This is a genomic window from Pseudomonas sp. PS1(2021), from assembly GCF_020405165.1.
In the GTDB taxonomy this organism is placed as follows: domain Bacteria; phylum Pseudomonadota; class Gammaproteobacteria; order Pseudomonadales; family Pseudomonadaceae; genus Pseudomonas; species Pseudomonas aeruginosa.
The window spans coordinates 7,579,219-7,636,687 of sequence record NZ_CP084484.1 but is presented as its reverse complement, the minus strand read 5'-3'; the positions used below and the strand labels follow the sequence as shown (position 1 = coordinate 7,636,687).

Here is a 57,469-nt window from a genome sequence, read left to right as displayed (position 1 = left end):
TCTGCTCGTTGCGCAGTTCGTCGGCGGCGTGCAACGGCCAGTACGGATCGCGCAGCAGTTCACGGGCAAGCAGGATCAGGTCGGCCTGACCGGTGCGCAGGATATGCTCGGCCTGCACCGGCTCGGTGATCATGCCCACCGTGCCGCTGGCGATGCCGGCCTCCTTCTTCACCCGTTCGGCGAACTCGGTCTGGTAGCCCGGTCCTACCGGGATTTCCGCATTCGCCGCGGTACCGCCGGAAGACACGTCGATCAGGTCCACGCCCAGGTCCTTCAGGCGCCGGGCCAGTTCCACGGTCTCGTCGGGGTTCCAGCCATCCTCCACCCAGTCGGTGGCGGACAGCCGCACGAATAGCGGCAACTCTTGCGGCCAGGCCTTGCGCACCGCGGCGGTGACCTGCAGAAGCAGGCGGATGCGGTTCTCGAAGCAGCCGCCGTACTGGTCGCGACGCTGGTTCGACAGCGGCGAGAGGAACTGATGCAACAGGTAGCCGTGGGCCGCATGCACCTCCGCGACCTTGAAGCCGGCAGCCAGGGAGCGCTCGGCGGCGCGTACGAAGGCCTGCACCAGCGCCTCGATCTGCGCCTCGCTCAGGGCCTCGGGGGTCGTGTGCTGGGGATCGAACGGGATCGCCGACGGCGCCACCGGTATCCAGCCGCCGTCGCCGATCGGCACGCTGCCGTGCTTGCCCAGCCACGGCCGCCAGGTACTCGCCTTGCGCCCGGCGTGGGCCAGCTGGACCCCGGCGACCGCGCCCTGGGACTCGATGAAACGGGTGATGCGATGCAACGGCTCGACATGCGCGTCGCTCCAGATGCCGAGGTCGTCAGCGGTGATGCGCCCCTCGGGCAACACCGCGGTGGCTTCGACTATCACCAGGCCGGCGCCGCCCACCGCGCGGCTGCCCAGGTGCACGAGATGCCAGTCGTTGGCCAGGCCCTCCTGCGCCGAGTACTGGCACATGGGCGATACGGCGATGCGGTTGGGCAAGGTGATTTGACGCAGGCTAAGAGGCTCGAACAGCAGACTCATGGCAGGACTCCCGGTCGGTCTTGGAATAAAGCTCACACCTGAACTTTAGACCGGGTTCGCGGAGGCCAACGGCCCAAGCGACATAAAGCAGCCGCCCTCCTGGCGGAAGACGGCTTGAGCGACCCCGACCGGCATTCCTTCCTGGAGTGCCAGCCGGGACCACCGAGCTTACAACGCGCTCGGGCAGGTCACGCCGACGGTGCTGAACGCCCGGGTGACGTCAGCCGCCGAGTAGTTGCGGTTCTGCGCCGAGCGAATCACCCCGCAGGCGCCGCTGTTGTAGTTGCTGGTGGCGGTCCAGTAGTAGCGGTTGGCGTCGACGAACACCTCGAAGGCCTTGCGGGTATCCCAGCCCGGCGAATTGGCCAACAGGTAGAACGCACGGTTGTACACGCCGCTGGAGTGGTGCACGTCGATGCCGTTGTAGTACTGCGACGCGTTGTCGATGGATCGCCCGTCGCGGCTGGGCTGGTCCATGTAGCGCAGCGCACCGCTGCCCTTCTTGATGTCGTAGCCGATCAGGAAGTCGTTCTTGCCGCGCATATAGAACTCGGCAGCCTCGCCGGCCATGTCGGAGAAAGCTTCGTTCATTCCGCCTGATTGCCCGCGGTAGATCAGCCCGGAGTTCTGCTCGGTGAAGCCGTGGCTGACCTCGTGGGCCGCCACGTCCAGCGACACCAGCGGATAGAACATGGTGGCGCCGTCGCCGAAGAGCATCGCCGTGCCGTCCCAGTAGGCGTTCTCCACGCTGCGCCCGTAGTGCACCTTCATGTACAGCTTGTGGGTCAGCGGGCTGGTGCCGAACCAGTCCCGGTACAGTTTGAACACCACGCCGCCGAAGAAATGCGCGTCGTTCAGCGGCGAATAGGCGCCGTTGACCTGCTTGTAGGTGTTGGTCGGGCAGGCGAAGCGGAACGGCGTGGTCTTGCTGTCGTCGGTGCTGCCGTTCATGTCGACGGTGATGACGTTGCCGTCGTCCATCTCGCAGCGGTCGTTGACGATCAGCGGACCGTAGTCGCTACCGTAGGTGTACTTGCCGATCTTCTGGTTGCCGCCGGGGCCGCCCGCCTCGGCGTGGGCCAGGCCTTCCCACTGATCGAGCACTTCGCCGGTCTTGGCGTCGATGACGAAATGCGGCCGCGACAGTCCCTCGCCGGGAATCAGGTAGGAGACGTTGTAGACCAGTTGGGCGATGTTGTTCTCGCCCAGGCGGATCACCAGTTCCACTTTGTCATTCTCGGTCTTGCGGCCCTGGGCCTTCAGGCTCTTGGCCTGGGCCAGCACCTGCTCGGCGGATACCGCCGCGGTGGTGCTGCCCGGCAGGTCGGCAGCGATGTTGGCGACGAAATGGCCGCTGCGCTGCGCCGCCACGCTCTTGCCGGGACCCTTGACTTCGGTGATGGCTTCGCCGACCACCCGTACGCCGTTGTGGAATTGCTCGTAGCGGGTGACCTGCTTGCCGTTGGGCAGGGTCGTGCTGCGGATCGCTTTCAGTTCGTCGGCACCGCCAGCGCCGACCGCGGCTTGCAAGGTGACCGGGCCGGGCGCGCCCTGGGCAGCCTTGCTGGGGAGTTTGGACACGTCGATCAGGTCGGCGGCAAAAGCGGCCGGCGAAACACCCATGATCGCAACGAACAACAGGTCAAGCGTAGAAACCTTCTTCATCTTGTTCAGTTCTCCTGGTTTTTTCAGGCCGAAGTACTCGGCCGACGCTTACCGCCGCCTTGTGGGCTGATCGGAACAGCCGTATCAGTCCTTCGGGTAGAAGGAACTGCACTCCCCTGGCTCGGTCCCGTTTTCGACGGTGCTTTCGTGTACCAAAAAGAACCCGCGGCCAAACCTGCCAGAACTGGCAGGTAGCCTTGATTTCGCCGGAAATCTGTATGTTTTCGCTGGAATAGCTAGCAGAAAAGCAGGTGGCAGCTAGGTTGCCCCCAGCTCCGGGACGCGCTCAGCGAGGGGCCATGTGGACGATCATCAGTTGCACGCTTTCCTGGCCGCGGAATTCGTTGACGTCGAGCTTGTAGGCCAGCTCGGCCCAGCGCACGGTAGGGTTGGGCCACTGCTCGCGGTCGATGTTGAAGGCAATGCCATCCAGTTGCAGCGAGCCGCATTCGCTTTTCAGCACCAGCTTCAGGTGACGCTCGCCGACGATCCGCTGCTGCACCAGCTGGAACACCCCGTGGAACATCGGCTCGGGAAAGTGCTGGCCCCAGGGACCGGCCTGGCGCAACGCGCGCGCCAGCTCCAGGTGGAACTCCTGGATGCTCAACTGGCCATCGGAGAGCAGGCGCCCGGCCAGGTCCTCCTCGGCCAGTTGGCGGCGTACTTCGGCATCGAAGGCGGCGGAGAAAGCGCCGAAGTTTTCCTGCGGCAACGATAGTCCGGCAGCCATCGCGTGGCCGCCGAACTTGCTGATCAGCCCGGGATGACGGGCGGCTACCGCGTCCAGCGCGTCGCGGATGTGGAAGCCGGGAATCGACCGTGCCGAGCCTTTCAGGCTGCCGTCGCCGGCATCGGCGAAGGCGATGGTCGGCCGGTGGTAGCGCTCCTTCAGGCGCGAGGCGAGGATTCCGATCACGCCCTGGTGCCAGTCGGCGTCGAACAGGCACAAGCCGAACGGCAGTTGCTCCAGGCTCAGCTCCTTGAGCTGCGCCAGCGCCTCGCGCTGCATACCCTGCTCGATGGCCTTGCGGTCCTGGTTCAACTGGTCGAGCTGCACCGCCATGTCGCGGGCCAGCGCTTCGTCGTCGCAGAGCAGGCATTCGATGCCGAGGGACATGTCGTCGAGCCGACCCGCCGCGTTCAGGCGCGGACCGAGGATGAAACCCAGGTCGGTGGAGGTGATCCGTACCGGAGGCCGCCCGGCCACCTCCAGCAGCGCGCGCAAGCCCGGCCGGGCGCGGCCGGCGCGGATGCGCGCGAGGCCCTGGTGGACCAGGATGCGGTTGTTGGCATCGAGCGGCACCACATCGGCGACGCTGCCCAGCGCCACCAGGTCGAGCAGCTCGGCGAGGTTCGGTTCCTTCAGCCCGCGCCGGGCGAACCAGTCCAGCTCGCGCAGGCGCGCCCGCAACGCCAGCATCACATAGAAGATCACCCCGACCCCGGCCATGGCCTTGCTGGGGAATTCGCAGCCCGGCTGGTTGGGGTTGATGATCGCATCCGCCGCCGGCAGTTCCGGGCCAGGCAGGTGGTGGTCGGTGACCAGCACCTTGAGCCCCGCGGCTTTCGCCGCCTGGACGCCGTCCACGCTGGAGATGCCGTTGTCCACCGTCACCAGCAGGTCGGGACGCTTCTCCAGGGCCACGCCGACGATCTCCGGGGTCAGGCCGTAGCCGTACTCGAAGCGGTTCGGCACCAGGTAATCGACCCAGGCCGCGCCGAGCATGCGCAGGGCCAGCACGCCGACGCTGCTGGCGGTGGCGCCGTCGGCGTCGAAGTCGCCGACGATGAGAATCCGCTGGCCGCCCTCCAGGGCGTCCACCAGCAGCGCCACGCCCTCTTCGATGCCTTTCAGCCGCTGGTAGGGAATCAGCCGCGCCAGGCCCTTGTCCAGCTCCTCGGCGCAACGCACGCCACGAGCCGCGTACAGGCGCGCCAGCAATGGCGGAAGGTCGCCGAGATCGGGCAGGGTTTCGGGCAGGGGGCGGGGTTCGATACGCATCAGGTCACTCGTTCGGCTCGACGGAAGGAAACGGCGGCGGCGATCAACGCTCGCCCTGCAGCCACTCCAGCTGCAACTCGTGCTGGCCGTTCTCGTCGGTGACGAACAGGGTGCCCTCGCTGATCATCACGGTCCAGTTGATCGAACGCGGCAGGTCGCGGGACAGGCTCTCCAGGGGTTCCTGGGGCACTGCCGCGACGTTGATGTTCTTCAGGCTGCGCACACTGTCCAGCACCTTGGTCTGCCAGACCCGCAGGTTGCCATAGGCGAGCAGGCTGAAGCGCTCGCAGCGACGCGAGCACCAGGTGATGCGCTCGGCGTCCGGCTGGCCGACTTCGATCCAGTGCAGGACCCGGCCGTCCAGGCTCTTTTCCCAGAGCGCCGGTTCGTCCACGTCCGACAGGCCACGCCCGAAGGCGATCTGCTCGCCGTACCACAGCACGTAGGCCAGCAAGCGCACGGCCAGGCGCTCCTCGGTCTCGGAGGGGTGCCGGGCCACGGTCAGGCGCAACGTCTCGTAGACCCCGCGGTCCAGGTCGGTGAGGGAAATATCGGCTTTATAGGGCGTGGATTGCAGGGCCATGGGAATACCGGCGTGGGAAGCGAAAGGGCGCAAGTCTAACCTGAAACCCGCCCGCGTGCGGTCCGCCGGCCGACCGCCTGCCCTGCCTTTCTCGCGTCGCTGCCGCTCAGCGCGGGGCGTAGCGGCCCCAGAGTTCCTCGAACTCGCGCCGATAGGCGCCGATCAGCACGGCGTCGTCGGTTACCAGCAGGTTCTCTTCGTTGTTGACGCTGGCGCTGCGGGTCCAGTTGAAACTGCCGTTGAGCAGCCAGGCGCCATCCACCAGGGCGAACTTGTGGTGCATGTGGAAGGGACTGTCGTCGATTCGCAGCGGTACGCCGGCCTCGCGCAGCGCATGGATGTCGCTGCCTTCGTCGAACTGCTTGTCATCGTCGCTGATGATCCGCACCGGAACGCCGCGCCGATGGCAGGCCAGGATTTCCGCACTGAGCTGGTCGTCGGAGATGGTGAACACGCAGATGTCCAGGCTCTGCCTGGCCTGCCGGCACAGTTCGCGGATCTTCCGCCGACACTCCTCGCCGGGACTGAAATAGGCGCTGGCGCGGCTGCGCGGCGGCGCCGCGGTAACCTCCAGGGTGCGCACCACCTGCTCCAGCCACTTCAGGGCGGCTATCCGTTCGCCCTGCTCCTCCAGGAGGACCAGCTCACGCACCAGGTCGAAGGCACGGTTGCGCAGGAAACGCACCTGGTCGGGTGCCAGCTCGCTGCCCAGTTGGCGCAGTTCGTCCCGCTCCTCGTTGCTCAGCTTCAGATCGGCCAGGCTGTCGCGCAGCTGGCGGTCCAATCCGTCGAAGTCCATTTCCCGCTCCTCGTGTCCTCAGGGTTGATCGTTCTCCAGCGGCCTCTGCTCGCCGCCCAGCAACCGGCCCAGTTCGTCGAGGCGGCTGGATATCTCGTTGATGCGGTTGTGCGTGCGCAGGTCGACGTCGATCTTGCGGTCCATCACCTTGATCAGCGGCAGGAAACTGTCCTGCAGGCAGGCGGCAAGGCTCTCCAGCACCTGCTGCACGCCCGGCTGCGCAGGCGCCGTCACCTCGACGTTCAGCGCCGGCGCGCCCTGGCCGAGCTGGCGCAATCCAGCCAGCAACTCGTCCCAGGGCGCCGGTTGTACCGGCTGGGGTTCGCGAGCCAGGCCACGGACGCTTTCCACAAGGTCGTTGAGCTGCGCAACCAGCCGTCCGCCGACGTCGGCGTCGCTGCCGCCCATGGACTTGTTGCGCAGGAAGTCACGCTTGATCTGCGCCCAGCGCTCGGCCTGCTCGGGGCTCTGGTTGCCGCGCAGTTCGGCGAGCTTCAGCAGGTTCTCCTCGGCTCCGGTGGTCAGCAGTTGCGACTCGCCCTGGTAGTGGTCGGCGATCAGTTGCAGCAGCTCGGCATCGTTCATCACCGCGGAGATCTTCTCCGCCATCTTGTTCATGTTGCGGTAGCTGCCCTGCAGCTTGAACGGCGGCTCGCTGCGGTACTGGTCGGCCTGGGCGGCGCTGGCGATGTACTGCTGGTTGACCTTGAGCACCACGTCGCGCACCTGCATGAGGCGTTGCAGGGTGCTGCTGATCTCGTTGATCTCGGCACCGCTGTAGCCGTGGACCAGCTCGTTGCTGGAGAACGGCTTGCCCTCGGCCTTGGCGACGAAGCGATAGACGTCGGCCATGTCGCGGGTGGCCAGCGGCGCGAGAACCGGGTTGGAGGTCAGGGCGTTCTCGATGTAGCTGAGGGAGAACGCCTCCTGCATGCCGCTGAGGGTGTCGCCGAGGTTGTAGATGTCGGCGCGGTTGGCGAGCATGTCGGGAATGCGGAAGACCTCGCCGGACTCGGTGTAGGGGTTGCCCGCCATCACCACGCAGAACTTCCGCCCACGCATGTCGTAGGTCTTGGTCCGGCCCTTCCACACCCCTTCCACCCGGCGCGTGCCGTCGCAGAGGGAGATGAACTTCTGCAGGAACTCCGGATGGGTGTGCTGGATGTCGTCGACATAGAGCATCACGTTGTTGCCCATCTCCAGCGCCAGGTTGAGCTTCTCCAGTTCCTGCCGCGAAGTCGCGTCCGGCGCCTGCCCGGGGTCGAGCGAGCGCACCTCGTGGCCGAGGGCAGGACCGTTGATCTTCATGAAGATCAGCCCCAGGCGATGCGCCACGTACTCCATCAGGGTGGTCTTGCCGTAGCCTGGCGGGGAGATCAGCATCAGCAGGCCCATCAGGTCGGTGCGCTTGTTCTCGCCCACCGTCCCCATCTGCTTGGCCAGGTTGTCGCCGATGACACCCAGGTAGACGTCATTGATCAGCTTGTTGCGAACGAACGAGGACAGCGGTCGCGGCTTGAACTCGGCCAGGCGCAATGTCTCGCGCTCGCGTTCGACGATCTCCTGGCGCAGCGCCTGGTAGCGCCGCAGCCCCGGCAGGAACTGCTGGCGATGGCGACGCAGGCGGCCGAAGAAGTCGTCCACCGCCAGCGCCAGGCCGCGTTCGACGATGCGCGGATGCTCGCCCATCAGGCCGTCGACCTGGAAGCGCAGGTCGACCTCGGTGATCCGTCGTGGCATCTCCTCGTCCAGCAACGAGAGCGCCACCGCCTCGTCCAGGTAGGCCGCCAGCGGCTGGAACTCGGCGTCGCCACATAGTCCGCGCAGCCAGTTGCCGGCCAGTTCCCACTGGGCGGCGGGCCGCTCGCCGAGACGCTCCAGGGTCTGCCGGTAGTCGTCCCATAGACGCGCGCCTTGCAGGCGCAGCTTGAGTCCTTCCTGCAATTGCCGGGCATATTTGCTGAAGGTGAATTCGGGACGCTCGGCGGACAATTCCCAGACCAGGTACTCGGCCGCCTCGTCGATATGCTGCGGGTCCAGCGCGATGGGCTGTTCGGCGAGCAGCGCACGCATCGCCGCGGCCACTTCGCCGCGAAGGGCGAGCAGGCCGTCGTCACGACCGAACATCTGCTGGATGCTGCGGCTGCTGCGTGCCCGCTCGGGCCAGCCGGCGACTTCCCGCTCCTCGCGCCGGCGGCTCCAGAACAGGCTGGCGAAGGCCCGCGCCGAGGGTACGTAGCGTAGCAGTCCGGCGCTCTCGCGCAACGGCAGCAGGCGAACCAGGATCGCCGCCGCATCGTGGTCGTGAATGCCTTTCTCGTAGCCCTCCTTGTAGCGCGGTGCGGCGAAATCGCGGATCGCCCGCGCCAACTCGTCCGGCTGCGCCAGCAGCGCCTGCAAGCGCTCCAGGCTGAAGCCATCGCGGCCCGCGTCGGCGGCGGCGAGCACTTCGCCGGCGAGATATTCGGCGCGGTACAGCGTCTCCGATTCGGATTCCAGGTTCACCTGCCAGAACTCGCGCAACTCATCGAGCCGCGGGTCCTGCAGCGGTTCGAGGAAATCGGTGCCGGTCAGGTGCAGGTACAGCGCGTCGCCGCGCGGCATCAGGGTCAGGTCGAGTTCCTGGGTGTTGACGCTGAAGCGGTGGCGCGGGCCCAGGCGGATGACGTCGCCGCCCTCCTCGAACAGCTCGCTCTTGTCGCGCAATGCGCGGACCGCCTGGTCGCGCGCGGCCTTCAGGCGCGCCTCGACGTCGTCGGCCTTGACGCTGTCCTTCAATTCGCGAAGACGTTCGGCCAGTTCGCGCAACTTGAGGATCAGCGGGTCGGCGGCGAAGAACGCGTTCAGTTCCTCCGCCTGGGTGAAGCGCGCGGTGCGTCGTTGCAGGCTGTCGAGGATTCGCCGGGCGGCGTCTAGCAGTCCCTGGGCCTTGCGCTGGCGCTCGTCGAGCAGGGTCTGCTTGTGCGCTTCGAAGGTTTCCAGCAGCTCCTCGCGCTTGGCCAGGATATCGCCGAGGAACTGCTCATGGTCGCCGAACTGGCTTTCCAGTTCCTCCAGTTGCACCAGCAGGCGCGACAGTTGCTCGTCGCAGCGCTCGGGGTCCTGGGCCTGGGCCAGGGCGTTGGTGATGCCCTGGCCGAACAGTTTGAACTGGGCGCCGAACTGGGCCACGGTCTCGCTCGAACCGAGTCCCTTGCGCCGCTGCTCGGCGCGCGCCTTGGCCTGGTTCAGGCGGGCGTAGATCTCCGAGATCGACTCGATGATGCGGGTCCGCTGGGTCGCGTCGTCGATGCGCAGCGAAGCCATCAGCGAGGACAGCATGTCGAGGTCGCCGGCCATCGCCTCCAGGGCCGCCAGCGGCTCGCCGAGCTGGGCCACGGTCTCGGCTTTCTGCGCCTCGCCATCGAGGCTCTGCAGGCGCTCCAGCAAGGGCTGCAGGGCCTGTTCGCTGGCGAGGAAGGTCGCGGTGGCGGCGGCCACCCGCTCGTGGGCCGCGAGCAGTTCGGCCTCCATGGCGTCGAGTCGCGCCACGTCGATGTAGCGGTACTCGCGGATGGTCAGCAGCAACCCACGCTGGGCGGTGATGCCGTTGAGCCCGTCGACGAACTGCTGCACCCGGTCCCAGCCGTCGGGCAGCAAGCCGGAGAGGAGCGCCTTGTGCCGCTCCTCCGCGTCGACCATCGCCTGGGCCGACTGGCGGCGGATACTTTCGACCTTCTCGTACTCGTCGAGCACCAGCTCGGCGGTCGCCGCCACTTCGCGCAACAGCGGCGCCAAGCCGTCCAGTTGGTCGCTGCCGAGCCAGTGGTAGACGTCGAACAGGCGCTGGGTGTTCTGGCACAGCAGCGAGTAGCGCTGGATCGAAACCGCCGGGGTCTCGATCTCCCGGCACAAGTCGTAGAGGTCGGAGACGCCGCGCACCAGCTCGGCATTGCCGATCCGCCCGAGAAAACCGCTACGCGCCGGTTGGCGGGCCGCGTACTCCTCGGTGCAGAACGGCGTCTGCCAGACCTGCATCGGATGGATGCGGGTCGGTTCCTCGCCTTCGGCGGCGAAGATCACCATGCGCCCGTCCTCCAGGCGCGCGTAGCCGTGGCCGAACAGCGGATTCTGCAACTGGCGGTTGATCAGGTTGTAGGTGAGCAGCACGTTCCGCCCCTGCTCGGGATGGTAGAAAACGTACTGCACGTCCTCGCCGTTGGGCGAGCGTACCGAGCGCTTGAAGCGCATGCCTTCCATGGATTGCTCGAAGGTGCGGTACTCGCCGTTCTGCAGGTAGTAGCCGCCGGGGAAGATGATCCCGTGGTCCTCCGGCAACTGGATGCAGGCCAGGCCGATGGCGTCGATGCGCTCGACCTTGCCGGTCAGGCTGTTGAACACCAGGTAGCGCCACTGCTCCTCGCGATAGGGCAGGACCTTGAGCAGCAGCAGGCTGCCGAGGCGGGCGAACTCAACCTGCGCGTCGTCCAGCGACTGGGTCTTGTCCATCACCTCTTCGCGATAGATGCCCAGGCCGACCTCGGTGTTGTTCTCGACCTTGATGGTCAGGTCGCCGCCAATGGTCTCGACGAACAGGGTGTCGAGGATGTTCAGGTGCGGGAAGCGGCCCTCCACCACCATCTCGCGGGTAGCCCGCTGCCATTCGAAGTCGAACGGTGCCGGCAAGGCGATGTCGCGCTCGCCGCGGTTGTCGATGTAGCGGACCTCGCTGCCGTCGCTGGAGATCGACCAGCGGAACACGCGGATGTCGGTGATCCGCTCGCCGATCTGGAAGCTGGCCAGCAGCTTGCCGTCGCGGATCGCCAGTTGCAGCAGGCGGGTGTTCTTGTAGTAGGTGTAAAGCTCGTTGAAGTCGTTGACGAAGCCCGGCGCGGCGAGAAAGCTGTCCCCCAGTGGCACAGGCTCCGCCTCGTAGCCTTCGCTACCCCCCACCAGGCGGTAGAGGGAGAACACGTCGGCCACGCCGGTTTCCTTGCGCAGGCCGATGAACACGTTGTAGCCGAACAGCAGGCAATCGCCGACCTGGACGATATCGCGGGCGATGCAGTTGTTCTCGGTACGGATGCGGACCCGGCCGATCACATCCATCTGGCTGTCGCCGAACTCCTCCAGGCGACTGGCGTTGAGCCTTTCGGCGGTCTGCCGCAGGCGCTGGCCCTGCTCCAGCAGGCGCTTGTGCAGCACCTCGTAGGCGCCGCCCTCGGCAACGGCCTTGTCCAATACGTCCTGCGCGGGAGTTGCGGCTTGAGTGTCCGACATCCTGGTCTTCCTGGGTCTACGGCGGTCATCGATGGAAACCGGCCCGAGCGGCCTGCCCCGGGCGCAGCCAACAGGCCACGCCAGGGGCTGCGCCGCTCAGGGCGCGGGCGGAACGCCTCCGCAGTTGGCGGAGGAGGCTGCGGGTCGACTCAGACTTCCGCCGCCGGCTCGTTCTCGTGGCCGCTCTTGCGTTCCGGCATCACCGCAGCGGCTGCGCCACGGCCGTTGAGCAGGCGGGCGAGGACGTCCTGCACCACCGGGCTCTTGCCGACCACACCTTCGATGGCCTTGCCCACCGACAGCGACTTGGCGAAGGAGTTGAAGAAGTCGCCCTCGCCGCCGACGATCTCGATGTTCGCCTTGCCCAGCGCGGTGGCGAGCACCTCGGCCTGGTCCTTGGCGATGTCCTTGTTCGCGGCGATGGCCGCCATGGCCTCCTCGAAGCTCTTCTCCAGCTGCATGCGGAACTCTTCGTGCTGGCGAGCGCTGTCGCTGAGGGCATCCAGGGCGCCGAACTTCTTGCCAAGCCCCTCGGCCTCGGCATTCAGGCGCTGCAGCAGTACTTCCGCTTCCGCGCTGCCCTGGTCCTTGGTGGCCTTGGCCTTGGCCGCGCCGAGCTGCTCCTCGCCGCGCGCCTGGGCGCCGAGCTTCTCGGCCAGCACCTTGGCTTCGGCCAGGCCGTCCTTCTCCTTGGCCGCGGCCTGCGCCTCGAGCACCCGGGCGTCGGCCAGGCCGCGCTCTTCGTCGCCCCTGGCTTCGGCGATCAGTTGTTCGGCACGTACCCGCGCCGCTGCCAAGCCATCCTTTTCCTTCGCCGCGGCGGTGACTTCCAGCACCCGCGCATCGGCCAGGCCCGGCGCTGCGCGCTCGGCCTCGATGCCCTCGGCCAGACGCTTCTTCGCCTCGGCCTGCTTCGACGCCGCCTCCAGCTCGGCCTGCGCCATGGTGTTGATTTCCACCGCCTTGTGCTTGGAGCGGGCCTCGTCGGCTTCCGCCTGCTTGACCTGGCGTACCAGCTCCTGCTCGGCTTCCGCCTGGGCCTGCAGCAGTATCACCTGCTTGACCCGCTCGGCCTCGGAAACCTCGCGCACCTCCTTGATCCGCTCCTCCTCCTGGGCCACGGTCTTTTCCACCGCGACGCGCTCGCGAATCACATTGGCGATGTTCTTGCGCTGCTCTTCCAGCGCCTTTTCCTTCTCGATCTTCTGCAGCTCCACCTCACGCTCGCGGGCGACGATCTCCAGGTCCTTGGCGCGGGTGACCTTCTCCACCTCGATGACCACCGCGCGCTGGCGGTTCTGCTGCGCCACCTCGACCTCGCGCTGGTGGTTCTCGGTGCGCACGTCGATTTCCTGCTGCGCCTGGATCCGCGCCTGCTCGGCCTTCAGCCGCTCCTCTTCCTTGACCCGCGCGGTTTCCGCTTCCTCGCGGGCACGGATGGTCTCGATCTCGCGCTTCTGCCGGGCCTCGGCGTCAGCCTGCTGGCGCTCCAGGGCCAGGGCCGCCTCGCGGGTCTCGACGTTCTTCTTCTTGATCGCCAGCTCTTCGTTGCGCTCCAGTTCGTTGGTGATGACGTTCTGGGTGGCGGTCAGCTCGGTGATCTTGCGGATGCCCTCGGCATCGAGGATGTTGCTCGGGTCCAGCGAGTTCTTCGCGGTCTGCTCCAGGTAGTCGATGGCGACGTCTTCCAGGACGTAGCCGTTCAGGTCGTTGCCGATCACCTCGATGATGCGGTCACGGAAGTCCTGGCGATTCTCGAACAGCTGGACGAAGTCGAACTGCTTGCCGACGGTCTTCAGCGCCTCGGAGAACTTGGCATTGAACAGCTCGTTCACCGCCGAACGGTCGGAAGCACGGTCGACGCCGATGGCCTTGGCCACCTTGAGCACGTCGTCCTGGGTCTCGTTGACCCGCAGGTAGAAGGCAACGGTGATGTCCGCGCGCATGTTGTCGCGGCAGATCAGGCCGTCCTTGCCGCGCCGGTCGACCTCCAGGGTGATCAGCGAGATGCGCATGAACTCCTTCAGGTGGATCACCGGATAGACCAGCGCACCGGTGAAATGCACCTTGGGCGTCGACGACATGTCGTTGACGATCAGCGCGGTGCCTTGCGGGACCTTGATGTAGAAGGCCTTGAACAGGGCCAGCAGGCCCACGACCAGCAGAACGACCAGGCCCACTCCCAGCAGGAGGGGCATCAGCGACGTCATATCCATAGCAGCAGTTCTCCTTGATTCTCACCGAGCCCGGGTCAGATACCGCGGAACTCTTCCTCGGTAACGACCCGATAGGCGTGCTCCGCCTCCAGGTACTCCAGCAGCACGACGCGATCGCCGCGCTTGAAGCCTTTGTTTTCTTCCGCACGAACTTTCAGGATCAGCCCGGCGCCGCCGTCTTCCAGCAACGCCTCGCCATGTTGCAGGGTGACCCGCCCGCTGCGCACCACCGCGACCTGGCCCAGCACCGACTTGCTGCTGGTGCTTTCCAGCTTGCGGAACAGCGGCCGCAACGGCCGGCACAGCGTGGCCGCCAGCGGCGCCGCCAGGAACAGCGCGCCCACCGCCACCACGGCGCCCAACGGGTAGCGCAGCCAGCCGAGCGGCAATGCGCTGAGCAGCCACAGCTGGACGAAGTAGCAGAGGAACCAGGCGAAGAAGGACAGCAGGGTCAGCACCAGGGTGACCGGTACGCCGTTGAGTTTCAGCTTCGCCAGCAGCGCGGCGAGGCCTTCGGCCTGGCCGGCGCCATCGACGACCGACTCGGCGTCGAGATCGAGCACATCGATCTCGACCATGCCCAGGGCGACGATGCCCCAGTAGATGATCGCTAGGATCAGAAGAAAGCTGAACAGCACGGTCGGGAACGACAGCGCCGTCTGCAGGAAACCTTCCATTGTCGCTCTATCCCTGAAAAACGGGCCCGGACGCCTTCGCCGGGCCGCGGGCCTATCAGGCCTTGCCCTTTTCCTTCAGGCGCGCCAGCACGCCATCCACGCTGTTGCCCGAGGCCTTGATCCCAGCCGCGCGCAGCTTGGCGTCCAGCGCATCGTCCGGCGCCGCCGCGCTGGCCAGTTCAGCCGCGGCATCCATGGTCGCCGCGCGTTCGGCCTGGCGCTGCTTGATCCGCTCCAGGGAGTCCACCGCGGTCTGCAGCTTGCTCTTCGAGTTGCCGTAGCGCTGGGCAACGGCCATCTGCGCCTTCTGCACGCTCTCGGTGGCCTTGACCGTATCCACCTGTTGCTTGAGCTGGCGGATGTTGCCCTCGGCCTGGCTCACCGACTTGCGCAACTGGGCTACGCTGGCGGCGAATTCCGCGACCTGGGCACGCTCGCCCTCGAGCTGGTTCTCCAGGGTCGCGATCTTCTCCGCGACCTCCCGGGCCAGCTCCTCGTTGCCGGCCTCCAGTGCCTTGATCGCGTATTGCTCGTACTCGGCGACCTGGGCCGCGCCCTTCTCGACGCGCTCCTGGGCCAGGCGGTGGCGGGCCATGATCGAGGCCAGCGCTTCCCGCGACTTGCGCAGTTCGACGTCGGCGTCGCGGATCTCCTGGTCGAGGATGCGCAGCGCCTGGCTGTCGACGATCGCCTCGCCAACCTCGTTGGCTCCGCCGCGCAGGGCGCTCAGCAGCTTGCTCCATACCGTCATGATGGTGTCCTCCCTCAGGCCCGGGCTTTCAGGTAGCCGGCGTAGACTTCCGTGGCGCGGATCACGTTGCCGGCCAGGGTTTCGATTTCGTGCAGCACGCTGGCCAGCGACGAAGTCGTGCTCAACGCGCCGAACATGCTGTAGCAGCGCTCCTCGCCCGGCAGGTTGAGCAGGCCGATGCTCGACAGCGGGAACAGTTGCCGGCTGAGCAGGACCTCTTCGTTGAAGGCGGTCGCGTCGGTAACGTCGCTTTCCGGCCAGAGCAGCGCCTCGACGATGATCTGCTCGCCCTGGGGCGCGACGAACACCGGCAGGTCGCCGTATTCGCGCATGATCACATAGAGACTCGCTTCCGCCCCCTCGATCAGCTCGATCTGGGCCTCGCCGCTGCTGAACAGCTCGGTGCCGCTCAGGGCCTCGGCCAGCGAGCGAGCGTTCCATACCCGGGCTTCCGTCATGTCTTCCTCCTTCTCCAAATGAGCCGCTCCGGCAGCCGGGCGACGCAGCATCCGCTCGATGCCGGCGAGCGCCGCGGCGTTCTCCGGCAAGATCCAGACTTCCTTCTTCACCAGGCCCTGCTCGCGCAGGCGCTGGCGAAAGACACGCTGATAATGGGCTGATGATTTCCGTTGCATGGACTCACACTACGAGATCACATGTAAGATTTCAACAGATCACATGTAATAAAAACCAACGCACGCGCATATCTACGCCGGGCCGGCCGGAGCATGGAAAAGAAACACGGGGAGGAAAGAGAGAAAGAAATGGCACGAGGGGCCTCCCTGGCTCGGTGTCTGGCGCGCTACATCCTGTATCGACTCCCGCATTAAACCCTCTATGCAAAAGGAATTGAAGGACCGCCGGGCATATCGGGAAAAAACGGGAAACGTCTCACCCTACCGCGGCACCCGCCCGCACCGCCGGCAAATGCTCTAGGCTATGCGCACACTGCAGCCTGACGGACACCGCATGGAACATTCGCCCAAACCGCTGGCCGGCCTGAAGGTGGTCGAGCTCGGCACCCTGATCGCCGGCCCTTTCGCCTCGCGGATCTGCGCCGAGTTCGGCGCCGAAGTGATCAAGATCGAGTCGCCCGACGGCGGCGATCCACTGCGCAAGTGGCGCAAGCTCTACGAAGGCACCTCGCTGTGGTGGTTCGTTCAGGCACGCAACAAGAAATCCCTGACCCTCAATCTCAAGCACGCCGAAGGCCAGGCGATCCTGAAACGCCTGCTCGGCGATGCCGACATCCTGATCGAGAACTTCCGCCCCGGCGTACTGGAAAAGCTCGGCCTGGGCTGGGATGTCCTCCACGCGCTGAACCCGCGCCTGGTGATGGTGCGCCTGTCGGGCTTCGGCCAGACCGGCCCCTACAAGGACCAGCCGGGCTTCGGCGCGGTCGGCGAGTCGATGGGCGGACTGCGCTACATTACCGGCTTCGAGGACCGCCCGCCGGTTCGCACCGGGATTTCCATCGGCGACTCGATCGCCGCCCTGTGGGGCGTGATCGGCGCGCTGATGGCGCTGCGACACCGCGAGGTCAACGGCGGCGAGGGACAGATGGTCGACGTCGCCCTCTACGAGGCGATCTTCGCCATGATGGAAAGCATGGTTCCGGAATTCGACGTGTTCGGTTTCATCCGCGAGCGCACCGGCAACATCATGCCGGGCATCACCCCCTCCTCCATCCACACCAGCGCCGATGGCCGCCACGTACAGATCGGCGCCAACGGCGACGCGATCTTCCGCCGCTTCATGCAGGCCATCGGCCGCGACGACCTGGCCAGCGACCCGCGACTGGCCAGCAACGACGGGCGCGATGCGCGCCGCGACGAACTCTATGGGGTTATCGACCGCTGGGTCGCCTCGCAGCCCCTGGAGGAAGTGCTGGCGGTGCTGGCGCGAGCCGAAGTCCCGGCCAGCCGCATCTACTCCGCCGAAGACATGTTCCGCGATCCGCAATTCCTTGCCCGCGAGATGTTCCTCTCGGCACGCTTGCCGGACGGCAAGCCATTCCGCATGCCTGGCATCGTACCCAAGCTGTCCGCCACGCCAGGCTCGGCGGATTGGGTAGGCCCGGAACTGGGCGAGCATACCGATGCCCTGCTCGCCGAGCTGGGCTACGACAGCGAGGGCATCGCCGCCCTGCGCCGGGAAGGCGCCATCTGAACGGTACGCGGAGCCCTTCATCGGTGCTCCGCGGATAGTGCAGCCCCCTCTCCCCTATCCAGTCAGGGAGAGGGGGTTATCCGCACGCTTCCACGAGCATGGCGCCATCCGGCAAGAGCCGCTGCACCGGCGCGCGCCTTCGGCCTGACCGCCCGATGCGCAACGCGCCCTCGAACGAGACGGTGCTAGCGCGACGAATACAGCAGCACGTGATCCCGCTCGCGGAAGGTCGCCAGCACGTCTTCCTCCATCCGCCCGACCAGCACCTGCAATTCCCGGCGAATGGTCTGCACGGCATCCTCGAGATAGCTTTCGTCGTTCAACTGCACCTTGGCGATGACCCGCTGCAACAGGGCTTCCCCCTGCGGATCGACCAGCGTGACCACCCGTCCGCCATCGGGCCGGGGCTGGCTGAGGGTGAAGGGATGGGGAGCGAAGGCATCGGCCAGTCGTTGCTTCAGGCTGTCCAAATCAGGTCTCCTGTTTCGACGAATAAGACTCGTCAAAGACCGAAAAAACGCGAATAGGGTTCGTCGATGCAAGCATTTACCGGACTAACGGCAGCATCTGGCGAAAGGCCACGTGCCGGCGCAAATAGCCATTCGAGCCGAACCAGACCAACGCAACGATCAGCCCGCTATAAGGGAAGCACCGGGAAAAACTCCAACCATCCCACCCTCGCGCAACGCCTTCACCTGCTTGAAATTGCAGTATCCGGCGCGTCCGTCAGGCAGTAACAACGAGACTTTCCCCTGCGCACCGAACAGCGAGGATCTCATGACTGCCTTCGCATCCCCCCGCGGCGCCTGGCGCGCCTTCATCCTCGCGCTGGCATTCGCCGCCGGCACGGCACAGGGCTCGCTGCTGTTCGGCGCCGTCGGCCTGGCCAACGACCAGTACGCGCGTCCGGTCGCCGACACCGAGATCGCCAGCACCGCCGTGCTCGCCGATTGTCGTGGCTTCGTCGGGACCATCGCCAGGATCGTCCTGCTGGACGGCTCGATCCGCTGCAACGAGGCTTTCCCCTATGGCTTCGCCAGCCCGATCAGTACCAGCGTCTACTATCCGGCGGACATCGCCGCGTCCGACGCCAAGCTTCCGGTCATCACTTTCGTCGGCGGCATACTTTCCAACGCCGGCAACTATCACGAACTGATGAAACTGTGGGCCAGCCACGGCTTCATCGTGGTGATCTCCTCCGACTTCATCAATTCCTTCCCGCTGATGCACGCCCTCGGCATCCTTGAGGTCGCGAAACTGGACAGGGACCCGGCCTCGGCCCTGCATGACCGGGCCGACTTTTCCCGGACGCTGGTCGCCGGGCACTCCGCCGGCGGCCAGGCCACACTGCAGAGCGCCAGTCTCTCTGCACAAGCCCTGAAACTCATCGAGCCACGGTTGAAGCTGGTCGGCGCCCTGCCGATCGAGCCAGGCCCCCTGGCCATCGGTTCCACGGTAAAGACCCCGACCCTGCTGCTGACCGGACTGGCCGATGTGGTCGTGCCGCCGCTCAGTTGGCCGATCCTCTGGCAGGGCCCGTTGATCCGCGACGTGCCCGCCTGGGGCGCCACGGCCACCACGGCGACCCACTTCAGCCCGCTGCGACAGATCGAGTACAACGAGTTCGCCGGCATCAGCGTCGCCTGGGTGCTGTACCAGGGAAAGAACGATGCCCAGGCCCGCGACTATTTCGTCGGGCGCTACTACAAGCTGGCCAGCGACATCCAGTTCAACGATCCACTGAGGCTGCTCCGCCCCTCGCGCAACAAACTCGCCGCTGCCCTTTGAGAAGACATGAAAAAGCCCGCCATCAAGGCGGGCTTCTTCCTTTCACGACAGGCTCAGAGCGGCTTGCCGCGATTGCCGTGCTGGCTGACGAAGGCCTGTACCTTGGCCAGCTCGTTCGGCAATACGGTGCAGCGCTCCTCGCGCTCGAACAGGTCGGCGAGGTGCGCAGGCAGCGCCGGCGCCTGGCCGATGCCGGCCTTCTCCACCGCTTCGGGGAACTTGACCGGATGCGCAGTGCCCAGGGTCACCATCGGCACGCTCAGGCTGCGCCGGCATTCGCGGGCGGCACGCACGCCAATGGCGGTGTGCGGGTCGAGCAACTCGCCACAGGAGCGGTATACCTCGGCGATGGTCTCGCAGGTCTGCTCGTCGCTGACCGCCAGGGAGTCGAACAGCTTGCGCGCCTCGGTCCAGCGCTGGTCTTCCACCGACAGCTTGCCGCTGGCCTTGAAGGCATCCAGCAGTTCGGCGACGGCCTTGCCGTTGCGGCCGTGCAAGTCGAACAGCAGGCGTTCGAAGTTGGACGAGACCATGATATCCATCGACGGCGACAGCGAGGGATGCAGGGTGTCCTTGTCGTAGCGATTACCGCTCATGAAGCGGTGCAGGATGTCGTTGCGGTTGGTCGCGACGATCAGCTGGCTGACCGGCAGGCCCATGTTGCGCGCCAGGTAGCCGGCGAAGATGTCGCCGAAGTTGCCGGTCGGCACCGAGAACGCCACCGAGCGATGCGGCGCGCCGAGCTGCAGCGCGGCATGGAAGTAGTAGACGATCTGGGCCATGATCCGCGCCCAGTTGATCGAGTTCACCGCTACCAGGCGGGTACCCTTGAGGAAGCCCTGGTCGGCGAAGCTGGCCTTGACCATCTCCTGGCAGTCGTCGAAGTTGCCTTCGATGGCGATGTTGTGGATGTTGTCGCCGAGGATGGTGGTCATCTGCCGGCGCTGCACCTCGGACACGCGGTTGTGCGGGTGCATGATGAAGATGTCGACGTTGTCGCAACGGCGGCAGCCTTCGATGGCCGCGGAGCCGGTATCGCCGGAGGTGGCCCCCATGATCACCACGCGCTCGCCGCGCTTGGCCAGCACATGGTCGAGCAGGCGGCCGAGCAGTTGCAGGGCGAAGTCCTTGAAGGCCAGGGTCGGGCCGTGGAACAGCTCCAGCACCCATTCGTTGCCGTTCAACTGGCGCAGCGGCGCCACTGCGTCATGGGCGAAGACGCCATAGGTTTCCTCGAGGATCTTCTTGAAGTCGGCATCGGCGATGCTGCCGGCGACGAACGGGCGCATCACCCGGAAGGCCAGCTCGTGGTAGGGCAGGCCGACCCAGGAGGCGATCTCCTCGAGGGTGAAGCGTGGCAGGTTTTCCGGGACGTAGAGGCCGCCGTCGCTGGCCAGGCCGGCGAGGAGGACATCTTCGAAGTTCAGGGCGGGCGCTTGGCCGCGGGTGCTGATGTAACGCATGTTCAAAACCTTCGCTGTTGACGCGGGCCCGCGAGCGGCGCCCGGCGTTCGATCAATTCAGTTGTTCGACACGGATACGGACCACCGGCCCGGACACGCCTTCCAGCGCTTCCAGGGCGGCGATGGCATCGTTGATGCGTTGTTCGATGACCCGGTGGGTAACCAGGATCATCGGCACCAGGCCGTCCTGTTCCTCGGCCTCCTTCTGCATGATCGATTCGATGTTGATGCCGCGCTCGGACAGGATGGTGGCCACCTGGGCCAGTACGCCCGGGTGGTCCTTGGCCTGGATGCGCAGATAGTAGGCGCTTTCGCAGGCTTCGATCGGCAGGATCGGGTGGTCGGACAGCGCGTCCGGCTGGAACGCCAGGTGCGGTACGCGGTTCTCCGGATCGGAGGTCATGGCGCGGACCACGTCGACGAGGTCGGCCACCACCGAGGAAGCGGTCGGTTCCATGCCGGCACCGGCGCCGTAGTAGAGGGTCGAGCCGACGGCGTCGCCGTTGACCATCACCGCGTTCATCACGCCGTTGACGTTGGCGATCAGGCGATCCGAGGGAATCAGGGTCGGGTGCACGCGCAGCTCGAAGCCGCTCTCGGTGCGACGCGCCACGCCCAGGTGCTTGATGCGATAGCCGAGGGCGTCGGCGTAGTTGACGTCGGCGCTGGTCAGCTTCGAGATGCCTTCGGTGTAGGCCTTGTCGAACTGCAGCGGAATGCCGAAGGCGATCGAGGCGAGGATGGTCAGCTTGTGGGCGGCGTCGATGCCTTCCACGTCGAAGGTCGGGTCGGCCTCGGCATAGCCCAGGGCCTGGGCCTCGGCGAGCACGTCGGGGAAGGTACGGCCCTTCTCGCGCATTTCGCTGAGGATGAAGTTGCCGGTACCGTTGATGATCCCGGCCAGCCAGTTGATGCGGTTGGCCGACAGCCCCTCGCGGATCGCCTTGATCACCGGGATGCCGCCGGCGACAGCGGCCTCGAAGGCGACGATCACGCCCTTCTCGCGGGCCTTGGCGAAGATCTCGTTGCCGTGCACGGCGATCAGCGCCTTGTTCGCGGTGACCACGTGCTTGCCGTTCTCGATGGCCTTGAGCACCAGCTCGTGGGCCAGGGTGTAGCCGCCGATCAACTCGACGACCACGTCGATCTCGGGATTGCACGCTACGTCGAAGATATCGGCGGTGATGGGGGTCGCACCGGTATCGCACTTCGGGTTCGGCCGGCGGGCGGCGATCTGCGCAACCTCGATACCGCGCCCGGCACGGCGGGCAATCTCCTCGGCGTTGCGTTCGAGTACATTGAAGGTACCGCCACCGACGGTCCCCAACCCACAGATGCCTACTTTGACCGGTTTCACGCTGGAACTCCCCATCTCACCTACGACGGCCGGACGCGCCGGCCTGCTATGGTTCCCCGATCGAATCGAGGTTGACGCGACCACTGTACGGGCCACGACACATCCTGGCGATGGATTCCGCCAGCGGGCGACGGAAATCGCCAATGATGAAAACAAAAGAGCCGCACATTACGAAGCGGCTCTTTATTAGTCAATTGTTCGGCAGACCCGGCGCTATTTGGCCTCCAGCGCCAGCTTGGCCAACTGCTTGGCCGGCTGGTAGCCGGGGAGCAACTGGCCGTTGGCGAGGACGATCGCCGGCGTTCCCTGCACCCCGACCATCTGGCCCATCTGGAACTGCTTGTCGACCGGGTTCTTGCACTCGGAAGACTTGATCTCCTTGCCGTTCATCATGGCGTCCATCGCCTTGGTCGGCTCCTTCGCACACCAGACCGCCTGCAGTTGCTTGTCGCCCGCCGACTGCGGCCCCTGGCGCGGGAACGCCATGTAGCGCACCTCGATCCCCTGCTCGGTCAGGTCCGGCACCTCGGCATGCAGCTTCTGGCAGTACGGGCAGGTGGTATCGGTGAACACCGTGATGTGCGCCTTGGCCTGGCCCTTGGCCGGATACACCACCATCTCGCTGGCGGGCACGCCGTTGATCGCCTTGGCGATCGCCTGGCTCTCGGCCTTCTCGGTCAGGTTGACCGGCTTGCCGTCCTTCACCTGGTAGAGGTAGCCCTGCATGACGAACTGGCCGTCGGCGCTGGCGTAGAGCACCCGGCCGCCCTTCAGCTGCACCTGGTAGAGCCCCTGCAGCGGGCTGCTGGCGATGGAGTCGATGGGCAGGTCCGGTTGCAGGGCCTGCAGGGTCTTGCGGATGTTCTGATCGGCATTGTCTGCCAGGGCCAGGGTACTCATCAGGCCGAGGGCGGCAGCAGCCAGAAAACGGGTCACGCGCATGTGTCACTCCTGTCGTGCGGTCGGCGAAGCCTACCATAGACCACTATCCCGACGGGCCCGACGCTTGTCGCAGAACGCTACGAAAGCGCCTCTTTTCGGGTAGGTACGGATTTTTCGGACAAAGCGTCAGCCTCGCGGGTGGTGGCGTGCGTGCAGATCCTGGAGGCGGGCCCGGGCGATATGGGTATAGATCTGGGTGGTCGACAGGTCGCTGTGGCCGAGCAGCATCTGCACCACCCGCAGGTCGGCGCCATGGTTGAGCAGGTGGGTGGCGAAGGCGTGGCGCAGGGTGTGCGGCGAAATCGACGTGCCGATCGCCGCCACCTGCGCGTGATGCTTGATGCGATGCCAGAAGGTCTGGCGGGTCATCTGTTCGCCGCGCAGGCTGGGGAACAGCACGTCGCTGGGCCGCCCGCCGAGCAGGTCGCCGCGGGCCTCGCGCAGGTAGCGTTCGAGCCAGCCGATGGCTTCCTCGCCGAGCGGCACCAGGCGCTCCTTGCTGCCCTTGCCGAATACCTTGACCACGCCCTGGCGCAGGTTGACCTGCTCCAGGGTCAGGCCGACCAGTTCGCTGACCCGCAGGCCGCAGGCATACAGCACTTCGAGCATGGTGCGATCGCGCAGGCCCAGCGGGTCGTCGACTTCCGGCGCCGCCAGCAATGCCTCGACGTCCGCTTCGGAGAGGGATTTCGGCAACGGCTTGCCCAGTTGCGGCAGGTCCACCTGCAAGGTGGGATCCTCGGCGATCAGGCCGTCGCGCAGGCAATAGCGATAGAAGCCACGCAGGCCGGAGAGGAAGCGCGCGGTCGAGCGGGCCTTGTAGCCCTGTTCCAGGCGCCAGGCCAGGTGATCGAGGATGGCGTCGCGGCCGATGCCCTCCAGGCGCAGCCCGCGGCCATCGAGCCAGGCGTTGAACTGCTGGAGGTCGTTGCGATAAGCCTCGCGGGTGTTGTCGGCAAGGCCTTTTTCCAGCCACAGGGCATCGAGGAAACGGTCGATCAGGGGATGTTCGAGGGTACTCATGGATGAAGGCTGCGAACCAAATGAAAGCGCGGCTAGTCTTTCATAGCCTGGGCGCTATCGCGAGCGTTGGCCGTCATCGCCACGTAATGGTTAGTCAGGCCGGTCGACAGGAGGTCGGCCGGCTTCCCGTGCCCGCGGGAAAAAGCGGAGCCATGTGGCTCGATGGTTCGCCCCGGCTCAGGACGAGCGGAGCGACGCTGACAAGGAATCCTCGATGGACCAGAACGCTATCCTGCTCGCCCTCGGCGGCATCGGTGCCGCCGCCCTGCTCAGTCAATGGCTGGCCTGGCGCCTGCGCCTGCCAGCCATTCTTTTCCTGCTGCTGTCCGGGATCGTCGCCGGCCCGCTACTCGGCTGGCTCGATCCGGACGAGATGTTCGGCCCCCTGCTGTTCCCACTGGTATCCCTGGCAGTGGCGCTGATCCTCTTCGAGGGCAGCCTGACCCTGCATTTCAGCGAATGGAAGGAAATCGGCACCGTGGTGCACCGAATGGTGACCATCGGCGCGCTCTCGACCTGGGGCGTGATCGCCCTGGCCGCCCACTACCTGCTCGACTTCGGCTGGGAAATGGCCCTGCTGTTCGGCACCCTGACCCTGGTCACCGGGCCCACGGTGACCGTCCCGATGCTGCGGGTGGTCCGGCCCAAGGCCGCGGTGGCGAACATCCTGCGCTGGGAAGGTATCGTCATCGATCCCATCGGCGCCCTGCTGGCGGTAGTGGTGTACAGCTTCATCATCTCCAGCGGCGAAGGCGATGGCTGGCTACACAGCCTGCAGACCTTCGGTGGAGTGATCCTCTGCGGCAGCCTGTTCGGCATCCTCGGCGGCTGGGCGCTGGGCATCGTCCTGCGCCGCCACTGGCTGCCGGACTACCTGCACAACCTGGCGACGCTGGCCGCGGTGCTGGGCGTATTCATCGCCTCGAACCGGGTGATGCACGAATCCGGGCTGCTCGCCGTCACCCTGATGGGCATGGGCCTGGCCAACATGAAGGGCGTCGACGTACGGCAGATCCTGCACTTCAAGGAAAACCTCAGCGTCCTGCTGATTTCCGGCCTGTTCATCCTCCTGGCCGCGCGCCTGGACATCAATGCCCTGCTCGGCCTGGGCCCGGCGGCGCTGCTGGTGCTGCTGCTGATCCAGTTCGTCGCCCGGCCGCTGAACGTGGCGCTGTCGACCTGGGGTTCGCCGCTGAGCTGGCGCGAGCGCGCCCTGCTCAGCTGGATCGCCCCGCGCGGGATCGTCGCCGCGGCGGTCTCGGCGATCTTCGCCATCCGCCTGAGCGCCGAAGGCCATGCCCAGGCGGCGCTGCTGGTGCCGCTGACCTTTCTGGTGATCATCGGCACGGTGGTCCTGCAAAGCGCCACCGCCCGCCCCCTGGCGCGCCTGCTGAAGGTCGCCGAGCCCTCGCCCAGCGGCTACCTGATCGTCGGCGCCAATCCGGTCGGGCGCGCCATCGGCAAGGCCCTGAAGAGCCTCGGCAGCCGCGTGCTGCTGACTGATTCGAGCTGGGAAAACATCCGCGCCGCCCGCATGGACAACCTGCCCACCTATTTCGGCAATCCCACCTCGCAGCACGCCGAAGCCCACCTCGACCTGGTCGGCATCGGGCATTTGCTGGGGGTTTCTCCAGCCGGCGAGCTGAATACCCTGGCGGCCATGCGCTTCCGCCACGAGTTCGGCCATCGCCAGCTGTTCGGCCTGCCGACCAGCCAGGAAGCCAAGCGTACCGACAAGCACCGCTCCAGCGACGAACACCGTGGCCGCCCACTTGGCCAGCGACCGCTGACCTACGCGCAGTTCGCCAGCCTGCTGTCGCGCGGCGCCGAAATCCGCACCACCCTGCTCACCGACACCTTCGGCTGGAACGACTACCAGGCGCTGCACGGCGAGTCCGCGATCCTGCTGTTCGCCCGCGATCCGAACGGCAGGATGCACGTCGCCACGCCACAGTCCACGCTGGCGCCGGGCACCGGCTGGACGCTGCTGTCGCTGATCGACGCGGAACCGTCAGTCAGCAAGTCGCAGGCTACGGAAATCGCCGACTAGACTTCAACGAACCGACGAAAGACCGTCGTCACCCTATCCAAGGTTGGGTGACAAACGAAGCCCACGAAGAGGATGATTGCATCTAGCCATCATCCTCTTTTTTCATCAGGCCATGACCATGTCCAATCAACAACATTCCCGCCTGGGCCAGATCCTGATCAACAAGGGGCTGATTAGCGCCGCCCAACTGGACGCCGCGATCCAGGCGCAGTTGAGCAACCACAAGCGCCTGGGCGAAACCCTGATCGAGCAGGGCCTGCTGAGCGAACGGCAACTGAAGAAGGCGCTGAAGAAGCAGACCAACCTGCGCCTGGCCGCGACCCTGGTCGCCGCCCTGCTCAGTCCGTTCCAGATGGCCAGCGCCGACATCCAGCGTATGCAGCCGCCAGCGGCCATGAGCCGCCAGGAATTGCCGAAGAACCTGCGTCCGCTGACCGACGTCGAGATGAGCAACGTCAACGCCCAGGGCCTCAACGAAAGCCTCGAGGGCCTGTTCCTGAAGGCCGAGGGCGGCGACGGACTGGCCGCGGTGAAGCAACTGGCGAAGCTGGTGATGCCGATGCTCGACAGCCTGGAGGCGGAAACCTCGATGAGCGACGTTCGCTACGAAACCGGCAAGACGCAAAGCACGCTCAACCCCGACGGCTCGGTCAACCTGCGCCTGCCGAGCAGTATCGGCGAGGTGCGCTTCGACAATATCCGCATTGCCGGCGCGCCGCGCGAGCAGACGTTCGGCAGCGTCAGCCTGCAACAGATCGACCTGTCCCAAGCCTCCCTGAAGATCAGCCTGCGGCCCTGATCCCAACCCAGGGCCGGATCGTCCGGGGATATGGAAAAGGCACCCGTGGGTGCCTTCTTTCTGCCTGTATCAAGCCGCCTGGCTGGCCGGGAACCCCGGCAGGACCGGAACCGGCCGCTTTTCGTCGTCGATGGCAACGAAGCTGAACAGGCCGTGTATGGCCTTCTCGCGACCGTCGGCGTACATGCTTTCCAGGTACACCTCGACCTCCACCTTGAGGCTGGTGTTGCCGACCTTGACCACCCGTCCGACCAGTTCGACGATCGAGCCCGCCGGGATCGGGTGGTTGAAGTCGATGCGATCGGTGGAAACGGTCACCAGCGGCAGGCGGCAGAAACGGGTCGCGGTGATGAACGAGACCTCGTCCATCCAGGCCAGCGCAGTCCCGCCGAACAGGGTGTTGTGGTGATTGGTGGTGGGCGGGAATACCGCCTTGGTCACACGGGTTTCGGAAAGCTCGGTGCGACGCAGGATTTCTTGCTCTCTGGGGGTCATGCCACGAATACCGGATGGAGTGGCTGCCTGGGTGCCGCGGATGTTGTACTGGTTATGCGCTGCCGTGGGCAGTAGGAAGCGCCGCCGGAAAGGCGAACGCCAGACATGAAAAAAGCAGCCCTCGGGCTGCTTTTCTCGGAGAAGAACCGGATTAGACCAGTTTTTCCTTGATGCGCGCGGCCTTGCCGGACAGGGCGCGGAGGTAGTACAGCTTGGCCTTGCGCACGTCGCCGCGACGCTTGACGCTCAGGCTGTCGACGATCGGGCTGTAGGTCTGGAAGGTACGTTCCACGCCCACGCCGTTGGAGATCTTGCGCACGGTGAAGGCGCTGTTCAGGCCACGGTTGCGCTTGGCGATAACGACGCCTTCGAAGGCCTGCAGACGCTGACGGTCGCCTTCCTTCACCTTGACCTGGACGATCACGGTATCGCCGGGGGCGAACGCCGGGATCTCTTTGTTCATCTGTTCAGCTTCGATCTGCTGAATGATCTTGTTGGTCATGCTGTGCTCCTAAGACCGGCAATCGGCCAGCCATCGATACGTTAACTATCGTCCCGCTGACGGATATATTCCGCCAGCAGCTTCTGCTCTTCTCCAGAAAGCGAGCGGCTATCCAGAAGATCGGCGCGTCGTTCCCAGGTCCGCCCAAGGGCCTGCTGCAAACGCCAACGCCGGATGTGTTCATGGTTGCCACTGAGCAACACTTCAGGAACACGTTTGTCCGCGTACACCTCGGGTCGGGTGTAGTGCGGGCAGTCGAGCAGGCCATCCGTGAAGGAGTCCTCCTCGGCGGAATCTGCATGACCCAATGCACCGGGCAGCAACCGCGTCACTGCATCGACCAGCACCATGGCCGGCAACTCACCGCCGGACAGGACATAATCGCCGATCGACCATTCTTCATCGACGTGCTCTTCGATGAAGCGCTCGTCGATGCCTTCGTAGCGCCCGGCGATGAGGATCAACGCTTCCTCTTCGGCCAGTTCGCGTACGCCCGCCTGCGTCAGCTGGCGGCCTTGCGGCGAAAGGTAGATCACCTTCGCCTTCCTGCCCCCGGCGGCTTGCCTGGCATCCGCCAGCGCGCCCTCCAGAGGCTTGATCTTCATCACCATGCCAGGGCCACCGCCGAAGGGCCGGTCGTCCACCGTCTGGTGGCGGTCCTCGGTGTAGTCCCGTGGATTCCAGCAGGTCAGCGTGAGCAACCCCTGCTTTACCGCACGGCTGGTGATGCCATAGTCACTGATCGCGCGGAACATCTCCGGAAAGATGCTGACGACGCCCACCCACAAACGCTTGTCCATGGATGATCAGAAGTCCGCGTCCCAGTCCACCCGCATCTCGCCAGCGGCCAGGTCGATCGACAGCACGCACTGCCCGGTGTAGGGCAACAGGCGCTCGCGGTCGTCCAGGCTGCCCGCGCAGGGCTTGACCACCATGACATCGTTGGCACCGGTTTCCAGCAGATGGTCGATCACGCCGAGCAACTGCCCGCCCTGGTCGATCACCTTCAGGCCTTCCAGCTGGTGCCAGTAGTACTCACCTTCCTCGAGAGAGGGCAACTCGCTACGCGGGATGCAGATCTCGTAACCGGTGAAGGTGCGGGCCTCTTCGCGATCGTCGAGCCCCTTGAGCTTGGCGGCCAGGACCTTGCCATGCAGGCGCCCCCTGACCAGCTCGGCCTGCCGAATCTCGCCGTCGCGCCGGAGCGTCCAGCGGCGATAGTCCAGCAGGTTGTCCAACGGGTCGGTAAAGGAATACACCTTCACCTCACCGCGGATGCCGTACACCGAAACGATCTTGCCGATCACGACCAGGTCGTCGGCGGGTGTCGGCATTTCACTCATGACGGCTTAGGCGTTTGCCTTGGCAGCGTCCTTGAGCAGCTGAGCAACGCGCTCAGACGGCTGTGCACCCTGGCCGAGCCAGTAGGTAGCACGCTCCTGGTCGACGGACAGACGCACTTCGCCACCAGTCGCAACCGGGTTGAAGAAACCGATGCGCTCGACGAAGCGACCATCGCGCGCATTGCGGCTGTTGGTCACGGTCAGGTGGTAGAAGGGGCGCTTTTTGGAGCCGCCACGAGCAAGACGGATGGTTACCATGTGAACTTCGTTCCTGTAGTCGGTGCTTGCAAAATGAATGCACGCTGGGCCCACGGCCCGAAAGGCCGCATATTCTAAGGATTATCGGGGAATTTGCAAATCTCTTTTTCGGCCACCCATCGGCCGGCGCGGAGAGCGCGGGAAGCACACGGTCCGCCCGCCGGCCGACGGAGCGAAACCGCCGGCGTGGCCAGCGGCCGCGCGTCCGATCAAAGCTTGGGCATGCCCCCCGGGAACATACTGCCCATGCCTCGCATCATCTTGGCCATGCCGCCCTTGGCGGTGACCTTCTTCATCATCTTCTGCATCTGCTTGTGCTGCTTGATCAGCCGGCCGACGTCCTGCACCTGGGTACCGGAGCCAAGGGCGATGCGGCGCTTGCGCGAGCCGCTGATCATTTCCGGATCGCGCCGTTCGCCGGGCGTCATCGAGTTGATGATCGCCTCCATCTGCTTGAACTGTTTCTCCGCAGCACCCTGGGCATTGCCCATCTGCGCCAGGTTGACCCCGCCGAGCATCGGCAGCTTGTCCATGAGCCCGCCGAGGCCGCCCATGTTCTTCATCTGTTGCAACTGGTCGCGGAAGTCTTCCAGGTCGAAGCCCTTGCCCTTCTTGATCTTCTTCGCCAGCTTCTCGGCCTTGTCGCGGTCGAGGTTCTGCTCGGCCTGTTCGATCAGGCTGAGCACGTCGCCCATGCCGAGGATGCGCGAGGCCACGCGGTCGGGATGGAACGGATCGAGCGCTTCGCTCTTTTCGCCCATGCCGAGGAACTTGATCGGCTTGCCGGTGATCGCCCGCACCGAGAGCGCGGCACCACCACGCGCGTCGCCGTCGACCTTGGTCAGGACCACGCCGGTCAGCGGCAAGGCGTCATTGAAGGCCTTGGCGGTGTTGGCGGCGTCCTGGCCGGTCATGGCATCGACCACGAACAGGGTTTCCGCCGGCTTGATCGCCGCGTGCACCTGCTTGATCTCGTCCATCATGTCGGCATCGATGTGCAGGCGGCCTGCGGTATCGACGATCACCACGTCGATGAACTTCAGTCTCGCCTCGCGGATCGCCGCCTCGGCGATGGCCACCGGCTTCTGGCTGACGTCGGAAGGGAAGAAGGTTACGCCAACCTCGCCCGCCAGGGTTTCCAGCTGCTTGATCGCGGCGGGTCGGTAGACGTCGGCGGAAACCACCATCACCGACTTCTTCTTGCGTTCCTTAAGGAAGCGCGCCAGCTTGCCCGCGGTGGTGGTCTTGCCCGCGCCCTGCAGGCCGGCCATCAGGATCACCGCCGGCGGCGCGACGCTCAGCGCCAGGTCCTCGTTGGCCGCCCCCATCAGCTCCTCGAGCTCGGCGCGGACGATCTTCACGAACGCCTGTCCCGGGGTCAGGCTCTTCGAGACCTCGGTACCGACGGCGCGCTCCTTGACCTTGTTGACGAAGTCCTTGACCACCGGCAGGGCCACGTCGGCCTCGAGCAGGGCCATGCGCACTTCGCGCAGAGTGTCCTTGATGTTGTCCTCGGTCAGCTTGGCCTTGCCGGTGACATGGCGAAGCGTCTGCGAGAGGCGGTCTGTAAGGTTTTCGAACATGCGCGATCCTTCCACGGGGGTTGCGGCAAGCGGCGGATTATAACCAAGAGCGCGTCGCGGGACACGCGATGAAAGACGGAGTGTGTGTCCGGCGACGACCGGAGGCCAGCCTCAAGTCCTTGATTTGCCGATGCGTTCCGTCTTTGCCGAAGCGACCGCCGGACCATGAGGTCGCGGCGCCCGCGGCAGGCGGTCCGCCAACCCGGCCACAGGTACGAGAGAACTGTTCGCAACGGCTTTCTCGCGACGCTCGATCTATGCCAAACTCCCATCCTTTCGGGCCCGCGATTACAAGGACTTATGCATCCCCTGCTGCCCAGCCTCATCGCTGCTGTTCTCTATCTCGGCACCGCCGCCTACCAGGGTGCCTGTGTGTCCAAGCGCACCGCGCCGGGCAAACCCCTGCTGCTCCTGTTCGGACTCCTGGCACTGGTCGCCCACGCCTTCAGCCTCTACCAGCAATTGCTGACCCCGGCCGGCCTGGTGCTGGACTTCTTCAACGCCGCCAGCCTGATCGCCGCCGCGGTAATTCTCCTGACCCTGCTGGCGACCTTGCGGATACCGGTGGAGAACCTGCTCCTCCTTCTATTCCCGCTGGGTGCCCTCACCACCCTGCTGGCGGTACTCATCCCCCACGGCACCGTCGAGCCGATCAACGAACAGCCAGGCATTCTGGCCCACATCCTGCTCTCGATCCTGGCCTACGGCCTGCTCACCATCGCGGTGTTCCAGGCGCTCTTGCTGCTGCTCCAGGACTACCGCCTCAAGCACAAGCATCCGTCCGGGCTGATCCGCAACTTCCCGCCCCTGCAAACCATGGAAAGCCTGCTGTTCGGCTTCCTCTGGGGCGGCTGGTCGCTGCTTTCGCTGTCGCTGCTGTCCGGATGGCTGTTCGTCGACAACCTGTTCGCCCAGCACCTGGCGCACAAGACCATCCTGTCCTGCTTCGCCTGGGTGGTCTTCGCCGTGCTCCTCTGGGGTCGCCACCAGCTCGGCTGGCGGGGCCACAAGGCGATCCGCTGGACCCTGGCCGGTTTCTGCCTGTTGATGTTGGCGTACTTCGGCAGCAAGCTGGTGCGGGAATTCATCCTGCACATCTGATGGGCCTCCTTCATGGATGAGCTGCACCCCGGGTACCTGGTCGGCCTGCTGGTTCTCCTGGTCGCCTGCTCGGCGTTCTTCTCCTGCGTCGAGACCGCCCTGCTCAACCTCGACCGTTACCGCCTGCGCCTGCAGGCCAAGCAAGGCCTGCGCGGGGCCCGGCGCAGCAGTTGGCTGCTGCTGCACGACGACCGCCTGCGCGGCACCCTGTTGTTCGGCCGCACCCTGGTCAACGTCAGCGCCGCCGCCCTGGCCAGTTGGGCCGCGCTGCGCCACTGGGGCGTCATCGGCCTGGCCGTCGCCATCCCCGGCATGACCCTGCTCCTGCTGCTGTTCGGCGCCCTGCTGCCGCGCCGCTACGGCGCCCTTCGCTCGGAACGCGTCGCCCTGCCGCTCAGCCTGCCGCTCCTGATCCTGCAGCGCCTGTGCTGGCCCCTGCTGTGGCTGCTGACCCTGCTGAGCAACGCGCTGCTGCGCCTGCTCGGCGTCGCCGCGGCGGAACAGGACGACAGCGGACGCAGCCGCGACGAAGAGGCCCTGCATCCGGCCGACAATCCCCAGGCCAGCGAGGTCAACCGGCATGACATGCTGCTCGGCCTGCTGGACCTGGAGAAGGTCACGGTCAACGACCTGATGATCCCGCGAAACGAAATCGAAGGCATCGACCTCGACGACGAACTCGAGGTCATCGTCGAGCAGTTGCGCACCACCAGCCACACCCGCCTGCCGGTCTACCGCGACGACGTCAACCAGATCGAAGGGGTCGTGCACATGCGCCAGATCGCGCGCCTGCTGACCCAGGGCCGCCTGACCAAGGAGAATCTCCGCCAGGCCTGCATGGAGCCGTATTTCGTGCCGGAAAGCACGCCGCTGTCGACCCAGTTGGTGAACTTCCAGAAGGAGAAGCGCCGTATCGGCGTGGTGGTCGACGAATATGGCGAGGTGATCGGCATCGTCACGCTGGAGGACATCCTCGAAGAGATCGTCGGCGACTTCAACGACCTCGACAGCCTCGACAACCCGGATATCCAGGCCCAGGAGGACGGCAGCTTCGTCATCGACGGCAGCGCCAACCTGCGCGAGCTGAACAAGTCGCTTGGCTGGCAATTGCCCTGCGACGGCCCGAAGACCCTCAACGGCCTGGTCACCGAAGCCCTGGAGCAGATCCCCGATTGCGCGGTGTGCCTGCGCATCGGCCCCTACTGCCTGGAAATCCAGCAGTCGGCGGAAAACCGTGTGAAAAGCGTGCGCGCCTGGCATCCCCGCGCGCTGACCCCGCTGGTCGAAAGCGACGCCAGCGTCTGATCCGGGATTGCCGAACCGGCCCCGCGGCGCTCTATAATCGACCCCAGCTTATCCAGCCCTGCCGCCGGTTCCGCCGCTACCCGCAGCCCGAGCCCCGGCCAGTCACCCGCCAGTCCCGCCTGCCCGCCCGGCCCCGATGCCGACGGTACCAGCCGGCGCACGGCGCGCAGCCCCATCCTCCCTGCGCGACCGATCTCGTCCGCCCCACCCGGGCGCCGCGCCGCCGCATCGGCGCACTGGCCATAACCATCCGGCCGCACGGAAGCACTCCGTCGTGCCCCGACTGCCAGGGACCTTCCCACCATGACCGCCGCCACCCTCGCCGCCGACGCCGCTCCGGAACCGGCCAACTCGACCACCCGGGTCGCAGTCGCCAGCTTCATCGGCACCGCCATCGAGTTCTACGATTTCTACGTCTATGCCACTGCCGCCGCCCTGGTGATCGGTCCGGTATTCTTCCCGCAGACATCCGGCACCGCGCAGATGCTCAGCGCCTTCCTCACCTTCGGCATCGCCTTCCTCGCCCGTCCGCTGGGCTCGGCGCTGTTCGGCCACTTCGGCGACCGCATCGGGCGCAAGTCGACCCTGGTCGCCTCGCTGCTGCTGATGGGGGTGTCCACCACCCTGATCGGCGTCCTCCCCGGCTACGACAGCATCGGCTACTGGGCGCCGTTGCTGCTCTGCGTGCTGCGCTTCGTCCAGGGCCTCGGCCTCGGCGGCGAGTGGGGCGGCGCCGCGCTGCTGGCCACGGAGAACGCGCCGGCCGGCAAGCGCGCCTGGTTCGGCATGTTTCCCCAGCTCGGCCCGTCGATCGGCTTCCTCGCCGCCAACGGCCTGTTCCTGGCCCTGGCGATGCTGCTCAGCGAGGAGCAGTTCCGTGACTGGGGCTGGCGGATCCCGTTCCTGCTCAGCGCGGCGCTGGTTGTGGTCGGCCTCTACGTACGCCTGAAGCTGGCGGAAACCCCGGTGTTCGCCAAGGCCATGGCCAAGCACGAGAGGGTCCGCCTGCCGATCGCCGAGCTGTTCGCCCAGCACTGGCGGCCGACCCTGCTCGGCGCCCTGGCGATGGTGGTGTGTTATGCGCTGTTCTATATCTCCACGGTGTTCTCGCTGAGCTACGGGGTGGCCAGCCTCGGCTTCAGCCGCGAGGAGTTCCTTGGTCTGCTGTGCCTCGCGGTGCTCTTCATGGCCGCCGCCACGCCGCTGTCGGCCTGGCTCAGCGACCGCTTCGGACGCAAGCCGGTACTGCTGCTCGGCAGCCTGGCGGCGATCGCCTCCGGCTTCGCCATGGAGCCGCTGCTCAGCCAGGGCTCGACGTTCAGCGTCGCCCTGTTCCTCTGCATCGAGCTGTTCCTGATGGGGGTCACCTTCGCCCCGATGGGCGCGCTGCTGCCGGAAATATTCCCCACCCACGTGCGCTACACCGGCGCGTCGGCGGCCTACAACCTGGGCGGCATTCTCGGCGCCTCGGTGGCGCCCTATATCGCCCAGAAGCTGGTCGGCATCGGCGGCCTGGGCTGGGTCGGCGGCTACGTCTCCGCAGCGGCGCTGCTCAGCCTGCTGGCGGTGCTGTGCCTGAAGGAAACCCGCGACAACGACCTCGGCGCAGTGTCCTGAGTCTCGCTCAGACTACCGCGACGCCGCCCTTCTCCCTCGCCGCCAACCAGTCGGCGAGGGCCCCGGCCCAGACCTGGTAGCCCAGCTGCGACGGATGAAAGCCGTCGATGGCCAGGTAGCCCGGAAGCAGGTCCAGCGAGATCGGGCAGTAGCCGGCGCCGGTCGCGCCAGCGAGATCGCACAGCGCCTCGTCGAGCAGCCGCCCGCGCCACCCCAGCAGGGCCCGCAGCAACCCGGGCAAGGCGGAAAAATGCTGCAGCGGCGGCACCGCGGTGCAGGTCACCTGCGCGCCGGCCGCCTGGAAGCCGTCGATCAGGGCCGCGCAGTCGGCGCGCCAGCGTTCGAGGGAGCGCAGGCTGGTGGTGTCATTGACGCCGAAGACCAGGATCACCTGGTCGAAGAAACGTCCCGCCACCTGCGGTAGCAAGCGTTCGCGCGCCTCGCCGCTGGTGATACCGTTCTCGCCCAGCGCCTGCCAGGCCACCGGGCGCCGCAGACGCTCGCCCAGCGCCGCGGCCAGGCGGCCGGCCAGGGCGTAGTCCAGGCAACTGGCGCCGACCCCGGCCACTGTCGACTCACCGAACAACAGCAAGCGCAGCGGCTCTTCGGCACCGGACCCACCGACCAGCCCTTCGCGAGGTCCCGCCGCGGGCGCCAGGCGCAAGGCTCGGCGGCGGGTGCGGATAGCCAGCGGCACCGCCAGCGGCAGCAACGGCAGAGCCGCCGCCCACCAGGCCAGCGTTGCCAGCCGGCGCATCTCAGAGTTCGACGCGAACCGCCTGGGCGGCCCGGGTCGCCTTGGCGCGGGCGGCGTCGATCGACTCGTCGCGCGCCAGGGCCACGCCCATTCGCCGCTGGCCATCCACTTCCGGCTTGCCGAACAGGCGTAGCGCCGTATCCGCCTCGCTCAGCGCGGCGCCGAGGTTGGCGAAAGCGACCTGCCGGGACTTGCCTTCCACCAGGATCACCGCCGAGGCCGACGGGCCGAGCTGGCGGATCACCGGGATCGGCAGGCCGAGGATCGCCCGCGCGTGCAGCGCGAACTCGGAAAGATCCTGGGAAATCAGGGTCACCAGGCCGGTATCGTGCGGACGCGGCGACACCTCGCTGAACCACACCTGGTCGCCCTTGACGAACAGTTCGACGCCGAACAGCCCGCGTCCGCCGAGGGCCTCGGTCACTGCCCGGGCGACCCGCTCGGACTCGGCCAGAGCCTGCGCGCTCATCGCCTGCGGCTGCCAGGACTCGTGGTAGTCGCCCTTGACCTGGCGGTGACCGATCGGCGCGCAGAAAGTGGTGCCATCGACGTGGCGCACGGTGAGCAGGGTGATTTCGTAGTCGAAATCGATGAAGCCCTCGACGATCACCCGGCCCTTGCCGGCGCGCCCGCCTTCCTGGGCATAGTCCCAGGCCGCCTGCAGGTCGTCGGGGCCTTTCAGGACGCTCTGGCCCTTGCCCGACGAACTCATGATCGGCTTCACCACGCAGGGGTAGCCGACGCGCTCGACGCCACGGCGGTAGTCCTCGAAGGTATCGGCGAAGTGATAGGGCGAGGTCGGCAAGCCGAGCTCCTCGGCAGCCAGCCGGCGGATACCCTCGCGGTTCATGGTCAGTTGCGCGGCGCGGGCGGTGGGCACCACGGTGTAGCCTTCGGCCTCCAGCTCGACCAGGGTCGCGGTGGCGATGGCCTCGATCTCCGGCACGATGTAGTGCGGCTTCTCCTGCTCGATCACCGCGCGCAGGGCGGCGCCGTCGAGCATGCTGATCACGTGGCTGCGATGTGCCACCTGCATGGCCGGCGCGTTGCCATAGCGATCGACGGCGATCACTTCGCAACCCAGGCGTTGCAGCTCGATGGCGACTTCCTTGCCCAGCTCGCCGGAGCCACAGAGAAGGACGCGGGTCGCGCTCGGCGACAGGGGGGTACCGATACGGGTCATGGAAGAACCTCGGAAATGAAAGAAAACGGAATCCGCTTCAGGCGGAACCGCTGACCAGCCCTTGCGCCTTGGCGCGCTCGAAACAGCGACCGAGCACCTCGCGGCGCTCGTCGTTGCTCATCAGGCCCCAGCGGGTGATCTCGGCCGCCGTGCGCTGGCAGCCGATACAGATGTCCTGCTCGTCCAGCGCGCAGACATGCACGCAGGGCGAAGCCACCGGTCGCTCGTTCACGCCGGGTCCTCGACGAGGTCGCGGGCGTAACGGCGGGCATTGTGCACATAGTGGGCGGCGCTGGCCTCGAGCATCTTCTTCTGCGGCTCGCTCAGCTCGCGCACTACCTTGCCCGGCGAGCCCATCACCAGCGAGCCGTCGGGAATCTCCTTGCCCTCGGGAATCAGCGCGTTGGCGCCGATGATGCAGTACTTGCCGATCTTCGCCCCATTGAGGATCACCGCGTTGATCCCCACCAGGCTGTAGTCGCCCACGCTGCAACCATGCAGCATGGCGTTGTGGCCGACGGTGACGCCCTTGCCGAGGGTCAGCGGATAGCCCATGTCGGTGTGCATCACCGAGCCGTCCTGGACGTTGCTGTGCTCGCCGATATGGATCAGCTCGTTGTCGCCGCGCAGCACCGCGCCAAACCAGACGCTGGCGCCGGCATCCAGGCGAACCTTGCCGATCACCGCTGCGCTGGGCGCGATCCAGCTGTCGGGATGGGTTTCGACGCGGGCATCGCCCAGGCGGTATTTCATCGCGATCTCCTCATGGCCGGGGTCTGCGCCCCGTCGGTCAACTCAGTTTGATGAACGAAGCCGGCGGCGTGTGCAGGTCGATGGGGTCGTCGTACAGCAGGTTGACCAGCTCCACCACCATGATGGCCGTCAGGCCCCAGATCTTGAACTCGCCGAAGCGATAGCTGGGCACGTACCAGCTGCGGCCGAAGTAGTCGATACGGTGGGTGACCTCGCGCGGGTCGTCGCGAAAGAAACTCAGCGGCACGTTGAACACCGCGGCGATCTCACCGTCGTTGGGCTGGTACTCGACGAAGTCGGGAATGAAGGCGACATAGGGAGTGACCTCGATGCCATGCCGCGAGACCAGGGTGCTCAGCGGCCCGACCACTTCCACCAGGCCCGGCGGCAAGGCGATCTCCTCCTCCGCCTCGCGCAGGGCGGTGCGCACCAGGTCGGCGTCTTCCGGGTCGCGCCGCCCGCCGGGGAAGGCGACCTCGCCGCCATGGGTGGACAAACCGGCGGCGCGCAGGGTCAGCACCAGCTCCGGATCGTCACTGCGGGTGATGGGCACCAGCACGGCCGCTTGGGGGAAGCGCTGGTCGGTATCCAGTTGGCGGGGGCGGTGCGCCTCGATGCGTTGGCGCAGCTCGTCGAGCGTGCAGTTCATACTGCCGGGGTTTCCGAGGTCTTGTCGTTTCCCCGAGATCATGGCACGAAAGCCCCGGCCAGCCCACCCCTCCCGCACGGGGCCTTGTCGCCTCCCGGCCAGCCGAGCAAGATAGGCCTTTCCCCGAAGAAGAACCTGGCATGAAATTCTGCAGCCTGTGCGGCGCCACGGTGGTCCAGCGCATCCCGGACGGCGACAACCGCCTGCGCTACGTCTGCGACGCCTGCCACACCGTGCACTACCAGAACCCGCGTATCGTCGCCGGCAGCCTGCCGGTGTGGGACGGCCAGGTCCTGCTCTGCCGTCGCGCCATTGCGCCGCGCCTGGGCTACTGGACGCTGCCGGCCGGCTTCATGGAGAACGGCGAGACCCTCGCCCAGGCGGCGGCCCGCGAGACAGAGGAAGAAGCCAACGCGCGGATCGGCGACCTGCAGCTCTATACCCTTTTCGACCTGCCGCACATCAGCCAGGTCTACCTGTTCTTCCGCGCCGAGCTGCTCGACCTGGATTTCTCCGCCGGCGATGAAAGCCTGGAGGTGCGGCTTTTCGACGAAGCGGAGATTCCCTGGTCGGAGCTGGCTTTTCCGACCATCGGCCGTACCTTAGAATGCTACTTCAGCGACCGCCGCGAAGGCTGCTTCCCGGTGCGCAACGAAGCCATTGCACCTATGCTGGCTTCCTATAAGAAAGACTGAACGCCAAACACTCGAACACCGCCGCCGTTGCGGCTCAAGGGAACATCGGGGATTTCACTTCCATGCGCTGGTTGCTTGCTTTGCTGTGCTTGACCTTCGCCAGTCTGACCCAGGCCAATGCCGCGCCGAGCCTGGAAGGCAAGGTGGACAAGGTCCTGGTGCTCAAGTCCGAGCGAAAACTGCTGCTCCTCAACAAAGGCAACGTCCTGAAAAGCTACCGTGTCTCGCTGGGCAAGCGCCCGACCGGCCCGAAGCTGGCCGAAGGCGACAACCGCACCCCGGAAGGCTTCTACTGGATCGACTGGCGCAAGACCAGCAACAACTACAACCTCTCCATGCACATTTCCTACCCCAACGCCCGCGACGTGGCCAAGGCCCGGGAAAAGGGCCTGCCGGCCGGTGGCATGATCATGATCCACGGCACCCCGCTGGATGACGAATACCCGGAGTGGTACTTCTCCACCCTGGACTGGACCAATGGCTGTATCGCCATGAACAACACCGACATGCGCGAAGTCTGGAGCGTGGTGAAAGACGGCACGCTGATCGAGATCCGCCCCTGACAGAACCAGGCTGATACCACTCGTCAGCCGTCAGCCACGCCAGGAACGCCGCCGCGAGATTTTCCGGCGGCGTTTTCTTTTATCCGTCAAACCCTTGCATCCCTTACTCAGGCCGAGTCAATCGACGGGACGGCTGGCTGACGCGTGCGCGACGCACAACTGGCATTGACGTGGTATTCAAGTGGTATTAGTTTTCCCAGCATTACCGGGCGACAACAACACAATCCGCATCGGAACCTCTCATGAAGACAGCCCACGACCTGCTCCTGGCCCTGCGTCCCGACGAGGCGCAACCCACCCCCCTCTATCTGCAGCTGGCGCGCAATCTCGAGAGCGCGATCCATGCCGGCCAGTGGAAAGCGGAGGAAGCGCTGCCCTCCGAACGCAACCTCAGCGAAACCCTGAACATTTCCCGCGTCACCGCGCGCAAGGCCCTCGAAGTACTCTTCGAGCAGGGCCTGATCCGCCGCAACCAGGGCTCCGGCACCTTCATTACGCCGCGTCTCGAACAACCGTTGTCGCGTCTCTCCAGCTTCAGCGAGATGCTCCGCCTGAAAGGCTTCACCCCCGGCTCCACCTGGCTGGAGCGCGGCATCGCCCTGCCCACCCACGACGAACTGATCCGCCTCGGCCTCTCGCCGACCGAGAAGGTCACGCGCATGAAGCGCCTGCGCAAGGCCGACGGCACAGTGATGGCGATCGAGAACAGCACCCTGCCGGCGCGCCTGCTGCCGGACCCGACAGCGGTCGGCGATTCCCTCTACGAATACCTGGACGGCATCGGTCGCCCAGTGGTCCGCGCCCTCCAGCACGTGCGCGCGATCAACGCGTCCGCGTCCGATGCCGCGCTGGTCGGCATCGCGCCGGGCACCGCGATGCTGCTGATGACCCGGATCGGCTACCTCGAGGACAACACCCCGATCGAGCTGACCGACACCTACTGCCGCAACGACTACTACGACTTCGTCGCCGAACTGCGACGCTGACCGACACGGAGCCGCCATGCTCGAAGGCAACATTCTCACCCCGCAAGGCTGGGTCCTCGGCCGCCTACACATCCAGGACGGGCGTATCCAGCGGATCGAAGGCGAGCCCTGCGACCCGGCCGGCAACGCCGATCCGTACCTGCTGCCAGGCTTCATCGACCTGCATGTGCACGGCGGCGGCGGCCGCGACATCATGGAAGGCGGCGACGCCTTCGCCACCATCGCCCGCACCCACCGGCGCTTCGGCACGACCTCGCTGCTGGCCACCACCATGACCGCACCGCGCGAGGAGATCGCCGACATCCTCAGCCAGCTCGGCGCTTACTGCCGCCGCTCGCTGGAGGGCGGTTCACGGATACTCGGCGTGCACCTGGAAGGCCCCTACATCAACTCCGGCAAGCTCGGCGCGCAGCCCAACTTCGCCCATGCCGCGGTGCTCGAGGAAGTCGAGGACTACCTGCGCCGCGCGCCGATCCGGGTGATCACCATCGCCCCCGAGATCGCCGGACACCGGCCGCTGATCCGCGCCCTCGCCGAGCGCGGCGTACGCCTGCAGATCGGCCATACCCTGGGCAGCTACGAGGACGGCGTGGCCGCACTGGAAGCCGGCGCCAGCAGCTTCACCCACCTCTACAACGCGATGACCGGCCTGCACCACCGCGAACCGGGTATCGTCGGCGCGGCCCTGGCCCACGCACGCTACGCCGAGCTGATCCCCGACCTGCTGCATGTCCATCCCGGCGCCATCAGGGTGGCCCTGCGTTCGATCCCGTGCCTGTACTGCGTGACCGACTCCACCGCCGCCGCCGGCATGCCCGACGGCCAGTACAAGCTCGGCAGCCACACGGTGACCAAGTGCCTGGGCGGCGTGCGCCTGCCCGACGGCACCCTGGCCGGCAGCACCCTGACCATGGACCAGGCGCTGCGCAACCTGGTGAAGATCGGCCTGCCCCTGGCCGAAGCCTCGCAACGCCTTTCGCAATTCCCCGCCGATTACCTCGGCCTCGCCGAGCGCGGCCGCCTGGCGCCCGCAGCCTGGGCCGATGTGGTGCGCCTGGATCGCTCCCTGGAACTCGACGCCGTGATGGTGGAAGGAGAACTCGAATGACTTCGCTGATGCTCGAGGAAGCGCTCTCCGCCGCCGCGGTGGCGAGCCGTCAACTGGCCGTGCTCGACGCTTGCCTGCCGGCGCTTGGCCAGCGCCTGCGGGAGGTCGATCCGAACCTGGCACTGACCGTCGCGCGCGGCAGCTCCGACCATGCCGCCAGCTACTTCGCCTACCTGGCCATGCAGCACGCCGGCTTGCCGGTGGCCTCGCTGCCCATGTCGGTAGTGACCCTGAACCGCTCGCCGCTGCGTGTCGCCGGGCAGGCCGTCTTCGCTTTCTCGCAGTCAGGACAGAGCCCCGATCTCGTGGACAGCCTGCGCATCCTGCGCGAACGCGGCGCCCTGGGCATCGCCCTGGTGAATGCCGAAGATTCGCCGCTGGAAGCCGCCAGCGAATTCGTCGTGCCGCTCTGCGCCGGCACCGAGCGCAGCGTCGCAGCGACCAAGAGCTTCATCGCCACGCTCAGCGCCAGCGCCCGCCTGCTCGCCCACTGGCAGCGCGACAATGCCCTGCTGGCCGCCGGCCAGGGCCTGGCGGCCGGGCTGGAGCAGGCCGCCAGGCTCGACTGGTCGCCGGCCATCGAGGCCCTGCGCGACTGCCAGCGGCTGATGGTGATCGGTCGCGGCGCCGGCTACGCCATCGCCCAGGAGGCCGCGCTGAAATTCAAGGAAACCTCGGCGATCCAGGCCGAGGCCTTCAGCAGCGCCGAGGTCCGCCATGGACCGATGGCGCTGGTCGAGGAGCGCTATCCGCTGCTGGTATTCGCTCCCCGCGGCCCGGAGCAGGAAGGCCTGCTGGCGCTCGCCGAGGATATGCGCCAGCGCGGTGCGCAGGTATTGCTCGCCGCCCCGGACGACATCGCCGAACGCGACCTGCCGCTGCAGCGCGCCGCGCATCCGGCGCTCGATCCGATCCTGGCGATCCAGAGTTTCTACGTCATGGCCGCCGGCCTGGCCGAAGCCCGCGGCATGGACCCGGACCAGCCACGGCACCTGAGCAAAGTCACCCGAACCCACTGAGCCTGAGCGCGCGCCCATGAACAACAAGAATCTCGCCCTCAAAGCGCCCCTGAGCGGCCCCGTGATGCCGCTCAACCGAGTACCCGACCCGGTGTTTTCCAGCGGCACCCTGGGCGAAGGCATCGCCATCGACCCACTCAACGACTGCCTGCACGCGCCCTGCGCCGGGCTGGTCAGCCACCTGGCGCGAACCCGCCACGCGCTCAGCCTGCGCGCCGACAACGGTGCCGAGCTGCTGCTGCACGTCGGCCTCGATACCGTACAGCTGCAAGGCGAAGGCTTCGAGGCGCTGGTCGAGGAAGGTACGCGGGTGATCGAGGGCCAGCCGCTGCTGCGCTTCGACCTGGACCGCGTCGCCCGCGGCAGCCGCAGTCTGATCACGGTGATGATCCTGACCAACGGCGACGGCTTCCAGGTACGCCCGCTGACCACCAACCCGGTGGAGGTCGGCGCGCCGCTCCTGCAACTGAGTCCAGAGAAGGCCGAGCAACGTCCGGCCAATCCCGCGCCTGGCGAAGGCTCCGCGCAGCGCCAGGTTCGCGGGCGGGCGCGGGTCGCCCATCATGGCGGTCTGCACGCACGCCCGGCAGCGCTGCTACGCAAGACCGCGCAGGGCTTTTCCAGCCAGGCCGAACTGCACTTCGCCGGGCAGGTGGCCAGCGTCGACAGCCTGGTCGGCATCATGGGCCTGGGGGTCGCCGAACAGGACGAGGTAGAGGTGATCTGTCGCGGCGAAGACAGCGAGGCGGCCCTCGGCGCCCTGCTCGCGGCCCTCGCCAGCGCCACCGCGGGGGCTCCGAAGGAGGCTCCGCGCGCCATCGCCCCGGGCGAGGCGGCGCGACCTGCGGCTGTCGCCGGTACCCTGGCCGGCGTCTGCGCTTCGCCCGGCCTGGCCAGCGGTCCCCTGGCGCGGCTCGGCGCCATCAGCCTGCCGGCGGATGACGGCCGGCATCGTCCCGAGGAACAGCACCTCGCCCTGGACCAGGCCCTGCAACGGGTGCGCGACGACGTACAGGGGAGCCTGCAGCAGGCCAGGCTCGGCGGCGACGAGAACGAAGCGGCGATCTTTTCCGCGCATCTCGCGCTGCTGGAAGACCCGGGTCTGCTGGACGCCGCCGACATGCTGATCGACCAGGGCGTCGGCGCCGCCCACGCCTGGCACCGGGCGATCCAGGCCCAGTGCGAGATTCTCCAGGCGCTGGGCAACCTGCTGCTGGCCGAGCGCGCCAACGACCTGCGCGACCTGGAAAAACGCGTGCTGCGGGTACTGCTCGGCGACACCGCGCCATTGCGGGTGCCTGCTGGCGCCATCGTCGCCGCCCGGGAGATCACCCCCTCCGACCTCGCGCCGCTGGTGGATGCCGGCGCGGCTGGCCTGTGCATGGCCGAAGGCGGCGCCACCTCCCACGTGGCCATCCTCGCCCGCAGCAAGGGCCTGCCGTGCCTGGTGGCGCTCGGCGCCGGGCTGCTGGAGCTGGAGGAAGGCCGGCAGGTGGTGCTGGACGCCGGCCAGGGCCGGCTGGAACTCAGCCCCGACGCTCGACGCCTGGAGCAGGTCGCCTTGCAAGTGGCGCAGCGCGAGGAACAACGCCGCCGCCAGCAGGCCGATGCGCAGCGCGAGGCGCTCACCCGCGACGGCCGGCGCATCGAGATCGGCGCCAACGTCGCCTCGCCGCGCGAGGCCGCCGAAGCCTTCGCCAACGGCGCCGACGGGGTCGGCCTGCTACGCACCGAGTTTCTCTTCCTCGAGCGCCGCGCCGCGCCCGACGAAGAGGAGCAGCGCAACGCCTACCAGGAGGTCCTGGACGCCATGGGCCAGCGCAAGGTGATCATCCGCACCATCGATGTCGGCGGCGACAAGCACCTCGACTACCTGCCGCTGCCGGTGGAAGAAAACCCAGCACTGGGCCTGCGCGGCATCCGCCTCGGCCAGGCGCGCCCGGAGCTGCTCGACCAGCAGTTGCGCGCGCTGCTGAGGGTCGAACCACTGGAACGCTGCCGGATACTGCTGCCGATGGTCAGCGAGGTCGACGAACTGCGCGCCATCCGTGGCCGCCTCGGCGAGCTGGCCACGCAGTTGGGGATCGAGCGCCTGCCCGAACTCGGGGTGATGATCGAAGTGCCCTCCGCCGCCCTGCTCGCCGATCAACTGGCCGAACACGCCGACTTCCTCTCCATCGGCACCAACGACCTGTCGCAGTACGCCCTGGCCATGGACCGTTGCCACGCCGGCCTGGCCGACCGCATCGACGCCCTGCACCCGGCGCTGCTGCGGCTGATCGCCCAGACCTGCGCCGGAGCAGCCCGCCACGGCCGCTGGGTCGGCGTCTGCGGTGCGCTGGCCTCGGACCCGCTGGCGACACCGGTACTGGTCGGCCTCGGGGTCGAGGAATTGTCCGTCGGGCCGAACCTGGTCGGCGAGATCAAGACCCGGGTGCGCCAGCTCGACGCCGCTGAATGCCGCCGCCACGCCCAGGCGCTACTGGACCTAGGCAGCGCCCGGGCGGTGCGCGACGCCTGCCTGCAACACTGGCCGCTGGCCTGACAAGAACAATCGGAGACCACCGCCATGCCCCCGTTCCTGATCGAAAGCCTGCAACGCCTGGGCCGCGCCCTGATGCTGCCGATCGCGATCCTGCCGATCGCCGGCCTGCTGCTGCGCCTGGGCGACGTCGACCTGCTCGACATTCCGCTGGTCCACGACGCCGGCAAGGCGATCTTCGCCAACCTGGCGCTGATCTTCGCCATCGGCATCGCCGTCGGTTTCGCTCGCGACAACAATGGCACCGCCGGCCTCGCCGGCGCCATCGGCTACCTGGTGATGATCTCGGTGCTCAAGGTGATCGATCCGGGCATCGACATGGGCGTGCTCTCCGGCATCATCAGCGGCCTGGTGGCTGGCGCCCTGTATAACCGCTTCAAGGACGTGAAGCTGCCGGAATACCTGGCGTTCTTCGGCGGCCGCCGCTTCGTGCCGATCGCCACCGGGATCAGCGCGGTCTGCCTGGGCCTGCTGTTCGGGGTGATCTGGCCACCGCTGCAACAGGGCATCAACGGCCTCGGCCAACTCATGCTGGAAAGCGGCAGCTTCGGCGCCTTCGCCTTCGGCGTGCTGAACCGCCTGCTGATCGTCACCGGGTTGCACCACATCCTCAACAACCTGGTGTGGTTCGTCTTCGGTAGCTTCACCGACCCGGAAACCGGGCGCGTCGTCACCGGCGACCTGGCGCGCTATTTCGCCGGCGACCCGAAGGGCGGCCAGTTCATGGCCGGGATGTTCCCGGTGATGATGTTCGGCCTGCCCGCCGCCTGCCTGGCGATGTACCGCAACGCCCGTCCGGAGCGGCGCAAGCTGATCGGCGGGCTGCTCCTGTCGATGGCCTTGACCGCCTTCCTCACCGGCGTCACCGAGCCGGTGGAGTTCGCCTTCATGTTCCTCGCGCCGCTGCTCTACCTGCTGCATGCGCTGCTCACCGGCCTGTCCATGGCCCTCACCGACCTGCTCGACATCCGCCTCGGCTTCACCTTCTCCGGTGGCGCCATCGACCTCGCCCTGGGCTGGGGCCGTTCCACCCACGGCTGGATGCTCTGGCCGCTGGGCCTGCTCTATGCCGGCATCTATTACCTGGTGTTCGACTTCTGCATCCGCCGCTTCAACCTGAAGACCCCGGGCCGCGAAGACGACGCGAGTAGCGAATCGGGCGACAACGCCGAAGCCGAGCGCGCCCCGGCATTCATCCGCGCCCTGGGTGGCGCAACCAACCTCGAAGTGGTGGACGCCTGCACCACGCGCCTGCGTCTGCGCCTGGTCGACCGCGACAAGGCCTCGGACGCCCAACTCAAGGCCCTCGGTGCGATGGCCGTGGTACGTCCGGGCAAGGCCGGCAGCCTGCAGGTGGTGGTCGGCCCACAGGCCGACAGCATCGCCGACGAGATCCGCCGCGCCCTGCCCTTCGATACGCAACCGGGCGAAGCCGTACCGCCGCTGGGCAGTCCGCACACAGCCGAAGAGGTGGTGGCGATGCAGGCCACCGTCGACGCCGCCGAAGCCCAGGCCTGGCTCGGCGCCCTCGGCGGCGCCGGCAACCTGCGCGAGGTACGGGACGTCGCACTGACCCGCCTGCGGGTCAGCGTGGCGGACGAACGCAAGCTGGCCACCGAGCAACTGCGTCGTCTCGGCGGACAGGGCGTCAGTTCCCTCGCCGGCGGCATCTGCCATATCCTGGTGGGCCCCCGCGCCGCGGCCCTGAGCCAGGCCCTGCAACCGCTGCTGCGGCGCTGACGGCAGGAGGGCTGGACCTCGGCCAATCGGCGGATAACCGCCAAGCGGTTATCCGCCCTACGCCACAGCTCCCACGCTCGGGTTCGATAATCGCGAGACGGTTGTTCGCGCCACGCCACAGCCCCGGGTCGGGCTCTCCCCGTGAAGCGGATAACGAAAAGGGCGGCCACTGGCCGCCCTTCTTGCTTGTCCGAGGAAAACTCAGAAGACCATGTCGGTCAGGCGCCAGACCTCGTAGGCCGGGGTCTCATAGGGATGCGCCGCCTTCAGCGCCTTGACGCTGGCGTGGATGAGCTCGTCGGCCACCACCAGCTCCACTTTCCACTCCGCCACGTGCTCGACCTGGCCGACCTGGCCCAGGTAGGGTTGGCTACCGTCCAGGGGCCGGAACTGGCCCTGGCCAAGGGACTGCCAGCAGCAACTGTCGTACGCCCCGATGCGCCCGCCACCCGCGGCAAACACCGCTTGCTTGACGACATCCAGATGGCTCTCAGGCACATAGAAACACAGCTTGTACATCGTTTTCTCCGCACGAATCGAATGCTGCACGAGGCGGTCGGTGGTTGTGCGACTGCCGACGCCAAATAATGGCACTTTGCCTTGACATGATGAATATTTGACGCTGTCTTTACGACAGATAAGCGCAACATTTGTTCGCCCGTCACAACACCTTCGTGCGGGCGTTCACAGATTTACGTTCAGCCGCGGAAACGCCGCCACCTGGCCTTCAGCCCGGAGGCGGAAGGCGCATGGCTACCGTCGCAATACGGCAGGTCGGCAGAGCGCCCGCAGCGGCACAACAGCAACAGGCGCTCGCGGGTCGCGTGGAGCGTCAGGCCGTTGCGGCAGTCGGCGGGACAATCGGGAAGCGAAGCCGAAGCCCCGCAGGTACAGAGCCGCAAGGTGTCGCCGGGAGAGACCCGGCGAACCTCGGGAAGAAGGTCGGGCGACGAGTTGGAGTCCGCATCGCCCGCCATGCCGGATCAGTCCACCCAGACCCGGGCGTTGCGGAACATGCGCAGCCAGCCGCCGTCTTCCTGCCAGTCGTCCGGACGCCAGGAATTCTGCACGGCGCGGAACACCCGCTCGGGGTGCGGCATCATGATGGTGACCCGGCCGTCGCGGCTGCTCAGCCCGGTGATGCCGCGCGGCGACCCGTTGGGGTTGGCCGGGTAGGCTTCGGTGACCTTGCCGTGGTTGTCGACGAAACGCAGCGACACGCAGCCGGAAAGGTCGGCCTCGAGCAACGCTTCCTCCGACTCGAACTCCGCATGGCCTTCGCCATGGGCGATGGCGATCGGCAGGCGCGAACCGGCCATGCCCTGCAGGAAGATCGACGACGACTCCTGCACCTGGACCATCGCCACCCGCGCCTCGAACTGCTCGGAACGGTTGCGCACGAAGTGCGGCCAGAACTCGGTGCCGGGAATCAGCTCGTGCAGGTTGGACATCATCTGGCAGCCGTTGCAGACGCCGAGGGCGAAGCTGTCCTTGCGCGCGAAGAAGGCCTGGAAGCCGTCGCGGGCGCGGGCGTTGAAGAGGATCGACTTGGCCCAGCCCTCGCCGGCGCCGAGCACGTCGCCGTAGGAGAAGCCACCGCAGGCCACCAGGCCCTTGAAGGCGTCCAGGTCGACCCGCCCGGCGAGGATGTCGCTCATGTGCACGTCGATCGCGGCGAAGCCGGCGCGGTCGAACGCCGCGGCCATCTCCACCTGGCCGTTGACGCCCTGCTCGCGGAGGATCGCCACTTTCGGCCGCACGCCCTTCTTGATGTAGGGCGCGGCGATGTCGTCGTTGACGTCGTAGCTGAGCTTGATCGACAGCCCGGGGTTGTCTTCGTCCAGCAGCGCGTCGAACTCCTGCTCGGCGCAGTCGGCGTTGTCGCGCAGACGCTGGATCTGGTAGCTGGTCTCGCTCCAGATGCGTTGCAGGATGCGGCGCTGGGCGCTGTAGACGGTCTCGCCGTTGTAGTTCAGGTTGATCTCGTAGCCGTTGACCGGCTGGCCGATCACCGCCACGCAGTCGTCGAGACCGGCGGCGCTGAACTGCGCGAGGACTTCCGGAGTGGCGCCCTCGCGAACCTGGATCACCGCGCCCAGTTCCTCGCTGAACAACACGGCCGCCAGCTCTTCGCGGCTATCGGCCAGGGCATCGAGGTTCAGCTCGACGCCGCAGTGACCGGCGAAGGCCATCTCCAGCACGCTGGTGATCAGGCCGCCGTCGGAACGGTCGTGGTAGGCGAGGATATGGCCGTCGGCATTGAGTCCCTGGATCACCGCGAAGAAGGCTTTCAGGTCCTCGGCGTCGTCGACGTCCGGCACGGCGCGGCCGAGCTTGCCGTGGACCTGGGCCAGGATCGAGCCGCCGAGACGGTTCTTGCCGCGGCCGAGATCGATCAGGATCAGGTCGGTCTCGCCCTTGTCCAGGCGCAGTTGCGGGGTCAGGCTCTGGCGCACGTCGGCGACCGGGGCGAAGCCGGTGACGATCAGCGAGACCGGAGAAGTGACGCTCTTGTCCTCGCCATTGTCCTGCCAGCGGGTCTTCATGGACATCGAGTCCTTGCCCACCGGGATGGTGATGCCCAGTTCCGGGCACAGTTCCATGCCCACGGCCTTGACCGTGTCATACAGGCGCGCGTCCTCGCCGGGGTGGCCGGCGGCGGCCATCCAGTTGGCGGAAAGCTTGATGTCGGACAGCTTGCCGATACGCGCGGCAGCCAGGTTGGTGACCGTCTCGCCGATGGCCATGCGTCCGGAAGCCGGGGCGTCCAGCAGCGCCAGCGGGGTACGTTCGCCCATCGCCATGGCCTCGCCGGTGTAGACGTCGAAGCTGGTGGCGGTGACGGCGCAGTCGGCCACCGGCACCTGCCAGGGCCCGACCATCTGGTCGCGGGCCACCAGCCCGGTGATGGTGCGGTCGCCGATGGTGATCAGGAAGCTCTTGCTGGCCACGGCGGGATGGCGCAGGACGCGCTCGACGCTTTCCTGCAGCTCCAGCCCGGCGGCGTCGAAATCGTCGCCCAGCTCGGCCTCGCGGGTAACCGCGCGGTGCATGCGCGGCGCCTTGCCGAGCAGGACTTCCAGCGGCATGTCCACCGGCTTGTTGTCGAAATGGCTGTCGGCGACGGTCAGCTGGCGCTGCTCGATGGCCTCGCCGACCACCGCGAACGGGCAGCGCTCGCGCTCGCAGATGGCCTTGAAGGTCTCGAAGTCGGCGGCGTCCACCGACAGCACGTAGCGCTCCTGCGACTCGTTGCACCAGATTTCCAGCGGGCTCATGCCCGGCTCGTCGTTGGGCACCGCGCGCAGCTCGAAGCGACCGCCGCGGCCGCCGTCGTTGATCAGTTCCGGCAGGGCGTTGGACAGGCCGCCGGCACCGACGTCATGGATGAAGCTGATCGGGTTGCGCTCGCCGAGCTGCCAGCAGCGGTCGATCACTTCCTGGCAACGTCGCTCCATTTCCGGGTTGTCGCGCTGCACCGAGGCGAAGTCGAGGTCGGCGGAGCTGGCGCCGGTGGCCATCGAAGAGGCGGCGCCGCCGCCCAGGCCGATCAGCATGGCCGGGCCGCCAAGGACGATGAGCTTGGCGCCGACGCTGATCTCGCCCTTCTGCACGTGTTCGTCGCGAATGTTGCCCATGCCGCCGGCGAGCATGATCGGCTTGTGGTAGCCGCGCACTTCCTCGCCGTGAGGGGTAGCGATCTTCTGCTCGAAGGTACGGAAGTAGCCGGTCAGCGCCGGACGGCCGAACTCGTTGTTGAACGCGGCGCCGCCCAGCGGGCCCTCGATCATGATGTCCAGCGCGGTGACGATGCGCTCGGGCTTGCCGTAGGGCACTTCCCAGGGCTGTTCGAAACCGGGGATCTGCAGGTTGGACACGGTGAAGCCGGCCAGGCCGGCCTTCGGCTTGGCGCCGCGGCCGGTGGCGCCCTCGTCGCGGATCTCGCCGCCGGAACCGGTGGAGGCACCGGGGAACGGCGCGATGGCGGTCGGGTGGTTGTGGGTCTCCACCTTCATCAGGATCTGCACCGGCTCGCGGCTGGCGGCGTATTCGCGGGTCTGCGGATCGGGGAAGAAACGCCCGGCGACATGGCCGACGATGACCGCGGCGTTGTCCTTGTATGCGGACAGCACGCCTTCGCGGTTCATCTCGTAGGTGTTCTTGATCATGCCGAACAGGCTCTTGTCCTGGGCCTGCCCGTCGATGTCCCAACTGGCATTGAAGATCTTGTGCCGGCAATGCTCGGAGTTGGCCTGGGCGAACATCATCAGCTCGACGTCGTGCGGGTTGCGCCCCAGTTCGCCGAAGCTCTTCAGCAGGTAGTCGATCTCGTCCTCGGCCAGGGCCAGGCCCAACTCGACGTTGGCCTTCTCCAGCGCGGCGCGACCGCCGCCAAGCACGTCGACGGCGGTGAGCGGGCGGGGCTGCGCATGGCTGAACAGCTCGGCGGCGCCTTCCAGGCGGTCCAGCACCAGTTGGGTCATGCGGTCATGCAGGCGGGCGGCGACCTGTTGGGCATCGCTCTCGGACAGTTCGCCCTGCACATAGTAGGCAATGCCGCGCTCCAGCCGGTCGATCTTCGCCAGGCCGCAGTTGCGGGCGATGTCGGAGGCCTTGCTCGACCACGGCGAGATGGTGCCGAAGCGCGGCACCACCAGGAACAGCCGTCCGCTGGGCTCCTGCACCGGCACGCTCGGGCCGTATTTCAGCAGCCGCGCCAGCACCTGCTCCTCGTCGGCGGTGAGCGCGCCGGTGACGTCGGCGAAATGCGCGAACTCAGCGTACAGCCCGGTAACGGCAGGTACGTGCTGGGTCAGTTGCTCGAGCAGTTTGCCGTGGCGGAAAGCGGAAAGGGCGGGAGCGCCGCGCAGGATCAGCATTGTCGGAACAGCCTCTGGAGACGGGAAGGTGTGGGGGCCGGCCGGGCCGGCCCGCAGAGGCCGTGCATTCTACCGTAAAGCACCGTCCGGCGGCACCCGCGCCGATGGCTATCGCATAGCCCTCCATCGGATCCGCGGCGGCCCGCTTCGAAGCACTTCGAGAACGGCGCCGCAGCGCTCTGCGACGGGGCAAGCGAAACGGCGGACGAACGGTATCCCGGCGATAGCAGAGAAGGTCCCGGCTGTCGAGATATGGCGCCGTCTCGCCTTTGCGTATACTGCGCCGATGTTTGCCCTGACCGCGTACCGCTTACGTTGCGCCGCCTGGCTGTTGGCGACCGGCATCTTTCTGCTGCTTGCGGGCTGTAGCGAGGCGAAAGCCCCTACCGCCCTGGAGCGCGTGCAGAAGGAGGGCGTACTGCGCGTGATCACCCGCAACAGCCCGGCCACCTACTTCCAGGACCGCAACGGCGAAACCGGCTTCGAATACGAACTGGCCAAGCGCTTCGCCGAGCGCCTCGGCGTCGAGCTGAAGATCGAGACCGCCGACAACCTCGACGACCTCTATGCCCAGCTTTCCCGCGAGGGCGGCCCGGCGCTCGCCGCGGCCGGCCTGACCCCGGGACGCGAAGACGACGCCAGCGTGCGCTACTCGCACACCTACCTCGACGTAACCCCGCAGATCATCTACCGCAACGGCCAGCAGCGCCCGACCCGCCCGGAAGACCTGGTCGGCAAGCGCATCATGGTGCTCAAGGGCAGCAGCCACGCGGAGCAGCTCGCCGAGCTGAAGAAGCAGTATCCCGAACTGAAGTACGAAGAATCCGATGCTGTCGAAGTGGTCGACCTGTTGCGCATGGTCGACGTCGGCGACATCGACCTGACCCTGGTCGACTCCAACGAACTGGCGATGAACCAGGTGTACTTCCCCAACGTCCGCGTCGCCTTCGACTTCGGCGAAGCCCGCGGGCTGGCCTGGGCCTTGCCGGGGGGCGACGACGACAGCCTGATGAACGAGGTCAACGCGTTCCTCGACCAGGCCAAGAAGGAAGGCCTGCTGCAACGCCTGAAGGACCGTTACTACGGGCATGTCGACGTACTCGGCTACGTCGGCGCCTACACCTTCGCCCAGCACCTGCAGCAACGCCTGCCGCGCTACGAAAGCCACTTCAAGCAGAGCGGCAAGCAGCTGGATACCGACTGGCGCCTGCTCGCCGCCATCGGCTACCAGGAATCGCTGTGGCAGCCCGGCGCCACCTCCAAGACCGGCGTGCGCGGCCTGATGATGCTGACCAACCGGACCGCCCAGGCGATGGGCGTGTCCAACCGGCTCGACCCGAAGCAGAGCATCCAGGGCGGCAGCAAGTATTTCGTGCAGATCCGCAGCGAACTGCCCGAGAGCATCAAGGAACCGGACCGCAGCTGGTTCGCCCTGGCCGCCTACAACATCGGCGGCGCGCACCTGGAAGACGCGCGCAAGATGGCCGAGAAGGAAGGCCTCAACCCGAACAAGTGGCTGGACGTGAAGAAGATGCTGCCGCGCCTGGCGCAGAAGCAGTGGTACGCCAAGACCCGCTACGGCTATGCGCGCGGCGGCGAGACCGTGCACTTCGTACAGAACGTGCGGCGCTACTACGACATCCTCACCTGGGTGACCCAGCCGCAGATGGAAGGCAGCCAGATCGCCGAGAGCGGGTTGCACCTGCCCGGCGTGAACAAGACGCGCCCGGAAGAAGACAGCGGCGACGAGAAACTCTAGCCGCCCCCTCCCCTCAGGATTCTCCGTCGCTTGCCAGCCAGGCGGCGTGCTCGCGCACATCGGTCGGCCAGCCGGCGATCCGCTCGGCGAAGCCCTCGCGATCCCCGGCGAACAGCGCACGCGTCGCCTCCTCGAAGCCCGGCAGGTCGCCGGCCATCGCATTCATGAAATGGTAGGCGCGCTCCTGCGCCTGCCGCGCACGCCCGGACTGGCTGCGGCGCGCCTCCTCGACCAGCTTGCGCAGCGCCACCGAGGCGCCCCCGGGCTGCGCGGCGAGCCATTCCCAGTGGCGCGGCAACAAGGTCACCTCGCGCGCCACCACGCCCAGCTTCGGCCGCCCGCGCCCGCGCGGCGCGGCCTCCTCCGCCGGTTGCCGCTCGCCTGCGACGACCAGGCGCGCCAGCTGGTCCTCGCTGGAACCACGGATATCGAGATCGACGGAGCGCCCAGTGGCATTGTCGAATACCAGCAGCGGTCCGGCTGCACCGCCGGCGACCGCTTGCTTCAAGGCCAGCGCGACCTCCGGCAGCGCCGCCGTCAGCAGCCGACGCGTGCCGTCGAAGCAGGTGAAGGATTGGATGTATGGATCATTGGCCATGACAGGCTCCCATGGATGGAACGCCCGAATAATACCCGGATATAAATAGAGCGACAATATTATCCGGATAAAATAAATCCCATGAAAAAGGCCGCCCTATGGCGGCCTCTTCCGGCAGCGATGACCTACCAGCCGGCCGGCAGCAGGTTCATGGCGCTACAAATGGCGTAGGCGGCGCTGGCCAGGTAGATCGTCACGATCACCGCCTGGATCGCCGGATGGGCGATCCAGCCGCATTTCCAGGCCGGCTCGAAGTCGCCGTTCCTGCGCGCCGAGCGCAGCATCAGGATCGGCATGATCGAGAGAATCACCCCGCTGAAGGCCCCGGCGAAGTACAACGCGTTGACGAAGCCGACCAGCCCGCTGTAGGCCAGGACGAACGGCGGCAGCGCGACGATCGCCAGCACCAGCAGGCGGGTCTTCGGCCGGTTCTCCGGACCGAGCTTGTGGAACTTGTCGAAGATGTTGGTCAGGAAGCTACCGCCCAGGCCCCAGTAGGACGTCAGCATGGCGCACAGGGCGAAGGTGTTGGCGGTGAAGAAGGCCCATTCGCCGAGCGCCTTGCCCCAGGCCAGGGTGGCGACTTCGGACTGGTTCTCCAGGCCGGTCAGGGCGATCACCGAGAGCGGCACGATGCTGAGCAGGACGAAGGTGGTCAGCATCCCGGTGATCACCGCCTTCGGCAGGCGCTCCGGGGCGTGGCTGAAACCACGGGCCATCTCCGGGACGATGTACTGGGCGGAGAAGCAGAACACCGCGATGTTGAATACCGGGACCATGTAGATCCAGTCGCCTTCGAGCAGGCGAGCGAACTCGGTATTGTCGTTGAGCAGGGTGGCCGCCACCAGGATCAGGATCATGCTGACCATGCCGATGCTGATGAACTTCTCGCCCTTGCCGATGGCGCTCAGTCCCAGGTACAGCACGCCGGCGGCCGGAATGAAGAACAGCACGCTGCCCAGGGCCGGGCTGATGCCGAAGAAGGCGCTGAGGATCTTGCCGCTGCCGCTCATGTAGGCGATCAGCGCGCCGATGCTGTTGACCGCCACGGACAGGAAGATCGCCCAGGCGCCGAAGGAGCCGACATAGCGCTGGGCAAGGCCGCTCAACTGGTTGTGGGTGCGCGTGCGCAGGGCGGTTTCCGAGACGTAGAGCATGGAAATGGTGGTGAACAGGCCGGCCACCGCCAGCCAGAGCAGCAATGGCATGAAGCCGGCCTTGCGGCTGGCGTAGGCCATGGACAGCACGCCTGCGCCGATGTTGGTTCCGACGATCATCGCCACCGCCTCGAGGAACGTCAGGCGCTTGACCTCCAGTCCCGAGGAATCGACGGCTTCCGCCCCGGCGTGATCCTGATACTGCTGGACCCGGGTATCACTCATGACAACAACTCCCTGCATTTCGAATTGGCATTGTGCGGGAGGCGGCCAGGACCGCCGTACCGATGGCCTTCTTCGAGGACAATGCAGGGCCGGGAATCGCGGACGCCTCCGGACCGGCCGCGCTTTTCGGCTGCGCGGTCCGGCGGGGGTATCCGCAGGCGGGCTCGCTCTCACCTGAAGCCATTGCCTGCGGGCCGCTTGCTCAAGCGGCCGTGCAAAATATCACACAATTCGACGAAGGAAGCGCGCGGCGACTACGACTTTACGCCTATGCCGATCGTCCGAAATATCCGGATAAATAATTGATGCAGATGGCTTTTGAAGGAGAGGAAGGGGCAAGGACGTGCTTTAACGTTTCAGCCGGAGCGTTCGAAAAGAGAAACATCCGTCAGTCTTCGCGAGGCTTCTTCGCCGCTTCGCGCCGCGCGCGGAAGAACGCCGAGAGCACCTGGCTGCATTCTTCCGCCAGCACGCCACCCTCGACCATGACCCTATGGTTGAGATGCTCCTGCTCGAAGAATCGCCCACGGCTTTCCACTGCGCCCGACTTGGGCTCGACCGTGCCGTACACCAGGCGCTGGATGCGTGCGTGCACCAGCAGTCCGGAACACATGCTGCAGGGTTCCAGGGTCACATACAGGGTGCTGCCTGGCAGCCGGTAGTTGCCCGCCTCCGCCGCTGCCATGCGGATCGCCAGCATTTCGGCGTGGGCACTGGGATCGTGGCTACTGATCGGCCGGTTGAAGCCCCGCCCGATGATCTCGCCCTCGCGCACCAGGACCGCGCCCACCGGCACTTCGCCGAGGGCCGCGGCCTTTTCCGCCTCTGCCAGGGCCTCGCGCATGAAATGCGGGTCCCGGCTGCGATCGATGATCGGACGCACGCCTTTTACCGTCGGGTAGCCCTTGCCGTTGCTGATCAGCTTAGTCACCCGCACCAGGCCTCGCCGACCGCGATGGTCCCCATCAGGCCGGTCTCCATATGGTCGATGACGTGGCAGTGGAACATCCACAGGCCCGGATTGTCCGCCACCAGCGCGACGCGGGCAGTCTCGTTCTTGCCCAGCAGGTAGGTGTCGGTGAAGTACGGGATGATGTCCCGGCGATCCGAATCCAGCACCTTGAAGGCCATCCCATGCAGGTGGATCGGGTGCTGGTACTGCGCCATGTTGCGCAGCTCGAAGATGTAGCTCTGGCCTTCCTTGAGCTTGGCCAGCGGCGGCGCGTTGTGCTTGTGCTCCTCGCCGCCCTCCCAGGCCTTGCCGTTGATCTGCCAGAACGACGGATAGGGATTCTTGCCGCTGGTATCGGACATCGCCCCGACCCACTCGAAACGGAAACCGATCTTCTCGGCATTGGCCAGGTCCGGTTCGCTCACCGGATTCGCCGGCAACGGCTTCGGCCAGTCGCCGGCAGGTGCCTCGGCGCTGGCCACGCTGCGGATCGTCGCCAGGCGTACCGGCCCGTCGCGCAGGGACAGCTCGGTGCCCGCTTCCGGCACCTTCAGCGCCAGCTCCAGGCGCATCCCGGGACCGATCCAGTACTGCCCCTCGAAGCCGCGTGGTTCCACCGGATGGCCATCGATGGCATAGATCCTCGCCTCGCCGTTGGGCAGGTTGAGACGGTAGGTGACGGTGTTGTCGACGTTCAGCAGGCGCACCCGGACGATCTGCCCGGCCGGCAGGTCGATGGTCGGCACATGCTTGCCGTTGATCGTCGAATAGCGCCCGCGGGTGCCTTCTCGCGCGGCCTGGCGCGGCACGCTGAAGGGGGTGAAGGCGCCCTGCTCGTCCACGTGCCAGGTCTTCAGGCAGAGAACCTTCTCGTGGCGGAACCCGGTGGGTTCGCGCTCCTCGATGATCAGCGGGCCGACCAGTCCGCGGCCGAGCTGCTCGCTGCTCATCAGGTGCGGGTGGTACCAGTAGCTGCCGGCGTCCTGGGTCTTGAACTGGTAGATGAAGCTCTCGCCCGGCTGCACCGGCGGCTGGGAAATGTACGGCACGCCGTCCATCTCGATCGGCAGGCGGATGCCGTGCCAGTGGATGGTGGTCGGTTCGTCCAGCCTGTTGGTGAAGC

The 57,469-nt window shown here is 66.6% G+C and carries 49 protein-coding genes (2 of these 49 running past the window's edge); 16 read left to right on the top strand and 33 right to left on the bottom strand.

Translation table 11 applies throughout. The features are described 5' to 3' along the window. The 10 genes from LE197_RS36190 to LE197_RS36145 form a co-directional block, all read right to left on the bottom strand. A protein-coding gene (locus LE197_RS36190) for an NADH:flavin oxidoreductase/NADH oxidase (protein WP_003100683.1) crosses the window boundary here: on the bottom strand, positions 1-1,033 show its 5' portion. It extends 74 nt beyond the left edge of the window; the window shows 1,033 of its 1,107 coding nt (coding positions 1-1,033); its start codon is at positions 1,031-1,033; its stop codon lies beyond the left edge, outside the window. Positions 1,034-1,201: 168 nt separating this feature from the next. Then, complete coding sequence (gene lasB, locus LE197_RS36185; protein ID WP_003100682.1) at positions 1,202-2,698, bottom strand: M4 family elastase LasB; 1,497 nt, start codon at positions 2,696-2,698, stop codon at positions 1,202-1,204. Positions 2,699-2,984: 286 nt separating this feature from the next. Then, positions 2,985-4,700: a single-stranded-DNA-specific exonuclease RecJ gene (recJ, locus tag LE197_RS36180; protein WP_003100681.1), complete on the bottom strand. Its 1,716-nt coding sequence runs from the start codon at positions 4,698-4,700 to the stop codon at positions 2,985-2,987. Positions 4,701-4,743: 43 nt separating this feature from the next. Further along, positions 4,744-5,283: a YaeQ family protein gene (locus LE197_RS36175; protein ID WP_003092594.1), complete on the bottom strand. Its 540-nt coding sequence runs from the start codon at positions 5,281-5,283 to the stop codon at positions 4,744-4,746. A 106-nt stretch (positions 5,284-5,389) separates the two neighbouring features. Then, positions 5,390-6,082, bottom strand: coding sequence for a phospholipase D-like domain-containing protein (locus LE197_RS36170; protein ID WP_003100680.1), 693 nt, complete (start codon positions 6,080-6,082; stop codon positions 5,390-5,392). Between the two features lie 18 nt (positions 6,083-6,100). Further along, a complete protein-coding gene (locus tag LE197_RS36165) occupies positions 6,101-11,341 on the bottom strand; it encodes a DNA repair ATPase (RefSeq protein WP_124183845.1) in 5,241 nt (1,746 codons plus the stop codon). A gap of 149 nt (positions 11,342-11,490) precedes the next feature. Beyond that, positions 11,491-13,557 (bottom strand): flotillin family protein, encoded by a 2,067-nt coding sequence (locus LE197_RS36160; RefSeq protein ID WP_003113833.1) that lies wholly within the window; start codon positions 13,555-13,557, stop codon positions 11,491-11,493. Between the two features lie 35 nt (positions 13,558-13,592). Beyond that, entirely contained in the window at positions 13,593-14,234 is a 642-nt protein-coding gene (locus LE197_RS36155) for a hypothetical protein (RefSeq protein ID WP_003100672.1), read from the bottom strand. Positions 14,235-14,289: 55 nt separating this feature from the next. After that, positions 14,290-14,985, bottom strand: a complete 696-nt coding sequence (locus LE197_RS36150; protein ID WP_003092609.1) for a PspA/IM30 family protein — start codon at positions 14,983-14,985, stop codon at positions 14,290-14,292. A 14-nt stretch (positions 14,986-14,999) separates the two neighbouring features. Further along, on the bottom strand, positions 15,000-15,620 hold the full coding sequence (locus LE197_RS36145; protein WP_003092612.1) for a YjfI family protein: 621 nt from the start codon (positions 15,618-15,620) through the stop codon (positions 15,000-15,002). 304 nt (positions 15,621-15,924) lie between these two features. Here LE197_RS36145 and LE197_RS36140 point away from each other — a divergent pair, with 304 nt between their 5' ends. Beyond that, a complete protein-coding gene (locus LE197_RS36140) occupies positions 15,925-17,154 on the top strand; it encodes a CaiB/BaiF CoA transferase family protein (RefSeq protein ID WP_003129868.1) in 1,230 nt (409 codons plus the stop codon). Between the two features lie 185 nt (positions 17,155-17,339). On the opposite strand, the gene LE197_RS36135 is transcribed toward LE197_RS36140, so the two are convergent. Next, positions 17,340-17,624, bottom strand: a complete 285-nt coding sequence (locus tag LE197_RS36135; RefSeq protein WP_170872210.1) for a DUF3509 domain-containing protein — start codon at positions 17,622-17,624, stop codon at positions 17,340-17,342. A gap of 112 nt (positions 17,625-17,736) precedes the next feature. On the opposite strand from LE197_RS36135, the gene LE197_RS36130 reads away from it, so the two are divergent. Next, a complete protein-coding gene (locus LE197_RS36130) occupies positions 17,737-18,942 on the top strand; it encodes an adenylate cyclase (RefSeq protein WP_073653456.1) in 1,206 nt (401 codons plus the stop codon). Between the two features lie 53 nt (positions 18,943-18,995). Here LE197_RS36130 and thrC read toward each other — a convergent pair whose 3' ends face one another. From thrC to xerD, 4 genes are all read right to left on the bottom strand, one after another. Next, positions 18,996-20,405 carry a threonine synthase gene (gene thrC / locus LE197_RS36125; protein WP_003092622.1) on the bottom strand — a complete coding sequence of 470 codons (1,410 nt, stop codon included), beginning with the start codon at positions 20,403-20,405 and terminating at the stop codon, positions 18,996-18,998. A gap of 52 nt (positions 20,406-20,457) precedes the next feature. Continuing rightward, a complete protein-coding gene (locus tag LE197_RS36120) occupies positions 20,458-21,762 on the bottom strand; it encodes a homoserine dehydrogenase (RefSeq protein WP_003109642.1) in 1,305 nt (434 codons plus the stop codon). A gap of 213 nt (positions 21,763-21,975) precedes the next feature. Beyond that, positions 21,976-22,704 (bottom strand): bifunctional protein-disulfide isomerase/oxidoreductase DsbC, encoded by a 729-nt coding sequence (gene dsbC, locus LE197_RS36115; protein ID WP_003092626.1) that lies wholly within the window; start codon positions 22,702-22,704, stop codon positions 21,976-21,978. A gap of 126 nt (positions 22,705-22,830) precedes the next feature. Next, a complete protein-coding gene (gene xerD / locus LE197_RS36110) occupies positions 22,831-23,727 on the bottom strand; it encodes a site-specific tyrosine recombinase XerD (protein ID WP_003092629.1) in 897 nt (298 codons plus the stop codon). A 214-nt stretch (positions 23,728-23,941) separates the two neighbouring features. On the opposite strand from xerD, the gene LE197_RS36105 reads away from it, so the two are divergent. Both LE197_RS36105 and LE197_RS36100 read left to right on the top strand, forming a co-directional pair. Further along, positions 23,942-25,777 carry a cation:proton antiporter gene (locus LE197_RS36105; protein ID WP_226033836.1) on the top strand — a complete coding sequence of 612 codons (1,836 nt, stop codon included), beginning with the start codon at positions 23,942-23,944 and terminating at the stop codon, positions 25,775-25,777. Positions 25,778-25,889: 112 nt separating this feature from the next. Continuing rightward, on the top strand, positions 25,890-26,576 hold the full coding sequence (locus tag LE197_RS36100; RefSeq protein ID WP_003119314.1) for a hypothetical protein: 687 nt from the start codon (positions 25,890-25,892) through the stop codon (positions 26,574-26,576). 69 nt (positions 26,577-26,645) lie between these two features. Here the strand turns inward: LE197_RS36100 and LE197_RS36095 are convergent, their stop codons facing one another. The 6 genes from LE197_RS36095 to ffh form a co-directional block, all read right to left on the bottom strand. Beyond that, positions 26,646-27,071, bottom strand: a complete 426-nt coding sequence (locus tag LE197_RS36095) for an acyl-CoA thioesterase (protein WP_003092635.1) — start codon at positions 27,069-27,071, stop codon at positions 26,646-26,648. A 151-nt stretch (positions 27,072-27,222) separates the two neighbouring features. Then, on the bottom strand, positions 27,223-27,573 hold the full coding sequence (gene rplS, locus LE197_RS36090; protein WP_003092637.1) for a 50S ribosomal protein L19: 351 nt from the start codon (positions 27,571-27,573) through the stop codon (positions 27,223-27,225). Between the two features lie 41 nt (positions 27,574-27,614). Continuing rightward, entirely contained in the window at positions 27,615-28,373 is a 759-nt protein-coding gene (gene trmD, locus LE197_RS36085) for a tRNA (guanosine(37)-N1)-methyltransferase TrmD (protein ID WP_003119312.1), read from the bottom strand. Between the two features lie 6 nt (positions 28,374-28,379). Beyond that, positions 28,380-28,907: a ribosome maturation factor RimM gene (gene rimM / locus LE197_RS36080; RefSeq protein ID WP_003092640.1), complete on the bottom strand. Its 528-nt coding sequence runs from the start codon at positions 28,905-28,907 to the stop codon at positions 28,380-28,382. Between the two features lie 15 nt (positions 28,908-28,922). Next, positions 28,923-29,174 (bottom strand): 30S ribosomal protein S16, encoded by a 252-nt coding sequence (gene rpsP / locus LE197_RS36075; RefSeq protein WP_003092643.1) that lies wholly within the window; start codon positions 29,172-29,174, stop codon positions 28,923-28,925. A 209-nt stretch (positions 29,175-29,383) separates the two neighbouring features. Then, positions 29,384-30,757 (bottom strand): signal recognition particle protein, encoded by a 1,374-nt coding sequence (ffh, locus tag LE197_RS36070; RefSeq protein ID WP_003092645.1) that lies wholly within the window; start codon positions 30,755-30,757, stop codon positions 29,384-29,386. Between the two features lie 300 nt (positions 30,758-31,057). Between ffh and LE197_RS36065 the strand changes: the two genes are divergently transcribed. The 3 genes from LE197_RS36065 (at position 31,058) to LE197_RS36055 (ending at position 34,780) form a co-directional block, all read left to right on the top strand. Next, positions 31,058-31,858: an inner membrane protein YpjD gene (locus tag LE197_RS36065; protein WP_003092649.1), complete on the top strand. Its 801-nt coding sequence runs from the start codon at positions 31,058-31,060 to the stop codon at positions 31,856-31,858. Positions 31,859-31,870: 12 nt separating this feature from the next. Continuing rightward, positions 31,871-33,163 (top strand): HlyC/CorC family transporter, encoded by a 1,293-nt coding sequence (locus LE197_RS36060; RefSeq protein WP_003111904.1) that lies wholly within the window; start codon positions 31,871-31,873, stop codon positions 33,161-33,163. Between the two features lie 303 nt (positions 33,164-33,466). Then, positions 33,467-34,780: an MFS transporter gene (locus LE197_RS36055; RefSeq protein WP_124135975.1), complete on the top strand. Its 1,314-nt coding sequence runs from the start codon at positions 33,467-33,469 to the stop codon at positions 34,778-34,780. Between the two features lie 7 nt (positions 34,781-34,787). Here the strand turns inward: LE197_RS36055 and LE197_RS36050 are convergent, their stop codons facing one another. The 5 genes from LE197_RS36050 to LE197_RS36030 are packed head-to-tail and all read right to left on the bottom strand — an operon-like array spanning position 34,788 to position 38,122. Then, on the bottom strand, positions 34,788-35,537 hold the full coding sequence (locus tag LE197_RS36050) for an SGNH/GDSL hydrolase family protein (RefSeq protein WP_003122122.1): 750 nt from the start codon (positions 35,535-35,537) through the stop codon (positions 34,788-34,790). A 1-nt stretch (position 35,538) separates the two neighbouring features. Next, positions 35,539-36,720, bottom strand: a complete 1,182-nt coding sequence (gene purT, locus LE197_RS36045) for a formate-dependent phosphoribosylglycinamide formyltransferase (protein WP_003092658.1) — start codon at positions 36,718-36,720, stop codon at positions 35,539-35,541. 37 nt (positions 36,721-36,757) lie between these two features. After that, positions 36,758-36,952 (bottom strand): DUF1289 domain-containing protein, encoded by a 195-nt coding sequence (locus tag LE197_RS36040; RefSeq protein ID WP_003092660.1) that lies wholly within the window; start codon positions 36,950-36,952, stop codon positions 36,758-36,760. Further along, entirely contained in the window at positions 36,949-37,473 is a 525-nt protein-coding gene (locus LE197_RS36035; RefSeq protein WP_003092662.1) for a gamma carbonic anhydrase family protein, read from the bottom strand. The genes LE197_RS36040 and LE197_RS36035 overlap by 4 nt, the downstream gene beginning before the upstream one ends. A gap of 37 nt (positions 37,474-37,510) precedes the next feature. Further along, a complete protein-coding gene (locus tag LE197_RS36030; RefSeq protein WP_003092664.1) occupies positions 37,511-38,122 on the bottom strand; it encodes a CoA pyrophosphatase in 612 nt (203 codons plus the stop codon). 140 nt (positions 38,123-38,262) lie between these two features. On the opposite strand from LE197_RS36030, the gene LE197_RS36025 reads away from it, so the two are divergent. The 7 genes from LE197_RS36025 to nagE all read left to right on the top strand — a co-directional run bounded on the left by LE197_RS36025 (position 38,263) and on the right by nagE (position 46,775). Next, the gene (locus tag LE197_RS36025) at positions 38,263-38,817 is read left to right on the top strand and encodes an NUDIX hydrolase (protein WP_003092665.1); all 555 of its coding nucleotides are present in this window, start codon (positions 38,263-38,265) and stop codon (positions 38,815-38,817) included. Positions 38,818-38,879: 62 nt separating this feature from the next. Next, entirely contained in the window at positions 38,880-39,380 is a 501-nt protein-coding gene (locus LE197_RS36020) for a L,D-transpeptidase family protein (RefSeq protein WP_003092667.1), read from the top strand. Positions 39,381-39,622: 242 nt separating this feature from the next. Next, complete coding sequence (locus tag LE197_RS36015; protein WP_003117452.1) at positions 39,623-40,366, top strand: GntR family transcriptional regulator; 744 nt, start codon at positions 39,623-39,625, stop codon at positions 40,364-40,366. Between the two features lie 16 nt (positions 40,367-40,382). Continuing rightward, complete coding sequence (gene nagA, locus LE197_RS36010; RefSeq protein ID WP_003113826.1) at positions 40,383-41,474, top strand: N-acetylglucosamine-6-phosphate deacetylase; 1,092 nt, start codon at positions 40,383-40,385, stop codon at positions 41,472-41,474. Continuing rightward, positions 41,471-42,493, top strand: coding sequence for an SIS domain-containing protein (locus LE197_RS36005; RefSeq protein ID WP_003119309.1), 1,023 nt, complete (start codon positions 41,471-41,473; stop codon positions 42,491-42,493). Before nagA ends, LE197_RS36005 begins: the two co-directional genes overlap by 4 nt. Positions 42,494-42,509: 16 nt before the next feature. Next, on the top strand, positions 42,510-45,038 hold the full coding sequence (ptsP, locus tag LE197_RS36000) for a phosphoenolpyruvate--protein phosphotransferase (RefSeq protein ID WP_033937517.1): 2,529 nt from the start codon (positions 42,510-42,512) through the stop codon (positions 45,036-45,038). 24 nt (positions 45,039-45,062) lie between these two features. Next, positions 45,063-46,775 (top strand): N-acetylglucosamine-specific PTS transporter subunit IIBC, encoded by a 1,713-nt coding sequence (gene nagE / locus LE197_RS35995; protein WP_033940357.1) that lies wholly within the window; start codon positions 45,063-45,065, stop codon positions 46,773-46,775. A gap of 201 nt (positions 46,776-46,976) precedes the next feature. On the opposite strand, the gene LE197_RS35990 is transcribed toward nagE, so the two are convergent. The 3 genes from LE197_RS35990 to purL all read right to left on the bottom strand — a co-directional run bounded on the left by LE197_RS35990 (position 46,977) and on the right by purL (position 51,655). After that, on the bottom strand, positions 46,977-47,294 hold the full coding sequence (locus LE197_RS35990) for a YqfO family protein (protein ID WP_003092679.1): 318 nt from the start codon (positions 47,292-47,294) through the stop codon (positions 46,977-46,979). 179 nt (positions 47,295-47,473) lie between these two features. Next, positions 47,474-47,752, bottom strand: a complete 279-nt coding sequence (locus tag LE197_RS35985; RefSeq protein ID WP_003113822.1) for a CDGSH iron-sulfur domain-containing protein — start codon at positions 47,750-47,752, stop codon at positions 47,474-47,476. A 6-nt stretch (positions 47,753-47,758) separates the two neighbouring features. After that, complete coding sequence (purL, locus tag LE197_RS35980; RefSeq protein ID WP_023117132.1) at positions 47,759-51,655, bottom strand: phosphoribosylformylglycinamidine synthase; 3,897 nt, start codon at positions 51,653-51,655, stop codon at positions 47,759-47,761. A 286-nt stretch (positions 51,656-51,941) separates the two neighbouring features. Here purL and mltF point away from each other — a divergent pair, with 286 nt between their 5' ends. Then, positions 51,942-53,414, top strand: coding sequence for a membrane-bound lytic murein transglycosylase MltF (gene mltF / locus LE197_RS35975; RefSeq protein WP_003104806.1), 1,473 nt, complete (start codon positions 51,942-51,944; stop codon positions 53,412-53,414). A 13-nt stretch (positions 53,415-53,427) separates the two neighbouring features. Here the strand turns inward: mltF and LE197_RS35970 are convergent, their stop codons facing one another. Both LE197_RS35970 and LE197_RS35965 read right to left on the bottom strand, forming a co-directional pair. Beyond that, positions 53,428-54,012 carry a DUF2239 family protein gene (locus LE197_RS35970; RefSeq protein WP_003122118.1) on the bottom strand — a complete coding sequence of 195 codons (585 nt, stop codon included), beginning with the start codon at positions 54,010-54,012 and terminating at the stop codon, positions 53,428-53,430. A 125-nt stretch (positions 54,013-54,137) separates the two neighbouring features. Then, entirely contained in the window at positions 54,138-55,394 is a 1,257-nt protein-coding gene (locus LE197_RS35965; protein WP_003092694.1) for an amino acid permease, read from the bottom strand. A 62-nt stretch (positions 55,395-55,456) separates the two neighbouring features. On the opposite strand from LE197_RS35965, the gene LE197_RS35960 reads away from it, so the two are divergent. Next, positions 55,457-55,696, top strand: coding sequence for a hypothetical protein (locus tag LE197_RS35960; protein ID WP_152959661.1), 240 nt, complete (start codon positions 55,457-55,459; stop codon positions 55,694-55,696). An 86-nt stretch (positions 55,697-55,782) separates the two neighbouring features. Here LE197_RS35960 and tadA read toward each other — a convergent pair whose 3' ends face one another. Both tadA and LE197_RS35950 read right to left on the bottom strand, forming a co-directional pair. Continuing rightward, complete coding sequence (tadA, locus tag LE197_RS35955) at positions 55,783-56,331, bottom strand: tRNA adenosine(34) deaminase TadA (protein ID WP_009876951.1); 549 nt, start codon at positions 56,329-56,331, stop codon at positions 55,783-55,785. Next, positions 56,322-57,469 carry the 3' portion of a multicopper oxidase family protein gene (locus LE197_RS35950; RefSeq protein WP_003122117.1) on the bottom strand. Its footprint extends 244 nt past the window's final position, so the window shows 1,148 of its 1,392 coding nt (coding positions 245-1,392); its start codon lies beyond the right edge, outside the window; it ends in the stop codon at positions 56,322-56,324. Before LE197_RS35950 ends, tadA begins: the two co-directional genes overlap by 10 nt.

Bases quoted from the DNA above. Each gene is read 5' to 3' on its own strand.
- lasB (WP_003100682.1), bottom strand. From the start codon at position 2,698: ATGAAGAAGGTTTCTACGCTTGACCTGTTGTTCGTTGCGATCATGGGT.
- recJ (WP_003100681.1), bottom strand. From the start codon at position 4,700: ATGCGTATCGAACCCCGCCCCCTGCCCGAAACCCTGCCCGATCTCGGC.
- LE197_RS36175 (WP_003092594.1), bottom strand. From the start codon at position 5,283: ATGGCCCTGCAATCCACGCCCTATAAAGCCGATATTTCCCTCACCGAC.
- LE197_RS36170 (WP_003100680.1), bottom strand. From the start codon at position 6,082: ATGGACTTCGACGGATTGGACCGCCAGCTGCGCGACAGCCTGGCCGAT.
- LE197_RS36165 (WP_124183845.1), bottom strand. From the start codon at position 11,341: ATGTCGGACACTCAAGCCGCAACTCCCGCGCAGGACGTATTGGACAAG.
- LE197_RS36160 (WP_003113833.1), bottom strand. From the start codon at position 13,557: ATGGATATGACGTCGCTGATGCCCCTCCTGCTGGGAGTGGGCCTGGTC.
- LE197_RS36155 (WP_003100672.1), bottom strand. From the start codon at position 14,234: ATGGAAGGTTTCCTGCAGACGGCGCTGTCGTTCCCGACCGTGCTGTTC.
- LE197_RS36150 (WP_003092609.1), bottom strand. From the start codon at position 14,985: ATGACGGTATGGAGCAAGCTGCTGAGCGCCCTGCGCGGCGGAGCCAAC.
- LE197_RS36145 (WP_003092612.1), bottom strand. From the start codon at position 15,620: ATGCAACGGAAATCATCAGCCCATTATCAGCGTGTCTTTCGCCAGCGC.
- LE197_RS36140 (WP_003129868.1), top strand. From the start codon at position 15,925: ATGCGCACACTGCAGCCTGACGGACACCGCATGGAACATTCGCCCAAA.
- thrC (WP_003092622.1), bottom strand. From the start codon at position 20,405: ATGCGTTACATCAGCACCCGCGGCCAAGCGCCCGCCCTGAACTTCGAA.
- dsbC (WP_003092626.1), bottom strand. From the start codon at position 22,704: ATGCGCGTGACCCGTTTTCTGGCTGCTGCCGCCCTCGGCCTGATGAGT.
- xerD (WP_003092629.1), bottom strand. From the start codon at position 23,727: ATGAGTACCCTCGAACATCCCCTGATCGACCGTTTCCTCGATGCCCTG.
- LE197_RS36105 (WP_226033836.1), top strand. From the start codon at position 23,942: ATGGACCAGAACGCTATCCTGCTCGCCCTCGGCGGCATCGGTGCCGCC.
- LE197_RS36100 (WP_003119314.1), top strand. From the start codon at position 25,890: ATGACCATGTCCAATCAACAACATTCCCGCCTGGGCCAGATCCTGATC.
- LE197_RS36095 (WP_003092635.1), bottom strand. From the start codon at position 27,071: ATGACCCCCAGAGAGCAAGAAATCCTGCGTCGCACCGAGCTTTCCGAA.
- rplS (WP_003092637.1), bottom strand. From the start codon at position 27,573: ATGACCAACAAGATCATTCAGCAGATCGAAGCTGAACAGATGAACAAA.
- trmD (WP_003119312.1), bottom strand. From the start codon at position 28,373: ATGGACAAGCGTTTGTGGGTGGGCGTCGTCAGCATCTTTCCGGAGATG.
- rimM (WP_003092640.1), bottom strand. From the start codon at position 28,907: ATGCCGACACCCGCCGACGACCTGGTCGTGATCGGCAAGATCGTTTCG.
- rpsP (WP_003092643.1), bottom strand. From the start codon at position 29,174: ATGGTAACCATCCGTCTTGCTCGTGGCGGCTCCAAAAAGCGCCCCTTC.
- ffh (WP_003092645.1), bottom strand. From the start codon at position 30,757: ATGTTCGAAAACCTTACAGACCGCCTCTCGCAGACGCTTCGCCATGTC.
- LE197_RS36065 (WP_003092649.1), top strand. From the start codon at position 31,058: ATGCATCCCCTGCTGCCCAGCCTCATCGCTGCTGTTCTCTATCTCGGC.
- LE197_RS36060 (WP_003111904.1), top strand. From the start codon at position 31,871: ATGGATGAGCTGCACCCCGGGTACCTGGTCGGCCTGCTGGTTCTCCTG.
- LE197_RS36055 (WP_124135975.1), top strand. From the start codon at position 33,467: ATGACCGCCGCCACCCTCGCCGCCGACGCCGCTCCGGAACCGGCCAAC.
- LE197_RS36050 (WP_003122122.1), bottom strand. From the start codon at position 35,537: ATGCGCCGGCTGGCAACGCTGGCCTGGTGGGCGGCGGCTCTGCCGTTG.
- purT (WP_003092658.1), bottom strand. From the start codon at position 36,720: ATGACCCGTATCGGTACCCCCCTGTCGCCGAGCGCGACCCGCGTCCTT.
- LE197_RS36035 (WP_003092662.1), bottom strand. From the start codon at position 37,473: ATGAAATACCGCCTGGGCGATGCCCGCGTCGAAACCCATCCCGACAGC.
- LE197_RS36030 (WP_003092664.1), bottom strand. From the start codon at position 38,122: ATGAACTGCACGCTCGACGAGCTGCGCCAACGCATCGAGGCGCACCGC.
- LE197_RS36025 (WP_003092665.1), top strand. From the start codon at position 38,263: ATGAAATTCTGCAGCCTGTGCGGCGCCACGGTGGTCCAGCGCATCCCG.
- LE197_RS36020 (WP_003092667.1), top strand. From the start codon at position 38,880: ATGCGCTGGTTGCTTGCTTTGCTGTGCTTGACCTTCGCCAGTCTGACC.
- LE197_RS36015 (WP_003117452.1), top strand. From the start codon at position 39,623: ATGAAGACAGCCCACGACCTGCTCCTGGCCCTGCGTCCCGACGAGGCG.
- nagA (WP_003113826.1), top strand. From the start codon at position 40,383: ATGCTCGAAGGCAACATTCTCACCCCGCAAGGCTGGGTCCTCGGCCGC.
- LE197_RS36005 (WP_003119309.1), top strand. From the start codon at position 41,471: ATGACTTCGCTGATGCTCGAGGAAGCGCTCTCCGCCGCCGCGGTGGCG.
- ptsP (WP_033937517.1), top strand. From the start codon at position 42,510: ATGAACAACAAGAATCTCGCCCTCAAAGCGCCCCTGAGCGGCCCCGTG.
- nagE (WP_033940357.1), top strand. From the start codon at position 45,063: ATGCCCCCGTTCCTGATCGAAAGCCTGCAACGCCTGGGCCGCGCCCTG.
- LE197_RS35990 (WP_003092679.1), bottom strand. From the start codon at position 47,294: ATGTACAAGCTGTGTTTCTATGTGCCTGAGAGCCATCTGGATGTCGTC.
- LE197_RS35985 (WP_003113822.1), bottom strand. From the start codon at position 47,752: ATGGCGGGCGATGCGGACTCCAACTCGTCGCCCGACCTTCTTCCCGAG.
- purL (WP_023117132.1), bottom strand. From the start codon at position 51,655: ATGCTGATCCTGCGCGGCGCTCCCGCCCTTTCCGCTTTCCGCCACGGC.
- mltF (WP_003104806.1), top strand. From the start codon at position 51,942: ATGTTTGCCCTGACCGCGTACCGCTTACGTTGCGCCGCCTGGCTGTTG.
- LE197_RS35970 (WP_003122118.1), bottom strand. From the start codon at position 54,012: ATGGCCAATGATCCATACATCCAATCCTTCACCTGCTTCGACGGCACG.
- LE197_RS35965 (WP_003092694.1), bottom strand. From the start codon at position 55,394: ATGAGTGATACCCGGGTCCAGCAGTATCAGGATCACGCCGGGGCGGAA.
- LE197_RS35960 (WP_152959661.1), top strand. From the start codon at position 55,457: ATGGCCTTCTTCGAGGACAATGCAGGGCCGGGAATCGCGGACGCCTCC.